This is a genomic window from Halioxenophilus sp. WMMB6 (genome assembly GCF_033283405.1).
Lineage (GTDB): Bacteria > Pseudomonadota > Gammaproteobacteria > Pseudomonadales > Cellvibrionaceae > Halioxenophilus.
On sequence record NZ_JAWMQR010000010.1, the window covers coordinates 57,672 to 115,342 of the forward strand.

The window sequence follows — 57,671 nt, forward strand, 5'->3', positions numbered from 1 at the left end:
GCCAGGTGGCCAGCCAAAGCTATCCTACCTCCTATACTGCGACTTCCCCCGCAATCAACACAGTCCATCGCAACAGTTCTCTCCTGTGGCATGCTGATAGCCCTACTGGAGCAGGCTTGGCGCCCCGTTTACACAAGAGTACGCAATGGGTCACCCTGATATTCTCAGTCAAAAGGCAAGACATGACCCTAGCATTTACAACTCTGAAGCCACAACCCCTACACCATAGCCTCTGCGTTGACGCGCTATCTGTACTGACTACCTTCTAAGAACACTCCATAACCCTTACTATTGGCTACAATCAACTTTTTTCCGCCAGCACTGGAGGGTTTGGTGCTCTGATCGGTTATATATCCAGATTAGCTTTAAACGTGGTGGTTGAAAGTATCGCGTACAGTGATGGATAGGGAGCAGCACCTTACCGATGAATAATAATCATAATAGTGAGCGGGGTGGAAACGAAAGGGTACCGGCGCCTTCGGATGAACCCAAGTCCATGGCCGCTAGGTATCGTGTGTTGGACGTATTTATGCAACAGCAGGCTCCGCTGCGGCGTTTTATCTCGCGGTTTCTGGTTCCTGCTCAGGATATTGAAGACATCGCTCAAGAGGCGTTTCTAAGAGCCTATGAGACCGAAAAGAAGCGCGCCCTCGACGAGCCAAAGGCGTTTCTGTTTCGCATTGCGCGCAATTTGATGCTCTCAGAGTTGGGTAAAAAATCGCGTAAGGTCACCGATTACATCGACGATATCGAATCCGTCGATACCCAACTGCGTACTCAACCGCTTGAAGAGTGTGTCGCCAGCCAGCAGAAGGTGGGGATTTTATGTGAGGCGGTTGCCACATTACCCCCGCGATGTCGCAAAGTGTTTTTGTTAAAAAAGGTCTATGGAATGCCGCACAAGGAGATCTCCGAGCAGTTGGGTATTTCGGTTAGTACCATAGAAAAGCATCTGATTAAGGGCATGCGGCAATGCAACGCGATATTGCAGGAGCGCTATGGCAATGATCTCCAGGTTCAAGACTCCCAGATTAATATCGCCAAGCCCAAAGGCTCACCCGGTGCGTCGCCAGCAGCCAGTGCGTCTTCGCGGGAGGGGTGAGCCATGGATAATGTGGTGGAATTTGCCAATAAAAAGCAGATAGAGACAGAAGCCTGCCAATGGGTATTAAAGTTTGACAGTAAGCAAGCGCCTACCGACGCCGATATCGAACAGTTAAAACAGTGGGCAGCTCAGAGCGCTGCGCACCGCGAAGCGTTAGTTCGCTATTCCAACCTTTGGCAAGATATGAACGTGTTATCCGAGCTGCTATTACCCCTGCAAGAGAATCACTCTAACCCAATGGGTTTCGGGCGTAAATTTGCGGCTTGGCTGATGATGCCCTGGTTTATGCTGATTAACTTTGTCAAATTGGTGTTTGGCGCTTCTGCTCGTGTGGTATTGCCGGTCGCCGGTGTGGGCGCTGCCGCAATCTTAGTTCAGGCTGTCTTCATTTGGGGATTTCCGAAGGAGCATTATCAGGCGTCGTTCATATCGAGTATAGGGCAGCAACGCACGTTGAACTTACCCGATGGCTCGGAAGTTTGGTTGAATACCAACAGTGTGGTTGATGTGGATTTTACCCGTGCGGTTCGCCATATTAATTTAGTGCGCGGCGAAGCCTATTTTAAAGTGGCCAAAGACGCGCAAAGGCCGTTTGAAGTCTACACCGGTTCGAACATGGTGCAGGCGGTAGGCACCGCGTTTTTAATCCGAAAAAAATCCGATGCTATTCAAGTAACTGTTACCGAAGGGAAGGTGAATGTTGCTGCTTTGCAAGCCGAGACATCAAAACAAGCAGATCCATCACACGCCCCGAAATTTGCGGCTAACAATAGCGTCACCAGTGTAGAAACATATACGAAGACTGGCAGTGAACACTCCTCCAGAAATATCTCCACGATACTAGGCTCTCTCTCGGCCGGGCAAACCGTGACCGTAGCCCAGAGTGCCAGTGATTTAAACAATGCTGCCCAATACCAACAACAAGAGGTGGAGCGGCAATTGTCTTGGCGTGAGGGGTTGCTGGTGTTTTCGGGCGAGCCGCTGTCTGAGGTGGTCAATGAGGTGAGCCGGTATACGACCATTAAAATCACCCTGGCGGACCCTGAGTTACAATCGTTACGCATCGGTGGGCAGTTTCACACGGGGGAGACGGAAGCCCTGTTCGATATATTGGAAACGGGCTTTGGTTTAAAAATCAGCCGACTCAGTGACAGCCATGTGACCATAGAAAAATTCAGCCAGGATTAAACCCGTTACTTTCCAACCATTTACACCAACAAATATTTAAAGCAATAACCATTTATAAAAATCAATTGCAATACCTACTCTTACTCTGTACGGCAAACACTGAAACTTGTGCATACCATAAAAATAATTTTAGCAAGCAATAGCGGGTTTTATTCTTTGAGCAGTTATACCCTACGCAAGGTGGCAAATTTGTCGTCGGCATTGAATATGTCGGCGTTGGTTTGCCTGTGGGGTATGGCCATTTTGGTTTGCGTTGGGGCGCCAATAACATTTGCAAAGGATCAACTCGATATCCTATTTGATTTGAATATTCCTGTTCAGCCTTTGCCGGATTCACTTACCCAGCTATCAAACCAAACCGAAACACCCATTCTCTTTCCCTACGACCTTGTGCAAAACCGGGTAAGTAACGCAGTTACCGGGCGTTATACCGTCAAGCAGGCCATCGGCATCATGCTTGTCGATACCGGCCTTGTTGGCGGCTTATCCGATAAGGGGGTGCTAATGATTTTAGACCTCGAAACCGCAGAACAAAGAATAACAAGGGCAGAGAACATGCAGAACAAAAATAATATCCTTGCGTCCATTTTGGGATTTATCGTCGGCACCACGGCAACGCAATCGGCGTTGGCCCAGCCTGATGAGCAGAAGAGTTCCATTAAAAAGAATGTCATTGAAGAGGTGATGGTGACGGCGCAAAAACGCAGTGAGCGGCAATTGGATGTGCCCATGTCCATTACCGCGATTTCGCAAACGACCTTGGCTAATTCCGGCATTACCTCAACCGGCGATCTGAGCCAAATCGTACCTGGCCTAACCACGGTGAGCAATGGCCTGGCATTTACGCCCTCGATACGGGGGATCTCTTCCTCGGGCACATCTCCGGGTGATGAAACCAATGTCGCCGTCTATCTCGATGATGTGTATCTCGGAGCGCCTATTGCCGGTTTGTTTCAAATGAAAGATATCGAACGCATCGAGGTGTTAAAAGGCCCACAGGGTACGCTGTTTGGTCGTAACGCCACCGGCGGCGCTATTCGTATCGTGACAAAATCGCCCTCATTTGAGCCTGAGTTCGAAGTCTCTGCCGAGTACGGTTTTGACTTTGACGCGGTTACGCTGGGTGCCTACGCCACAGGGCCTATCACCGAGCATGTCGCCGCGTCCATCGGCGCTTACTACAGTAAAGACGACGGCTACGTGGATGGCATCGCCGGTTTAGAGGGCCAGAAGTTTTCCATCACCGACGACAGCGGTGTGCGCGGTAAATTAATGTACGACGCAAGCAACAATTTTACGCTGACCTTAACCGCGGATACCTCGGAAAAAAGCGATGACCGTATGTTTAACTTGGTTCCCCGCGACAAGCGCAATATTAATGAAAGTACACCAGGCGTCATTTTGCCCGAGCCGTATGAGTTGGGTGCCTCGGTGGAGCCGATTTTTGATATCGACTCCTGGGGTACCTCCCTCACCGCCGAGTGGGATTTGGAATCGATAAATATTCGCTCTATCACCGCCTATCGAGAAGTAGAAGGCGAATATCAAACCGATACCGACCGTACCAACCTCACCGTGGCTTCGTTATACCTCACTCAATTTCAAGATACACTCAGCCAGGAGGTAGTGTTTTCTGGTGGGTTCAGTGAATCGTTAAATTGGCTGGCAGGAATTTATTATTACGATTCCGAAGCGGGGGCGCCGGTTTTCCAATCCTTCGGCAGTGGCGGTGACGCGCCAAATGGTACGCCAGTTTTTAGTTTTACCAGCCAAGTGGATACGACGGCCTATTCAGCCTTTGGTGAGCTCAACTATTTCGCTACCGATAAACTGAGCTTTATTTTTGGTTTGCGTTATGGCGACGAAAAGAAAGCCTATCAATATGAGAATATTTTTGGTGGCGTTGCCGACGAGAGTGAGCGTTGGGACAGCACTACCTATCGTATTGTGGGGCGTTACGATTTAACCGACGAGGCTAACGTTTACGCCTCTTACAGTACCGGCTTTAAAAGCGGCGTGTACAATGCCTATGCAATTCCGACCACAGGCCCGGTTGAACCCGAAGAGCTGGATGCGTTTGAGCTGGGGGTAAAAGCGCGGGTAGCGGGCTTCACGCTAACCGCCGCCGCCTTTGCGTACAACTACAACGATATTCAGGTGCAAGGCCAAACGTTTCTGCCTGATGGTACCTGGGTGGTGTCACTCAGTAATGCCGCCGAAGCGGAAATTCGCGGCTTTGAACTATCGGCCAGTGGTGCTATCACCGATACTATTTCATTTAACATCGGCTACTCCGGTTTACCCAGCGCGAAATACAGCGATTACACTGGTGCGCAGGTGTTAATTCCCAATGACGTCACCGGCGGCACCATCAATACTGTTCCGTATGATGCCACCGGCAGCCGCATTATTCGCGCGCCCAAAAGCCAATTCAACACGCAACTTATTTTTGAAAACGAATTGGCCGGCGGTTTATTTCATGCCGCGATTAACTACTCCTACAACGATGGCTTCTACTGGCAGCCCGGTAACTACACTCCGGAAGAGTCTTTTACCATCGTCAACGCCCAAGTCTCATGGACCACACCGGGCAACACCTATAAGTTTTGGTTGGCCGGAGAGAATCTTACCGACGAGGAGTACAGCTCATACACCGCGACCACCGCGGTGGGTATAGCCGATGCCTTTGCCCAACCATCGCAAGTGAACCTTGGTGTATCTGCGCAATTCTAACCCTTCAACGATAGATAACCTAAGGCTCCTATCGGGGCCTCAGGTTGTTGCTCAAATTTTTCAGGCCGCTGCGGAACTCGAGCTTTTTGTGAAAGTTCTCAAACAGACCTCGCTCGGAGCCCCAGGAATCCTCCGCTACTCGTCCGCTACGCATGGGGTCCAGGCAAGACAAGCTTGCTAAAGGAGAAGGGTGCCGCCTTTTCTGCATGCCGCGAGTTAGCCTACTGCATCCATGGCCATCGGCGATCCCCGCAATCCCCCGATGGCAATCGAAATAATTTAATTTAAATTTTTCTCAAAACTAAAAAGATGCACAAAAAATTAATAACTAATTTTAAGAAAAAATAAAAATCTAAATTCCCAGTTTATCCCGAATCCCATAATAAAAGGCCCCAATCGCCGTATACGGCACCCGCATTAACCGTCCCCCTGGAAACGGATAATGCGGCAACTGAGCAAATGCATCAAACCCCTCACTCTGCCCCTGTATCGCCTGGCTTATCAGCTTGCCGGCCAAGTGCGTGGTGGTCACTCCGTGGCCACTATAGCCCTGGGCATAGATTATCGATTTGCCCAGGCGGCCAAATTGCGGCAGGCGGCTGAGGGTTAATAGAAAGTCGCCACCCCAGGCAAATTCAAACTTCACCCCTGTTAACTGCGGGAAGGTCTTCTCCAAATGGCCACGCACAAATTTTTCAATGGAGGCCGGGTCACCGCCGCCGTAGGTAACGCCGCCCCCGTAGAGCAGGCGGAAGTCGCCGGTGATGCGGTAGTAGTCAAGTTTGTAGTTGCAGTCCTCCACACAGTAGAGGGCGGGAATCAGCTCCCGGGCGCGTGCTTCGCCGAGTACCTCGGTGGTGATTACCTGGGTACCACAGGGCATGGATTTGGCCGCCAGTTCCGGCACCAGACCACCCAGGTAGGCGTTGCCGGCGATCACCAATGTGTTGCAGCGCACCTGCCCGTGGGCGGTGCGCACCAGCGGTTTATTACTGCGCTCGATGCCAATCACGGCGGACTCTTCAAAAATTTTTCCGCCCAGGCTTTCAATAATAGTGGCCTCGGCCAGGGCCAGGTTGAGCGGATGCAGGTGGCCGCCGGACAGATCCAACATACCGCCACAATAGGCGGGTGAGTTCACCTGCTGGCGAATCTGCCCGCCGTCGAGCAGAGCGAGTTGATTGTTGCCATAGCGCTGCCAGAGGCGTTGCTGGGCCTCTAAATGTTTCATCTGGTTTTTATTAAAGGCGGCGAAAATACCCCCCTCTTTGAAGTCGCACTCGATCTGGTATTTTTCGATCAGCTGGCGAATGATCTGGCCACCGCTGAAGGCCATATCGCCCAGCAGCTGGGCCAGCTCCGGCCCGTGGTTGCGTTCGATCACGTCGATATCGCGGCTGTAGCTGTTAACCAGCTGGCCGCCGTTGCGGCCGCTGGCACCAAAGCCGATACGGGCGGCTTCCAGCACCACCACCTTATAGCCCGCTTCGGCCAGGTGCAGGGCGGTGCTGAGGCCGGTGTAACCGGCACCGATGACGCAGACATCCGCCTCTAATGATTCAGCCAAGGCCGGCCGTTGGCAGGTGTCGTTACGGGTGGCGGCGTAATAGCTGGTCGGGTAAGAACTTGATAACGCAGGGTTGGTCTGTGGCATGGTTGGCACTCGTGCTGGGGTAAAAGCAGCGCAGCAATGGTATCGGTTTGTCCACCGCAGGCGATGCTATGTGCTCTGGCTTAACAATTAATACGTGGGCAATTGGCAATAAATCGGCCACGCTTAATAGCTATTCTCTTGCATATATCGATCAATCGGGCAATCGACCTTGTAATTGCCGATTATCCCCCAAAATTAGCCCACTAGGCTGCCGATTTTTTACCTACAAAGTGTGTGGCTAAAATCTCACGGCGCGCCTAATTAACAGCAATTCACCCAGCCAGTAATGGATAGGGCTTAGAGACGTTAAGTCTTACTTAAGATTAACGGATTACTATTTTAAGTTGGATATTTTTGCCACGAAAAAAAATGGTGTTCCGCTTGCTATGAGTTTAACCAGTTTTCTTCAGCGCCTGCGCAGCCTCTCGCCACTGGCCGTTGTCGCGCTTACCGCCCTTTGGATTACCGCTACCGCTAACTTCACCTTTTTTCACGAGGTTGGCCTGGCCTACCCGCTTGCCGACAACGGCTTTTTTAACGCCAGCCTGGCACTTTTGCTGTGGGCGGTACTGGTATTTTTTATCGGCCTGTTCAGCCTGGTTTTACCCCTGCGTTTTGTGTTGGGATTGTTTCTGGTGCTGGCGGCGGTGTGCGGTTACTACACCGATCAATTCCATACCATCATCAATGCCGATATGCTGGAAAACGCCGCCGAGACCGACACCGCAGAGGTGCGCGATCTAATTACCCCGGGGCTATTGCTGCGTTTAGCTACCGCACTGCTCTTGGTAGCATTGCTCTATTTTTGGCAGCCGAAAAAAGTCAGCTTATTAAAGAGCCGGCTGTACTATGGGCTCTATAGTGCAGGCAGTTTATTGGTAATGATCACCACCATTTTGCTGTTCAGTAGCAGCTACGCCAGTTTCTTTCGCGAACACAAAACCCTGCGCAGCTACACCACACCGTTGATGGCAATCTACTCCGCGATTCAATTCAGCGCCGCCAAATTTGCCCACGCCGGCCCGGTGACTCATAAAATTATTGCTGCCGATGCCAAAATTGTAGAAGCCGATTTTGAGCGCGAGCTGATTATTTTGGTGGTGGGTGAAACCGCCCGCCGCGACCACTTCTCTCTGAATGGTTATGAGCGACCGACCAACCCACTGCTAGCGCAGGAAGATAGTCTGATCAGCTACACCCATATTCAATCCTGCGGCACCGCCACGGCGGTGTCGGTGCCCTGTATGTTTTCGGTGGATGGCCGCGAGGAGTTCAGTATCGAAACCTCGCTGCACCAGGATAACCTGCTCGATATTCTCGACCGTGCTGGTGTGAGTGTGTTGTGGCGGGACAATAACTCCAGCTCGAAAGGGGTGGCCAACCGGGTTGCCTACCAGGATTTTCGAAAGCCGGAAAACAACCCAGTGTGCGATGAGGAGTGCCGGGATGTGGGCATGCTGGCCGGCCTGCAGGCGTACATCGACCAGCAACCGGGTGATATTTTAATTGTGCTGCACCAGATGGGTAACCACGGCCCCGCCTACTTTAAGCGCTACCCACCCGAGTTCGAACAGTTCAAACCCACCTGCCAATCTCTGGAGCTGGCAGAATGCAGCGAAGCGGAAATTATTAACGCCTACGATAACGCCATTCTCTACACCGACTACTTTTTGGATCAGGTGATTCAGCTGTTACAAGCCAATACGCCGCAGTACGAAACTGCTATGTTGTATGTGAGCGACCACGGTGAATCCTTAGGTGAATTTGGCCTTTTCCTGCACGGCGCTCCTTATATGTTGGCCCCGGAACAGCAAACTGCGGTACCGGTTGTTTTATGGCTGGGCGCCAGTGCCGATATCGAGCTGCAAGAGGCATTATTGCAAAAAGATAAACAGAGCTCCCATGATGCCATTTTCCACTCGTTAATCGCCGCCTTTGAGGTGCAATCGAAAGATCTGGAAGGGATGCCACAACTGTTTGAGACTAACGACTCGCACCACTACTCCTCTGCCCAGTAGCAGCCAGCTGGGCAAGGAGTGCCCTCGGCGATTACCCCTCTGAGGTGATAGTCATCGGTTCCGATTTCGGCTCCTGCACCAGCCATTTATCCATGATGGTACAGGCGGTTAAATCGCCGGTAACATTCACCGCCGTGCGGCACATATCCAAAATCCGGTCGACGCCAATAATCAAGGCAATACCGCTGGCCGGTACCCCAATACTCTGCAAGATGGTGGTTAAAATCACAATACCGACCCCCGGTGTACTGGGTGCACCGATAGAGGCACCGACGGTGGTAATGGTCAGCAACGCAAACTGGCCCACACTTAAATCAATACCAAAAACCTGGGTTAAAAATACCGCCGCTATTACCTGGTAGAGGGCCGTGCCGTCCATATTCACCGTGGCGCCGATGGGAATAATAAATTTAACAATGGGCGGGCTTAAGCGCAGTTGCTCAATGGCGACCTTCATCGACAGCGGCATCACCGCCGCCGAGCTGGAGGTGGAAAAAGCGAGCAGCTGCACATCGCGAATATGTTTGGCAAACAAGAGTGGTGACTTGCCACCCAATACTTTTATCAACAACAGATAAAAAAGGTAGAGGCAGATCAGGCCAATCAACACCGTGGCCACATAAGCGGCCAAACCGGCAATCGCCGAAATTCCCACCCGAATGGAGATATCCGCCAGCAGGCCAAATACCGCCAGGGGAGCCAACAGCATCGCCCAGCTCACCACCTTGAGTGAGATCTCCTGAGCCAACTCCAACAGTTTTACCGCAAACACCACCCGCTCCTCGGGCAGGCTGGCGATGGCAATGCCGGAGATAATCGCCGCCACCACTATTTGAATCATATTTTTGGTGGAGAAGGCGACCGATAGATTATTGGGAATCAGCTCGGCAATTTTATCGGGCACGGCGGCCGCATTAAACGTGCTGGCCGGTACGGCGAGATCCGCCAGCTCCACCGACATAATGGGCCGGTCGATATAGGCACCCGGGTGAATCCACTCCACCAGCACAATACCAATCACCACCGCCAACACCGTGGTGAAAATAAAATAGGGGAAGATGCGCAGTCCGGCGCGCTTGAGATATTGGTTATCGCCACCGCCGCAAATACCGAGGGCGATGGAGGAGATTACCAGAGGAATCACCACCATCTGAATCAGGTTTAAAAAGATGGTGCCGGGCAGTTGCAGCCACTCGGCCAGAGTGAGGCTCAGCTCGGCTGGAACCAGCGCTAAGCCCTCCGGCGAGAGCGACAGCCCCACAGCAAAACCCAATACCATGGCGATCAATATTTGGATCCAAAGGCGGGTTTTCGCCAATATTATTATCTGGTCCAGTTGCACCCGGCGGTGCTGTTCAAAGCCAACACTCATGATGATGCCTACTCTGCTTGTGGGTTGGCCACAATAGCAATAACCGTGCGTTTTGTAAGCAGCCGGGATTGTTTTGCATCAGAAATGCCGGTTATTGGCGGGCTGCCAAAAGGCCAGCCAACCAGCTTGCAACACCGGTGAATAACGGAAGGTTCGGATAGAAGAAAAGGCGCTTACACCCCCTACTTAAAGAGGGAACCTTAATTTTTTGGCATGCAGCAGTGTTTGTAGCGCTTGCCGCTGCCACAGGGGCAGAGCGCCTTTTTATGAACGCGGAGTTCGCGAGCGATGGCCTTGGTATCCTGCTGGTAGAGTTCGCTTAACGCGTGATAGAGCTTGGGATGTTTGCGAGCTAACAGCCCCGGCCGCTCAAAAAAATACTCGGAGGCGACGGCAAAAAATTCCGCCTTATTGCTGGCGCCGTAATCGGGAATATTGCTTTTACGCAACAGAATCTCCCGGGTTTTTTTCTCTACCAGATCAAACCAGGGGATGGCGTACTGGTAGTGCCGCAGCGATTCGGGAAAGCCGTCGCAGTCGCCATCGGCCATATCAATCAGATGGATAAATTCGTGAATGCCAACATTGTGTTTATCGCGGCTGTTGTCAAAACCCAGGTGCAGGTGCGGCTGGCTTAACGCCATCTTGCCACTCATGGGGCCGGTGCCGACCATGCCGGTAAAGAGCGAATCGGGTTGGCCACACTCAAATTTTTGATTGAACGCCCCGGGCAGTAAAAATACCGCTTCCAGATTGAGGTAGTGCCACTTGGGAAAGGCCCACACCGGAATAATGGCACTGGCAGCGACCAGCAGCCGATCAAAATCGGTAACCTCAAGCTGGCCGGATTCAATACGGGTGGTGTGCAAAAAGAGCAGCGCCCGCTGATTAAATCGCGTCTGCTCTTGCCCTCTGAGGTGGCGATAAAAGCTCACCTTCTCTTGCAGAAACGTACTCCATTCGGGTTGCCAGCGCTCGGTTATCACCACCGGCTGCAAGGCCAATAGGCGCAGCAGAAAATTTTTCAGCCACTGCATCATGCGAGATTGCGGCGCAGTGAGCCGCGGCTGCGCGCCACCAGGGCGGCATAGAGCAGGCCGGCAATAGCGCCGGCCAGGTGGTACTCGTAGGAGATATTGGGGCTGGAGGGCAGCACGCCATAGATCATACCGCCGTAAAAAATAATCACTAACACGGCCATTAAAATATTGACCAGTTTGCGATCGTACCAGGCCATAACTATGGTCAAACTCCACAGGCCGTAGATCCAGCCACTGGCCCCCAGATGCACGGCACTGCGACCAAAAAACCAGACCAAGCCGCCAGAGACAACAATAATAAAGAGGCTGCCCATCACAAAAAAACGCTGCGAACGAACCAAGGTGAGCGCACCAAACAGCGCCAGGCCAATTAGATTATTACCCAGGTGGCTGTAGTCGCCGTGAATAAAAGGGGCGGTGAAAATGTGGTACCAGGTGTGAGTGTTGCGCGGCTGGATGCCGTAATGCATCAGGCTACCGTGCATGGCGACGTTGATCAGATGCACTGCGGCAACGCTCAACAACACAATAATTAACAAAGAAATACGTTTATCTAAACTACGAGCCACTGGGATTCCTTACAAGCATTGGTATATCGGCGCGCAAGCTAACGCCCTACCCTCACACCCTTCTGTTCAATTTTTGTTGGCTGAGCAGGTGGGTTCTTCACGCGCGCGACTAATAATTATAGACACCACACCATTTTATTCCGCCGACCCACTTCCGCTATTTACAGTTGATGGCTCTCTGGCTGATTCATCTTGCCCATTTCTGCCGGTCGCTACCTACAGCTAACCCAGGCGCTTACCCACCAGTGTGGAATTTCAAGCAATGGTTAGTTGGATGGCCAGCGAAGGCCGGTTAATTTTCGCCACCTACGACCAAACCTCAGCTGACTCACATGCAATCGTCGGGACTCGATTAATGGCTGATATCTCCTAGGCAGACAACTGCTACTGCCTGGTGGTTGGTGGGTGTAGGGCGTGTAACAAAACAGCATGGCGTGCGATCGCGAGCCGAGTAATTAATCGGTTTAGCCCACCATACACCACGCACTCACTCGCCTCTGATAAACGTTAGCGGTTGGCGAGGTGGCAGACAGCAGCGACGGATTACCAAATGAAAAAATCCCTGGCGATTTAATCAATATCAAATCCAGGAGAAGATTAATTGCTAATCATTATCATTTAGTTTAAGTTTGGCATCCAGTTCATTTTAGGGTATTGGGGTTTAGCCATGAAAAGTAGTATTTCCACCGTTTGCGCCACCGCCGTGCTCGGCGTTGCCGCTGGCCAGGTGCCGTTCGTTCTGGCAGAGAGCGACCGCAAAGCAGCTAACACTTCCATGGAACAGGTCGTGATCATTGGTTCAAAACAGGACGCCGATAGTATGGCGGGCTCTGCCTATGTGGTCGATGCCGCCGAGCTGAGCAAATTTGAATACACCGATATCAACCGTATATTGAGCCAAGTGCCGGGCGTTTATATTCAGGAGGAGGAGGGCTACGGCCTGCGCCCCAATATCCGCATCCGCAGTGCCCAGGGGGAACGATCTTCCAAGGTTAATTTAATGGAAGATGGTGTGCTGATCGCGCCAGCGCCCTACTCCGGGCCGGAAGCCTACTACTTCCCCACCGCTGGCCGTATGAGTACCGTCGAGGTATTAAAAGGGCCCGAGACTATCAAGTACGGCCCACAAACGGTGGGTGGTGCGGTTAACCTGATATCAACCCCCATTCCTGAATCTGCGGCCGGAGCCATCAACATTGAGGCCGCTGAAGATGGTGAGAGCCGAATCCACGCCTGGTACGGCGACAGTCAGCAAAACTATGGCTGGCTGCTGGAGACTCACCAGCACAACGGCGATGGCTTTAAATCCATAGATCGCTCCAGCCGTGACACCGGCTTTAACAAAGAGGACTACCTGGCCAAGTTGCGCGTGAACTCCACCGCGGGCGAGGGTTATTACAACCAGGTTGATCTGAAGTTGCAGTATTCGACCGAGATCTCCAACCAGAGCTACCTTGGCCTTACCGATAGCGATTTTGATCGTGATCCCAACCGCCGCTACGGCATTAGCGATCGCGACCAGATGGACAACGAACACGCCGCCGTCACCGTCAGCCACCTGATTGAATTTAGTGACTCGCTCAGCTTGAAAACCACCGCCTATTACAACGAATTTGAACGCAACTGGTACAAACTCGACAACGGCGGCGGCTATATAAACGCCGCTAACCTCGACCCTAATGGTGCGGACGCGGCGCTGCTTAGTGGTGCGCGCGACAGCTTTACCGGCGAGTACCTCAATATTAAAAACAATGCCCGCGAGTATGAATCTTACGGTGTACAAACCGTGCTTGGTTGGAGTGCCACACTGGCGGGTATCAGTCACGATTTCGAATTAGGTGCGCGCTGGCATGAGGACGAGGTCGATCGCTTCCAGCCGGTCGATCGTTTTGCCCAGGTCAATGGCAGCTTGGTTTATGTCGATACCGTCGATCCCAGTGCCTCCAATAACCGCATTGAAACGGCCGACGCCCTCTCTCTTTATCTGTTCGACAATATCGCTCTGAGCGAACGCTTAAATCTGGTCGCCGGACTGCGCTACGAAGAGATGGATACCGACCAAACCCGCTACAATCTGGACCGCTCAGTTGCTACCCGTACCGCTGAAAACAGCACCGAGGTCAGCCTGCTATCGCTGGGTGCCACCTATCAATTGAATGATGCCTGGCAATTGTTGGCCGGGGTTCACGAAGGCTTTGCACCCGCCGGGGCGGACGCCACCGCAACCGACCCGGAAGAGAGCCTCAACTATGAGATGGGTACCCGCTTTACGAAAGGCGGCTTGGCTGCGGAGCTGATCTATTTCTTCAGTGCGTTCGATAACTCAGTGACCTACTGCTCGGTAGCCAACCCCTGCGCCGGTGGTGTAACCGCCGGCAGTATTAGTCAAGGTAAGGCGGAGATCGACGGCCTGGAATTTTTAATCCGCTACGATTTTGCGGCCAACGCCAGCTACCAGATACCGGTCAGCTTTAGCTATACCTACACGGATACCGAATATACCGAGGGTGGTATTGGCGACGCGCAGAAGGGTGATATTTATGCCTATGTGCCGGAAAGCCAGTGGGCGGCGGCTATCGGTTTTGTTGCCACCAACGGTTGGGATATTTACCTCAACGCCAGCTTTACCGATGAGATGTGCCTCGACACCAGTTGTGAGCGCAGCGGTACCGATACCCGCTTCCTGCAAACCGATGATCTGCTGATTTTCGATCTCTCGGCCAGTTACCCCATGAGCGAAACCAGCCGGGTTTACGTGAAGGTAGACAACCTGCTCGACGACCAGGAAATTATCTCGCGAAGCCCAGCCGGCGCCCGTGCCAACAAACCGCGCACCGCCTACCTGGGGCTTGAGGTTAACTTTTAGTTCGGTTGGTTTTATTGCCCATCCATCATTAAACCCAGATCATAAAAAAGGCCGGAGGTTTAAAATTTATCCGGCCTTTTCTGTTTAAGAATCCTATTAAACTGAATCGAAAATAATATAACTCTATGATTTAACAGTATTTAATAGCTTCAATATTGTTAAGGCACAGCTTTTCAATTAACGTCACAACCGACGTTATTTATCACGCTGCCATTAAACATCCAGGTTAGCCACCGACAGTGCATTGGTTTCGATAAACTCCCGGCGAGGTTCCACCTGGTCGCCCATCAGCGTGGCGAACATCTGGTCGGCGCCGATGGCGTCTTCGATACTGACCTGCAGCATGCGGCGTGATTCTGGGTCCATGGTGGTCTCCCACAACTGCTCTGGGTTCATCTCGCCCAGCCCTTTATAGCGCTGGATGGAGTAGCCGCGTTTGGATTCATTCATCAACCAATCCAGCGCCTGTTTAAAGCTCACTACCGGCTCCTGCTTTTCTCCCCGTGCAACATAGGCAGTTTCATCCAGGAGATCATTCAATTTCTCGCCCAGGGCCACCATTGATCGGTATTCGCCACTGGAGAAGAACTCATGATTGAAGACAAACACCGCCGGCACCCCGTGGGAGGTGACCGTTAATTTGGGAAGATAGAGGCTGCGTTCGGAATCCGCCACCGGTACCAACACATAGGAGTCACTGCCCGATTTCGCCTCGGCTAACAGCCGCCCTTCCACCTTGGCGCACCAGGCGCTTACGGCCTCTTCATTGGCCATATCTTCCACCGAAAGTTTATCGGTGTAGATCAGCTGCTCCATCACTTCACTGGGGTAGAGTTTGTTCAGACGCTCAATTGTCGCCATAACCTTGCGGTATTCAGCCACCAACGCTTCCAGCGCAGCACCCTGCAGGGGTGGTGCTTCGGCATTGACGTGCAGGGCTGAACCCTCCATGGCTGCCTGCAGCAGGAAGTTAGTTAGTGCTGATTCGTCTTTTAGATACTCTTCAAACTTACCTTTGGCGATCTTATACAGTGGTGGTTGAGCAATGTAGACGTGGCCGCGCTCAATCAATTCGCGCATATGGCGGAAGAAGAAGGTCAACAGCAGCGTACGGATGTGAGAGCCGTCGACGTCGGCATCGGTCATGATGATGATGGAGTGGTAGCGAAGTTTGTCCGGATTGAACTCGGAAGAGCCGATACCACAACCAAGCGCGGTGATCAGGGTACCCACCTCAGCACTGGAGAGCATCTTGTCGAAACGCGCTTTCTCTACGTTCAGGATCTTACCTTTCAGCGGCAGAATCGCCTGGGTGCGGCGGTCACGCCCCTGCTTGGCAGAGCCACCAGCGGAGTCACCCTCCACCAGGTAAATTTCAGAGAGGGCTGGGTCTTTCTCCTGGCAGTCGGCCAGTTTGCCGGGCAGGCCGGCAATATCCAGCGCCCCTTTGCGCCGGGTCATCTCCCGCGCTTTACGGGCTGCTTCCCTTGCCCGCGCGGCGTCGATCATCTTGGAGACAATCGCCTTGGCGTCGTTGGGGTTTTCCAGCAAGTAATCGGTAAAGGCAGCCCCCATCTCCTGTTCGACTGCGGTTTTCACCTCGGAGGAGACCAGCTTGTCTTTCGTCTGGCTGGAGAATTTTGGGTCGGGCACCTTCACCGAGATGATGGCGGTAAGCCCTTCCCTAGCGTCGTCACCAGTGGTGCTGACTTTGTGTTTTTTGGCGAAGCCTTCTGCTTCGATGTAGTTGTTCAAACCACGGGTCAGGGCCGCTCTAAAGCCTGCCAGGTGGGTACCGCCATCGCGCTGGGGAATGTTGTTGGTGTAACAGAAAAGGTTCTCCTGGAAGCTGTCGTTCCACTGCAGAGCCACCTCCACACCTATGCCATCGTCACGCTGGTTGGTGAAGTGCAACACGTTATTGATGGGTGTTTTAGCCTGGTTAAGGTGTTCCACAAACGCTTTCAAACCACCCTCATACTCAAATACCTCCTGTTTGGCGGTACGTTCATCGAACAACACAATGCGTACGCCGGCATTCAGGAAGGAGAGTTCTCTTAGCCGCTTGGCCAGGTAGTCGAAATGGAATTCGATGTTAGTGAAGGTATCTGCCGAGGGTTTAAAGTGAATAGAGGTGCCGGTGGTTTCGGTATCACCAATAACCGTTAGCGGTGCGTCGGGTACACCGTGACGGTAGACCTGTTCATGAATCTTTCCGCCTCGACGAATGGTCAGTTTCAGCTCCACCGAGAGCGCATTCACCACCGAAACACCCACACCGTGCAGGCCACCGGAGACCTTATAGGTATTGTCGTCAAACTTACCGCCGGCGTGCAGTACGGTCATGATCACCTCGGCTGCCGAGACACCCTCTTCGTGCATCTCAGTGGGAATTCCGCGGCCGTTGTCACTCACAGTTACTGATTCGTCTGGGTGAATAACAACTTTGATTTCGGAGCAGTGGCCAGCCAGGGCTTCATCGATAGAGTTGTCGACGATTTCGAAAACCATATGGTGTAAACCAGAGCCATCGTCGGTATCACCAATATACATACCGGGGCGTTTTCTTACGGCGTCCAGGCCCTTCAACACCTTGATACTCGATGAATCGTAGTTACGTTCTTCTGTCATATTTTTATTGCTCCGGTATCCAATTAGGCTGGAGTTATTGATTCATGAATTGCTCCACGTTCCACGTGAAACAATTTTACTTCTATTTGTTCAGGTAATAGCTCTCGGAAGCCATTCGGTTCAATCACCGTACAGAACAACTGTGCGCCTGGGCGGGAGAATATATCCATCGCCTTTTTTATATTGCCGGTATCCAGTTCGGCGGCGAGATCATCCAAACCGACGATGGGCAAGCGACCGGTAATCTCTACAAAGGTCTGGAGTACCGCCGCGTGCATCAACAGCACTAATGTTTTTTTTTGGCCACGAGAGAGAATCTCGGCCGCCTTACCCTCGCGACATCGCAACGTTAGGTCTGCCCGATGCGGCCCAAAACGAGTGGTTTGTGCCCTACCATCGCCGCTGCGCTGCTCAGTTAAAGTAGTCGCGAGCTTTTCTTCTAGCGGCCAACCACGCTGGAATTCGACACTTATATCAAATTGAAACTCATCCTTTAAGCGATTCAGGTTTTCAACAAACGCCTCGTAGATCGCTTCTCGAGCAGAGGAGATGATTTCGCCGAATTGTGCACAGTGCTGATCCCATATCGCCATTTGCGAATCGGTCATTATACCAGCTCTGAGCAACGCGTTTCGCTGTTTCAACGCCTGATAATAGGAGAGCCAATTGCGATGGAAAGAAGGTTCCACGTGAAACACCAACCAATCGAGAAGCTTACGCCGCTGTTTAGAGGCCCCTTCGATCAGCTGAAAACTACTGCCGTCCACAACCAGATAGGGCAGCATTTTGGCTAGCGAAGAGCTACTGGAGACCTTTTCCCGGTTGATTTTGATGTTAGACCCTTTGGTAACATGCTTCTCGATTCCCACCGTAAAGGGGTTGGCATGCTCGTCAACAAGCGAAGCAAACACGGTAACCGACTTGTGGTTATATTGGATCAAAGGTGATGAGAGGTGGGAGCGAAAGGATTTCCCGTGAGCTACCAGAGAGATACTTTCTAACAGAGAGGTCTTACCGCTGCCATTGGGGCCATAGATAATGTTCCAGGCACAACAAGGTTGGATATCAACACTTTCGATGTTGCGAAAGTGTTGAATCGCTAATCGGTGAATAATCACAAATTAGGCTGAGCCCCACCTACATACGCATCGGCATAACAACGTAGAGAGAGTCTCCCCCGTTGGGTTCTTCGATAAGCGCACTGGCATTAGGGTTGGAGAGAGTGATCTTTATAGAATCGCTATCGATCACATTAGTAACATCTTGCAGATAGCTAACGTTAAAACCAATCTCCATATCACCACCGTTGTAGTCCACCAGCACCTCTTCCGTAGCCTCCTCCTGCTCCGGGTTATTGGCCACAATAGTCAGCAAGCCGTCACTTAGGATTAGGCGAACGCCGCGATACTTCTCATTAGAGAGGATTGATGCACGAGCGAACGCCTGCTTAAGATCAGCCTTCGCACCGAAAAGCACCTTGTCCCCGCCCTGAGGCAAGACCCGCTCATACTCGGGGAATTTGCCGTCGATCAGCTTGGAGGTAAAGGTGAAAACATCAGTGCGCAACTGAATGTGGGTGGGGCCAAGGGCGATCTCCACCGGCTCTTCGTTGTCATCCAACAAACGAGACAACTCCATAATCCCTTTGCGCGGTACGATAGCCAGTTTGCGATCTTCTACCGGAATCTCTACGGAGGTGAGATCACACAGAGCCAAACGGTGGCCATCAGTTGAGACCGCGCGGAAACGGGTAGGTGTCACCTCCCACAGCATGCCGTTGAGATAGTAGCGCACATCCTGCTGTGCCATGGCGAAGCCGGTGCGATCAATCAGCCGTTTAACACCGGCTTTAGTTACTGTGAACAGAGTGTCGTGTTCACCCTGCTCGGTAACCGGATAATCACTGGCTGGCAAGGTGGAGAGCTGAAAGCGTGAGCGACCGGATTTAACCAGTAAGCGATTATCAGAGAGCTCAAATTTGATATCGCTCTCCTCAGGCAGGGAGCGACAGATATCGGCCAATTTTTTAGCGGGAACGGTGATTTCGCCCTCTTCAAAATCGCCGTCAAGTGGTATGCGCACCACCATTTCGATTTCGAGATCGGTACCGGTCAAAGACAACTGATTGTTTTTAAGCTCAAGATAGACATTGGCCAGAATAGGCATGGTTTGACGCTTTTCGATAACACCAACCACCAGCTGCAGAGGTTTCAGCAGCTGTTCTCTTATTAAGTTAAATTTCATGAAGTGATCTCGACGAAAACACGATTTTAGCGCTAAAAATAGTCTGAAATTCTACAGTAATCTACCACCCATGTCAGACCCTATTGCAGGGGCTGAACCCGTTTGCCACGAGGAAAAATTGACAGCTTACGGGGGGTGGAAGTTAACTCAGGTGGTGAGTAACCGCATCAGGTTTTTAACATCGGTTTGCATGTCGCCATCCAGCTCCTTTAACTCCTTAATCTTACGGCAGGCGTGTAACACGGTGGTGTGATCGCGACCGCCAAAAGCGTCGCCAATCTCGGGCAGACTGTGGTTGGTGAGCTCTTTGGCCAAAGCCATAGCCACTTGGCGTGGACGGGCTACAGAGCGGGAGCGGCGTTTGGAGTGCAGATCGCTGACTTTGATCTTGAAATACTCGGCCACAACCCGCTGGATATTGTCGATACTCACCTGCTTTGATTGCAGGGCGAGCAGGTCTTTTAAGGCCTCGGTTACCAGAGGCACGTCGACCGGGCGGCGGGTAAAGTGGGAGTGAGCAATAACCCGTTTCAGTGCCCCTTCCAGCTCGCGCACATTGGAGCGGATGCGCTGGGCAATAAAGAAGGCGGCGTCATTGGGCAGATCCATATTTACCTGTACCGCTTTCTTCTTAAGGATGGCGACCCGAGTCTCCAGTTCTGGTGGCTCCACGGCTACAGTCAGTCCCCAACCGAAGCGTGACTTCAAGCGCTCCTCTACCCCTTTGATCTCTTTCGGGTAGCGGTCGCAGGTGAGGATAATCTGCTGCCCCCCTTCCAGGAGCGCATTAAAGGTGTGGAAGAACTCCTCCTGGGAGCGCTCCTTACCGGCAAAAAACTGGATGTCATCAATCAACAAGGCGTCGACGGAGCGGTAGTAGCGTTTGAAATCGTTGATGGCATTGAGCTGCAGCGCTTTCACCATATCGGCGACAAAGCGCTCAGAGTGTAGGTAAACCACCTTGGCATTGGGGTTCTTTTGCAACATGGCGTTGCCCACCGCGTGCATCAAGTGGGTTTTACCCAAGCCAACACCACCGTATATAAATAGAGGGTTGTATGCACCACCGGGGTTTTCCGCCACCTGCTGTGCTGCCGCCAAACCCAATTGGTTGGACTTGCCCTCAACAAAGGACTTAAAGGTAAAGTTGCTGTTGAGTGTACCGGCATGCTTGATGGCGCCTTCTACCTGCACCCGATTGCCACGACGGGCGCTGGCACCCTCCGGTAGTATCACCGGTTCACTGACCGGCGCTGGTTGAATGGTGGGCGGTGTCACTTCAGGCGAGCTGGTGATCGGCGCGCACTCCTCCTGATAGAGATCGACATCAGCACCCTGCACTTCCGACCAATCGAAATCGGCCCAATCATCATTACCCACCTTGGCAAAGTGCTCAGACGATTCTGTATTGAGGCGCTCGACATTGTGCAATTCATTGGTGAAAGGGTTTGTCGCCCGTCCACCCAGGAGTAGATCAGCGGCAGAGACAGGCACATGATCGGTGGCGGTTTTCGGTGCCGGTCGCGGTGGTACTGATGGCTGAGTAGGTTGCACTCCATTCACCACAGGCGTAACTGGCCTGGCGGGTACAGCAGCCACCGGCCGCCCTTTCACACTGATGCCGATCGATTGAATCTCGCCGGAATTAAATTCGTTAACCAGGCTTTCGATACGGTGGAAATACTTGCTGTTAACCCAATCCAAAACAAAGCGGTTAGGAGCCACCAGACGCAACTCAGAACGGTTGCGATTGTTGGCATCCACCTCAAGCGGACTAATCCATGTTTTGAAATGCTGACTAGGCAACTCGTTTTGCAAAGTCACAATGCATTTTTCCCAAACAGAGTGTGGCAACGGAGCCCCCTTGTTGTTTTGTAATCGTTATAGCGCTGATTCAGCTCGGACTGCCTGTCTTCACTTAGTGCATCTTTAAAGGAGAGCGATTTTAACCGGTAAACTTATAGTTATCCACACAAAAATAACCCAGTTTGAACTCTTGTTAATAAGTTATTTTATTTATTTTTCAATAACTTAATAACGCAAAAAAAAATTTCCGAGCAATTTTAATTGACTACTTGGCCAACTGGGGTTTTTGTGGATAAATCTGTGTATAACCTGAAAGAAAAATGTCAAAAAACTCTGTGGAACTGCTAATTGGCTAATTTTTGCTAATTCTTGCGTATAGCCCATTGCCTTTATGCCGTGGGTTCTTTAGAATCCCGCCTCCTTGTAAAGGCATCGCCATGTTGTGTGCCTGAGCCAAAGTTCTTCTTGCTGTTCATTACCAATGAGCAGCATTCGAAAATCAGATTTTTAACGAAGGTGAATACAATGAAGCGCACTTTCCAACCAAGTGTACTGAAGCGTAAACGTACTCACGGTTTCCGTGCTCGTATGGCCACTAAGGGCGGTCGTCAAGTTCTGGCTCGCCGTCGTGCCAAAGGCCGTAAGCAGCTGGTAGCTTAATACCCGTCGATCTGCAAATTGCAGGTGTGGTATGCCGGGTTTTAGCAAACAACTCCGTTTACTCAACGCCTGCGATTTTCAGTCTGTCTTCGCTGAGCCGAGCTCACGCGCCTCTCACCCCAATCTCCTTGTTCTTGCACGCCAAAACCAGCTGAGTCACCCCAGGCTCGGTATCGTGGTTGCCAAAAAGAACGTCCGCTTCGCTAACCAGCGCAATCGTATAAAACGTCTTATCCGCGAAAGCTTTCGTCACCAACAGGATTATCTTGGCGGCATTGATGTTATAGTGCTGGCCCGTAAGAACCTGGATCAGTTCGACAACGCCGCCATCTATAAGATTGTTACAAAACAGTGGCAGCGGCTGCAGAAACACCAGGACAAGAACAACCCTAACCAGGCTCCTGTCTCCAAATGAAACATCTTCTGATGGCGCTGGTCAGACTCTACCAATATCTACTGAGCCCATGGATTGGCAACCAATGTCGTTTTCACCCGACTTGTTCCAACTACTGCCTCGAAGCACTGGAGTCCCACGGCAGCCTGAAAGGCAGCTGGTTTACACTGGTTCGAATTCTCAAATGCAACCCTTTCCACGAGGGTGGCTTCGATCCGGTGCCGGAAAAAACAAAGATATCAACTCACCATCACGGCTAAGACAATAATGGACTGGCAACGAATTAGTATCCTGGCGGCCATCGCAGTCGTCTCTGTTCTGTTACTGAATAAATGGACGGAATTCACTGAACGCACCACAGTGCAAGCACCGGTCGCGGTGGTCGAAAGCAGCAACACAACGCTGACCAGCGATTCCGAAGAGAGCCACGAAGACTTTGTACCGACCGTGGCCGGCGAGGAGAACCAGGAGGTTCCAGAAGAGACCGTCTCCGGCGGCCAGATTCACGTAGCGACCGATATTCTCGATCTCACCATCGACCTCAAGGGGGGCGATATCGTCCGGGCGGACCTGCTCAACCACTTTGACGACCTGGAAGAGAAACAGCCCTTCCCGCTACTCTCTAATAAAGAGGGCAATGTCTACCTCTCCCAAAGTGGCTTGATTGGCCGCGATGGCCCGGATGCCACTGGCGAGCGGCCGGTCTACACTGCTGAAGCGAGTGACTATCGGCTAGCCGACAACAGCGACTCGCTGTTTGTCGACCTCAACTATCAGCAGGGTGAGGTAACCATCACCAAACGCTTCACCTTTACCCGCGACGACAACGCCATTGCCGTTGAGTACATCATCAATAACCAGTCCCAGGCGGAGTGGTCGGGCGCCATGTTTGGCCAGATCAAACGCGATGACCACTCACCGGTTAAAACCAGCGGTGGCATGGGACCCAAGCCTTTCCTGGGCGGCGCCTTTACCACCCCGGAAGACCACTACAAAAAGTTTGCACTGAAAGACCTGGCGGAAGATGGCCTCCAGGAGACCAGTATTCAGGGCGGCTGGGTGGCCATGATTCAGCACTACTTCGTCACCGCATGGATCCCGCCACAAGAGAGCAACAACAGCTTCAAACTGCAAAAGCGCGGGGCCTACAACTTCTTTACCTTCACCACCGCCAGCTTCGCAGTACCGGCCGGTGAGAAGAAAGGGGTCAAGGCGATCTTCTATGTTGGCCCGAAAAACGTCGACCGTCTGGAGTCCCTGGCACCCTATCTGGATCTCACCGTTGACTACGGCATCCTCTGGTGGATCGCCAAACCGCTGTTCCACTTCCTTAACTTTATTCACGGTTTTATTGGCAACTGGGGCTGGTCTATCGTTCTGCTGACCATGACCATCAAGCTGGTCTTCTTCTACCCGAGCGCCATCAGCTACCGCTCCATGGCCAAGATGCGCAAACTGCAGCCACTGATGGCGGACCTCAAAGAGCGCCTGGGTGACGATCGCCAAAAGATGTCGGTTGAGTTGATGAAGGTCTATAAGAAGGAAGGGGTCAACCCAATGTCGGGCTGTCTGCCGATTCTTATCCAGATGCCGGTCTTCTTTTCGCTCTACTGGATGTTGATGGAGAGTGTAGAGCTGCGTCACGCCCCCTTCCTCGGTTACATTACCGACCTCTCTATGCGCGACCCCTACTTTATTCTGCCGGTAATCATGGGCATCACCATGTTTATCCAGCAGCGTCTGCAACCGGCACCACCGGATCCCATGCAGGCCAAGGTGATGCAGTTCCTGCCACTGGTGTTCACCTTTATGTTCCTCTTCTTCCCGGCCGGCCTGGTAGTCTACTGGGTGGTGAATAACACTCTCTCTATTTTGCAGCAGTATGTGATCAGCCGCCGCATTGAGAAGGGCAGCAAGGCTTAAGAGGTAACGGCACTGTCTCAGAACCTGGCCATTGATAACGACACTATCGCCGCCATCGCCACCGCCCCCGGGCGCGGTGGTGTTGGTATCGTCCGCGTCTCTGGCCAACTCGCACAAGCCATCGCCCAACAGCTGCTCGGCTTTCTGCCCAAACCCCGCTACGCCCATTTTGGCGACTTCAAAGCCTTAAACGGCGAACTGCTCGACCAGGGCATCGCCCTCTACTTTGCCAAACCCAACTCTTTTACCGGCGAGGATGTGCTCGAACTGCAGGGCCACGGTGGCCCAGTGGTGATGAACCGACTGCTGCAGGCCGTGATTCAGGCGGGTGCCCGCCACGCCCGCCCAGGCGAATTCAGCGAACGCGCCTTCCTCAACGATAAGATGGATCTCACCCAGGCCGAGGCCATTGCCGATCTGATCGACGCCGCCTCGGAAAGCGCCGCCATCAATGCGCTTAATACTCTCCAGGGGCAATTCAAAAGCCGGGTGGAAGCCATAGTGGAGGCGCTGATTCAGCTGCGCATCTACGTTGAAGCGGCAATCGACTTCCCCGAAGAGGAGATCGATTTTCTCTCAGACGGCAAGGTCACCAGCGACCTGGCGACCATCATTGCCGATACCCAACTGCTGCTCAGCCAAGCCCGCCAGGGAGCGCTGTTGCGCGACGGCTTGCAGTTGGTGATTGCCGGGCAACCCAATGCCGGCAAATCGAGCCTGCTCAATGCGCTGGCACAGCGGGAGGCGGCCATCGTCACCGATATTGCCGGTACCACCCGCGATATTCTGCGCGAGCAGATATTGATTGATGGCCTGCCCATTCACATCAGCGACACCGCCGGTATCCGTGACACCAGCGATCAGGTGGAGAAGATGGGGGTTGAACGGGCGCGTGCCGAAATCGCCAAGGCACAACAAATTTTAGTGGTGATCGACGCCACCACCCTCACTGCGGCGCCACTACCTGAGCAGCTGCAACGCGAGCGTGAGACTCTGGGGTTGGCGTCGGTGGCCAACACCAAGGTGACCTACCTGCTTAACAAGACCGATATCGCCCCCTTGCTAACCGGGGAGAAGTCATTAACCACTAACCAATTGCCACCGGCCACCTTTATCGTCTCCGCCAAAACCGGCCACAACCTGGAGGCGTTGCGCAACCACATCAAACAGTGCGCCGGCTTACAGAGTGCCGGTGAGGGGCAGTTTACCGCCCGCGCCCGCCACCTGGATGCTATCAATCGGGCGCTGCAACTGATGACCAACGGCCAAATTCAGTTGCAACTACACCAGGCCGGCGAGCTGCTGGCTGAGGATTTGCGCCAGGCGGCCGACTGCCTGAACGAGATTACCGGCAAATTCACCAGCGATGATCTTCTGGGCAGAATCTTTTCCAGCTTTTGTATCGGCAAGTAACGGCTTACTCGGTAGCCAAAAGCACAGCTAACCAGCACCCTGCTCTCGATTTATGCCCTACTCGCTATTGATGCCCTGTCCCCTCTATATATAGCTCCACTGGTTTAGTATTACCGGCAAAAAAACGCCGATAGACAACCAGTGGATCTACCCTCTTTATTAGTCACTTCACCCTTACTGGTTTGCGCAGCGCTATTTTTTAGACGGCTGACGATGACAAAGGGCCTCCACGTTATTTTGCGCCTTCCCCCAAACCGACCTCAGCTTATAAACAGCTAACGCCCGGGCTTTAACCTTGCAAAATAGTTATCAACAATAATTCACAGGTTTATATACCTGTTCTTACGGGTAGGTGAACAGTGGCTAAACAACACTGCCAAGCAGTGGCACAAGTCCGGTATAAAAGTGGAGTAAGGTTCGGATAACCCGCGTCTTTAATCCACAAGTGCCCGGCCTGTGAACGTTTAGCCACACCTACCCCACGGCCAGAGCAGTGGTTACTGAACCGCTAGCCACACCCTTATAAGTGATATAAGTGACTGAAATATATAATTTTTTAAAGAAAATCCACAGATTTAGCAGGCCCCAATAACCACAACAATCATCTAATAAACTCTCTATATACCTATTTCTTTATCTTTTTAATTTTGTAAGCGTATTGTGGATTGTTAACAAAACCGATCACTTGCTGCCATGTTGAGTATTGCGCCGCTGCCACGCCCACTTCGGCATTGGCCAACCAGACAAGTTTTTACTTGGGTTAATAATTGACCAAACGTAAACACACCGTATAATCCCCGCCCTTCCCTAGTTAATGTCTGCCCCTATCAGCGGGTGAGGATATTGTTGATGAATGCCAGTAATCACTATCAGGTGATCGTTATTGGCGGTGGCCACGCAGGCACAGAGGCTTGTTTGGCGGCTGCCCGTATGGGGTGTAAAACCCTGCTTTTAACCCACAACATCGAAACCCTCGGCCAGATGTCGTGTAACCCGGCTATTGGTGGCATTGGTAAAAGCCATCTGGTGAAAGAGATCGACGCGCTGGGCGGTGCCATGGCCCGCGCCACCGATCTAGCCGGCATCCAATTTCGCGTACTCAATGCCCGCAAAGGCCCCGCCGTGCGCGCCACCCGCGCCCAGGCCGACCGCATCCTCTACAAGGCGGCGATTCGCGATATTCTGGAGAATCAGCCCAACCTCCATATTTTCCAGCAGGCGGCAGAAGATCTGATCGTCGAAGGCGAGCGGGTGGTGGGGGTTGTTACCCAGATGGGACTCCGCTTCAGTGCCGACAGTGTCGTCTTGACCACCGGCACCTTCCTCGGTGGCCGCATCCACATTGGCTTGCAAAATTACAGTGGCGGCCGCGCTGGTGACCCACCCTCCATCGGCCTGGCCAATCGCCTGCGCGAACTGCCGTTAACGGTTGACCGGCTGAAAACCGGTACGCCGCCCCGCATCGACGCGCGCAGCGTTAACTTTGATGGTCTGGAGGAGCAGTGGGGCGACGCACCGACACCGGTGATGTCCTTCCTCGGCTCGGTGAGCCAGCACCCGCAGCAGGTCTGTTGCTGGATCACCCACACCAACGAGCAAACTCACGCCATCATTCGCGAAGGGTTTGACCGCTCGCCCATGTTTACCGGCATCATCGAAGGGGTGGGGCCGCGCTACTGCCCCTCCATCGAAGACAAGATCAACCGCTTTGCCGATAAAGATTCACACCAGATCTTTATCGAACCCGAGGGGCTCACCACCCACGAACTCTACCCTAACGGTATCTCCACCAGCCTGCCCTACGATATCCAGGAGCGGGCGGTACGCTCTATCAAGGGCTTTGAAAACGCCCACATCACCCGCCCCGGTTACGCCATCGAGTACGACTTCTTTGATCCGCGCGAGCTCAACTACAGCCTGGAGAACCGCTATATCCAGGGGCTCTTCTTCGCCGGCCAGATCAACGGCACCACTGGCTACGAAGAGGCCGCCGCCCAGGGGCTGTTGGCCGGCACCAACGCCGGCCTCAAGGTGCAGGGCAAGGCGCCCTGGTGCCCGCGCCGGGACGAGGCCTACATTGGCGTGCTGGTCGACGATCTGATCAGCCTCGGCACTAAAGAGCCCTACCGCATGTTTACCAGCCGCGCCGAATACCGCCTGCTGCTGCGCGAAGACAACGCCGACGACCGCCTCACCGAAACCGGCCGTAGGCTCGGCCTGGTCGATGACCAACGCTGGCAGCTGTTTGAGCAAAAACGGGAGTTGGTGGTGCAAGAACAGCAGCGCCTGGCGAGCACCTGGATTCAGGTGGGCAGCCCGGAGGCGGCCGCTCTGGCCGACAAGATTCCACCCCTGCAGCGGGAGTACAGCCTGGCCGATCTGCTCAAGCGGCCGGAGCTAGGCTACGCCGATCTGGCCAATATCAAAGGGGTCGGCGTAGACGACGAAGCGGTGGCGGAACAGGTGGAAATTGCCGCCAAGTACTCGGGCTACATCGAGCGCCAACAGCAGGATATCGACCGCCTGCGCGCTCACGAAAACACCCGCATTCCGGAGAGCTTCGATTACGACATCGTGCAGGGGCTCTCCAACGAGGTGAAGCAGAAGCTTAAAGAGGCGCGGCCGGAGACCCTGGCCCGGGCCTCACGTCTGCCGGGGATTACCCCGGCGGCGGTGTCGCTGATTTTGGTCTATTTGAAGAAGCAGGGCGCCCTGCAAAAAGTGGTTACGGCATAGGACTGATTGAGTGACGCAAGCGGCATTAGCCTCGGCCCTGGAGCGCGGCTGCCAAGCGCTGGAACTGGCACTGACGGCCGAGCAGCAAGGGCTGCTGCTTGAATACCTGCAGCTGTTTGTCAAGTGGAACCGGGCCTATAACCTGTCGGCGGTGCGCGCCATTGAGGAGATGGTCGGCCGCCACCTGCTGGATAGTTTGTCGGTGCTTACTTACCTGGAAAGTTCCGATTCCAAACGGTTTATCGACGTCGGTACCGGCGGTGGCCTGCCGGGTATCCCACTCGCCATCTGCCTGCCCCACTGGCACTGGACGCTGCTCGACAGCAACGGCAAAAAGACCCGCTTCCTGATTGAGGTGAAGAGCCGCCTGGGTTTGGAGAATGTAACCGTACTCAACCAGCGGGTGGAAACATTACTCCCCGAGCCAGCTTTTGATGGTGTGATCAGCCGCGCCTTTGCCAGCCTGGCCGATATGGTCGCCGGCTGCCGGCACCTGCTGAACGACTCCGGAGCACTGTGGGCGATGAAGGGCCAATTTCCAGAGCAGGAGCTGGCCGAGCTGCCGGCTGATATCGAGTTGGCACAAACTTGGCCTCTCTCTGTGCCCGGCGAAGCGGGCCAGCGCCATCTGCTGCAATTGGTTCCGAAGAATGCCGGCTAACGCAATTATTTCCGATAAAGCAATTGGCATCTGCCCGTGTATGCGTAAACTTAACGCCCTGGCGCAATGACCAATAACGAGAAGCGCAACCCATAAGCCCAATAGGTGAACCCCTTGAACCATGTCTTTGCCATCACCAATCAGAAGGGTGGCGTCGGTAAAACCACTACCTGCGTCAACCTGGCAGCCTCGCTCGAGGCGACCAAAAAACGTGTGCTGATGGTCGACCTGGACCCACAGGGCAACGCCACTATGGGTTGCGGCGTCGACAAAAACGCCCTCGAGATTACCATCTACGATGTGCTGGTGGGCCAGGCCGAGATCGAAAGCGCGATTGTACGCAGTGAGTGGGGTTTCGATGTGCTGCCCGCCAACGGCGACCTTACCGCCGCCGAGGTGCAGATGCTGGAGATGGTTGGCCGCGAGCAGCGCCTGCGTGCCTCCCTGGCCAAGGTGCGCGACCGCTACGACTACATCCTGATCGACTGCCCCCCCTCCCTCAACATGCTCACCGTCAACGCCCTCACCGCCTGCGATGGTGTGATTATTCCCATGCAGTGTGAGTACTACGCTCTGGAGGGGCTGTCGGCGCTGATCAACACCATCGACCAGATTAAGAACTACACCAACCCCAATATCTACATTGAGGGGTTGCTGCGCACCATGTACGACCCGCGCAACAGCCTGACCAACGATGTCTCTGCCCAGCTCTCCGGCCACTTTGGCGAACGCCTCTACCGCACCTGTATTCCACGCAATGTGCGCTTGGCCGAGGCGCCCAGCCACGGCATGCCGGTGATCAGCTACGACAAGCAGTCCAAGGGCGCCATCGCCTACCTGGCCTTGGCCGGTGAAATGCTGCGGCGTCACAGCCGCACCACCCAATCCAGCGCCGAGGTGGTGTAAGCCCCGGCTCCCCAGTTACCCGTACAAAATTGATTGAACATGGCTAATAAACGCAAAGGCTTAGGCCGGGGCTTGGATGCCCTTCTCGGTGGAGTTGCCAACGCTGGTAACGCCTCCGCTTCGGTAGCAGACGCCATTAACGCCGTCACCTCCCCCAATCCGGGCCTCGATGGCCAACTGACCGAACTGCCGGTGGAGTTTATCCAGCGCGGCAAGTACCAGCCGCGCCGGGACATGAACCCAGAGGCACTGCAGGAGCTGGCCGACAGCATTAAAGCCCAGGGGGTGATGCAACCCATCGTGGTGCGCCCCATTGGCGGCGGTCGCTACGAGATCATCGCCGGTGAACGCCGTTGGCGGGCCACGCAGTTAGCCCAGCTCGACAAGATTCCAGCGGTGGTACGCGACGTACCGGATGAAGCCGCCATCGCCATGGCGCTGATTGAGAATATTCAGCGTGAGGATCTCAATCCCATGGAGGAGGCCTTCGCCCTCAAGCGGCTGCAAGATGAGTTCGACCTGACCCATCAAGAGGTGGCCGAGGCGGTGGGTAAATCGCGCACCACCGTCACCAACCTGCTGCGCCTGATCGCTTTGAACGACGAGGTGAAACGGCTGTTGGAGAATGGCGACATCGAAATGGGCCACGCCCGTGCCCTGCTCACTCTGCCGGGTGATCAACAGCGCGCCATCGCCCACCAGGTGATCAGCCGCGGCCTGTCGGTGCGTCAAACCGAAGCCCTGGTGCGCCGCCAACAGGAGGAGTCCAAGGCGGTACCGGCGGCCAGCCAGGTGAGCCCCGATCTGAAAAACCTGGAGGAGGGGTTGGCGGAGAAAATCGGTGTGCCGGTGCTGATCAACCACACCGCCAAAGGGGCCGGGCGATTAATTTTGAAATACAACAACCTGGATGAGTTGGATGGTATTTTGGCCCATTTAGGGTACAAAAACGGGGATCACTAACCCTTAATGCCTCACTCTGAACCACGGCTGCCCTGTAATAAATACATAATAAATATAGGGTTTTTGGGTTAGTTTTATTTCAAATAAATTATGTCAATTACCGTTAATATTTCGATTAGTTGTTAAATGGCGGCGATAATCGTTTAAATTTCGCCCAATTTAGGACTAATTGTTTATTTGCTCGCACGCGCTCTATGTTGAACCCTGCCGGGTTTAACCCTATAATTCGCGACGCTTAAGCTCCGGAGAGAGTGCAAGCACAATTTTAGGGCGTGTAAGGTGTGAGTTAGGAAAATCATCAGGAACAAGCGACCAGGCGCTGCCTTTTGGCCTTTATCAGGTGAGCACACAGCACCATTGAGCTAACAGCCGAAAAGCGTATGGGCAGCATCCGAAAGCCACCGGTTTTTAAAGTTTTCCTCATCCAGTTGTTGATTCTGCTTCCAATCGCTCTGATTGGATGGCTGTATAGCGCGACTGTCTCCTACTCTCTATTGCTAGGTGGACTTATTCAAGTCATCCCCAGCGCCTATTTTGCCTTCTATGCTTTCCGCATTATCGGTTCAGCACAGGCAGGCTCAGCCCTACAACAGATATATCGCGGTGAGATTGGTAAATTTACCCTCACCCTGCTGGGATTCGCACTGGTGTTTGTGTTCGTCAAACCCCTACACAGTGCGGCCCTGTTCAGCGCCTTTGGCCTGATGACACTCGTGCAATGGGTGGTTAACGCCAAGGTGATCCAGTGAAGATCTCCACCGTGCCGGCAAGGGTGTGGCCAGTCCACACCGGTGACAGCCGCGCCGGTGGATAGCTCGAACAAGCAAACAGAATTTTTTAACTTTTTAGGTGCAATATCGACATGGCTAGCGAAGAGCAAACCTCGACGGGGTATATCCAGCACCACTTGCAAAACATGACCTACGGTAAATTGCCGGCCGGTTATGAACGAGTGGATGCCGAAGGACACGTACACACACTGGAGCACTCTGAGTGGACTCTGGCCCACTCCTCCCAGGAAGCCTCTGACATGGGCTTTACTGCAGTGCATCTGGACACTCTGGGTTGGTCCATCTTTTTGGGCGCCCTGTTCTGTTTTCTGTTTGCCCGGGTCGCCAAAAAAGCGACTGTTGGCACTCCGCGCGGCATGCAGAGCTTGTTCGAGTTTGTCATCAACTTTGTTAACAACACCGTTGAAGATATCTTCCACCACAAAAATCGCATGATTGGCCCCATGGCTCTGACCATCTTTGTCTGGGTTTTCTTCATGAATCTGATGGACCTCATCCCGGTCGATTGGTTGCCCTTTGCCGCCGCCAAGATTGCCGGTAATGAGCATCTCTTCTTCAAAGTGGTTCCCACCACCGACCCCAACGCTACCTTGGGCATGGCTTTCACCGTATTTGCGCTAATGATCATCTTCAGCATCAAAGAGAAGGGTCTGTTTGGCTTTATTAAAGAGCTGACCTGCCACCCCTTCTTCGCCCCCAAGAAGTTCTGGTTCTTCAATATTGTTCTTATCCCCATCAACCTGATTCTGGAAACCGTCTCCCTGATCGCCAAGCCAATCTCTCTCGGCCTGCGACTGTTCGGTAACCTCTACGCGGGTGAGATGATCTTTATCCTCATCGCCTTGATGTTCAGTGCCGGTCTGGTTCTGGGTGTGTTCGGCGGCGTGTTGCAGTGGGCTTGGGCAGTATTCCACATTCTGGTAATCACCCTGCAGGCATTTGTGTTCATGGTACTGACTACGGTGTACATGGCCATGGCGCACGACAATGGTGAGAGCCACTAACAGCTTTACCACGCCAACCGGGCGGTTGGTGCTGGCTTAACAATTTCAATTTTTATTTTTTTAAACTTAAAAGTAGGAGAAAACAATGGAAGCAGTAGGTTTGGTATACGTTGCAGCAGCACTGTTGATCGGTTTGGGTGCCCTGGGTACCGCTATCGGTTTTGGTACTTTGGGTGGCAAGTTGCTGGAAGGTTCAGCGCGTCAACCAGAACAAGGTCCTGCCCTGCAAGGTAAAATGTTCCTGATGGCGGGTCTGCTCGACGCCGTACCGATGATCGGTGTGGGTATCGGCATGTTCCTGATCTTCGTTGTTGCGCCTGGGCTGCAGGGTTAATTGAGCACTTTTGCTTACGTCATTCACCCATTAAGCAAGAGGTGTTGATATGAATATCAACTTAACGCTCATCGGCCAATCGATCACTTTCCTGGTATTTATTGCTTTTTGCTGGAAGTACGTTTGGCCTGCGTTGCTGGGCATTATGCAGGAACGCGAAGCAAAAATTGCTGCGGGCCTGGAAGCCGCTGAACGAGCCGACAAAGATTTAGAGTTGGCTCAGAAAAAAGCTACCCAGCAACTGCACGAAGCCAAAACGCAAGCGGCGGCGATTATTGACTCTGCTAACAAGCGTGCCAATCAGATTATTGATGAAGCCAAAGAGCAGGCAACAGCCGAAGGCAGCCGTATTAAAGCGGCGGCTGAAGCTGAGGTCGAGCAGATGGTCAACCGTGCGAAAGAAGAGTTGCGCGGTAAGGTCGCTGCCCTGGCTCTGGCGGGTGCTACGCAAGTGCTGCAGAAAAACATTGATGCCGCTGCCAATACCGAATTGGTAGAGAAACTGGCCGCTGAACTGTAAGCGAGGAGACTATGGCAGAACTAACGACACTTGCCCGTCCCTACGCCAAAGCTGCCTTTGAATACGCAAAGGGAGCAAACGCGTTGGCGGTGTGGGCAGAACAGTTGTCGGTTGCGGCTGCCGTTTCCCAATCGGAAACCGTAGCCAAAGTGCTGGCTTCTCCTCTGCTAACCGCAGCACAGAAAGGCGATACTTTTGTTGAAGTGTGCGGCGACGCGCTCAACGACAAGGGCAAAAATTTTATCCGCAATTTGGCGGCGAACAAACGTTTGGGGCTGCTGCCAGCGATTAGCAGTCTGTTTGAAGAGTTTAAGGCACAGCTGGAGAAGTCCGTCGACGTCGACGTCACCAGTGCCTTCGAACTGCCACAAGCAACCCTGGACAAATTGGCAACAGCATTGAAGACCAAATTGGGTCGCGATGTCACTGTAAAAGGCTTGATTGATGAGAGCCTGTTGGGCGGCGTGGTTATCCGCGCTGGCGATACAGTCATCGACGACTCCGTTAAGGGTCGGCTGGCCAAGCTCGCCGAAGCCATGAACGCCTAATTCATAGGGTAGGAACTAGCATGCAGCAACTGAACCCTTCGGAAATCAGTGAAATTATCAAGAGTCGTATCGACTCTTTAGAAGTAAAAGCCGAGGCCCAGAACGAAGGCACGGTGGTATCGGTAACCGACGGTATTATTCGTATTCACGGTTTGGCCGATGCCATGTACGGTGAGATGATCGATTTTGAAGGTGGTGTCTATGGTTTGGCACTTAACCTGGAGCAGGACTCAGTCGGTGCCGTAATTTTGGGCGACTATCAAACCGTTGCCGAGGGCCAAACCTGTAAGTGTACCGGCCGCATCCTGGAAGTACCGGTAGGTACTGAATTGCTGGGTCGTGTGGTTGACTCTTTGGGTAACCCCATTGACGGTAAAGGTCCCATCAACACCGCCAAAACCGACGCTATCGAAAAGATCGCCCCGGGCGTTATTGCCCGTCAGGGTGTTGATCAGCCAGTGCAGTTCGGTATTAAAGCGATCGATGCCATGGTGCCAGTCGGCCGTGGTCAGCGTGAGCTGATTATCGGTGACCGTCAGATTGGTAAAACCGCCGTAGCGGTTGACGCCATCATCAACCAGAAAGGCTCCGGCATTAAGTGTATTTACGTTGCCGTTGGTCAGAAAGCCTCTTCTATTGCCGCCGTTGTGCGCAAACTGGAAGAGCACGGTGCCATGGATCACACCATTGTTGTGGCCGCTACCGCCTCTGACCCCGCCGCGATGCAATTCCTGGCGCCGTTTGCCGGTTGTACCATGGGTGAATATTTCCGCGACCGCGGTGAAGATGCCCTGATCGTATACGATGATCTGACCAAGCAAGCTTGGGCTTACCGTCAGATTTCTCTGTTGTTACGTCGTCCGCCCGGCCGTGAAGCTTACCCCGGTGATGTTTTCTACCTGCACTCCCGTCTGCTGGAGCGCGCCGCGCGTGTTAACGCCGACTACGTAGAAAAAATGACCAACGGTGAAGTGAAAGGCCAAACTGGTTCTTTGACGGCTCTGCCAATCATTGAAACCCAGGCTGGTGACGTATCCGCGTTCGTACCTACCAACGTGATCTCCATTACCGATGGTCAGATCTTCCTGGAAACCGATATGTTCAACGCCGGTATTCGTCCTGCGATGAACGCCGGTATCTCGGTATCGCGTGTGGGTGGTGCGGCGCAGACCAAAATCATTAAAAAGCTGTCCGGTGGTATTCGTACCGCTCTGGCCCAGTACCGCGAGTTGGCGGCCTTCTCTCAGTTCGCTTCCGACCTGGATGAAGCCACCAAGTCCCAGCTGGACCACGGTGAGCGCGTCACCGAACTGATGAAACAGAAGCAGTTCCAGCCGCTCTCCATCGCAGAGATGGGCGTACTGCTGTTTGCGGCCAACGAAGGCTTTTTGAAAGACGTTGAAGTAGCCAAAATCGGCTCTTTTGAGAGCGCCTTTTTGTCGTTTATGAATGCTGAGCACGGTGAGCTGATGAGCAAAATCGTTGCTACCGGTGACTACAACGACGAAATCGCCGCTACTTTCAAAGCAGCGATCGAGAAGTTTAAAGCTACTCAAACCTGGTAAATCCAGGCCAATAGTTGCATTTCAGTTGATCGCCACGGGCACAGGGAGGTGCTCGGGTTGTACGGGCCCTCTGGCCCGCCGCCGTGACAACGTAAAATCCAGGTTCAAGATTGAGCCCGGTTTTTGAAGTGCAATGTGGAGTCACTTAATAGATTCGAGGGCCAGTTATGGCAGTCGGAAAAGAGATACGAACGCAGATAACCAGTATTAAAGGTACGCAGAAAATCACCTCCGCCATGGAAATGGTGGCGGCGAGTAAAATGCGTCGTGCGCAGGATCGCATGGAAACTGGTAAGCCCTACGCTCAGCGTATTCGGGCGGTGGTTGGCCACATTGCCAACGCCAACCCCGAATATAAGCACCTGTACATGCAGGAGCGCGAAGTTAAGCGTGTTGGCTTCATTATTGTTTCCAGTGACCGCGGCCTTTGTGGTGGTTTGAACATCAATGTTTTCAAAAAAGCGCTGGCATCCAGTAAAGAGTGGTCCGATAAAAACGTTCAGGTCGATTTCGCCCTGATCGGTGCCAAGGCCGCCGCCTTCTTTAAAAGTGTGGGCGGCAACGTCGTGGCGCGCGTGCGCGACCTGGGCGAGGCACCGTCGCTGTCTGATCTGATCGGTAGTGTTAAGGTCATGCTCGATGCCTATGCCGAAGGCAAAATTGATCGTCTGTTCCTGGTGGGTAACGAATTCGTGAACACCATGGTGCAAAAACCTTTCGTCAATCAACTGCTGCCATTGGAAGCGGAAGAGAACGAGTCGTTAAAGCACCACTGGGACTACATCTATGAGCCGGATGCAGAAGAGTTACTGGAAGGATTGTTAACCCGTTACGTGGAATCACAGGTGTATCAAGCGGTGGTGGAAAACGGAGCCTGCGAACAGGCAGCCCGTATGATCGCCATGAAAAACGCCACTGATAACGCCGGCGACCTCATCGATCAATTGCAACTGGCTTACAACAAAGCCCGTCAGGCAGCCATTACCCAAGAGCTGTCCGAGATCGTGAGTGGCGCCGCCGCGGTGTAGTACACCGGGTGCTAAACAACAGTTTTAACGCTTTTTAATTTTTAAATTTAAGAGGAATCGGAAATGAGTAGCGGACGCATTGTGCAGATCATCGGTGCCGTTATCGACGTTGAGTTTCCCCGTGATTCCGTACCTAAGGTTTACGATGCTTTAACCGTTGCTGAGAAGGGTTTGACCCTGGAAGTACAGCAACAGTTGGGTGACGGTGTGGTACGGACTATTGCCATGGGATCCTCCGAAGGCGTCAGCCGCGGTTTGGCCGTTAGTAACACCGGTGCGCCAGTGAGCGTGCCTGTGGGTAGTGAAACCCTCGGCCGTATTATGGACGTGCTGGGCAACCCCATCGACGAAGCCGGTGAAATCGGTGAAAAAGATCGTATGCCGATCCACCGTAAAGCGCCAGCTTACGACGAGCTTGCCGCTTCTGCGGAGTTGCTGGAAACCGGTATTAAAGTAATCGACCTGGTCTGCCCTTTCGCCAAGGGTGGTAAGGTTGGCCTGTTCGGTGGTGCCGGTGTCGGCAAAACCGTAAACATGATGGAATTGATCAACAACATCGCCAAAGAGCACAGCGGTCTGTCTGTGTTTGCCGGTGTCGGTGAGCGGACTCGGGAAGGTAACGACTTCTACTACGAGATGAAAGAGTCCAACGTACTCGACAAGGTGGCGATGGTTTACGGGCAGATGAACGAGCCCCCAGGTAACCGTTTGCGGGTAGCGCTGACTGGCCTGACCATGGCCGAGAAATTCCGTGACGAAGGTAAAGACGTACTCTTGTTCGTCGACAACATCTACCGTTACACCCTGGCCGGTACCGAGGTATCTGCACTGCTGGGTCGTATGCCTTCTGCGGTAGGTTACCAGCCAACGCTGGCGGAAGAGATGGGTGTACTGCAAGAGCGTATTACCTCCACCAAAGTCGGTTCAATCACTTCGGTACAGGCGGTATACGTACCGGCGGATGACTTGACCGACCCAAGCCCAGCGACCACCTTCGCCCACTTGGACTCAACCGTGGTACTTTCCCGTGACATCGCTGCCAAGGGTATCTACCCTGCGGTCGATCCACTGGACTCCACTTCCCGTCAGTTGGATCCGCTGATCATCGGTAACGAGCACTACGATACCGCCCGTGGCGTACAGACTGTATTACAGCGCTATAAAGAGCTGAAAGACATCATCGCCATTCTGGGTATGGACGAGCTCTCTGAAGAAGATAAGCAGATCGTTGCCCGCGCCCGTAAAATCGAGCGTTTCCTCTCCCAGCCGTTCCACGTAGCGGAAGTATTTACCGGTTCTCCGGGTAAGTATGTGCCTCTGAAAGAGACCATCCGTGGTTTCCAAGGCATTCTGGGTGGCGAGTTCGATGCTCTGCCAGAGCAGGCGTTCTACATGGTCGGTACCATCGACGAAGCGATCGAGAAAGCCAACGGCATGAAGTAACCCGTTCGGGTGAGTGCTAAACGCGGTGGCTAATTTGGCCACCGCTTAATTTTCAAGAGGCACAACCATGGCTATGACCGTGCACTGTGACATAGTAAGCGCTGAAGAAGGTATCTTCTCTGGATTGGTGGAGATGGTAATTGCCGCCGCCTCCGAAGGTGACGTGGGTATTGCCTACGGCCATGCGCCCTTGTTGACTGCATTAAAGCCAGGCCCCATTCGAGTAATCAAGCAAGGCGGTGAAGAGGAGATTTTCTACCTCTCCGGCGGTTATCTGGAAGTACAACCCTCCGTGGTCATTGTACTGGCCGATACCGCACTGCGTGCTGACGACATCGATGAAGCCAAGGCTCTGCAGGCGCAAAAGGATGCCGAAGCCGCCCTCGCCAATCAGTCCAGCGAACTGGATTACTCTTTGGCCGCGACACAACTGGCAGAGGCCGCAGCCCAGCTGCGAACTATCCAGGCCATTAAGAAGAAAATGGGCCACTAAGCCTGTTTTTTTCGGCAAAAAGGCAGCTTCGGCTGCCTTTTTTTATTTCTCTTCCACACCGTCATCAGGCTGGTCTCCACTGGCAATTGGCGGTATGGTGGGCGCTCTTTTCAAAGGCCTAAAAACCCGCGAAACGCCTGCTAAATTGGCGTCAAAAAACGCACTTGGATCACTTGCATGGCAATTACCAAAGGCTATCAACAGCTGCTCTGTGAAGCTCGCAGTCGGATAAAAACCCTGTCACTGGCACAAGCCCAAGCGCTGTTAAACAACGCGGATACCGTGTTTGTCGATATCCGCGATGTGCGCGAGCTGGAACGCGAAGGGATGATACCCAATGCCGTACATGCGCCGAGGGGCATGTTGGAGTTCTGGGTCGACCCGGCGAGCCCCTACTTCAAGCCAGTGTTTGGCGAGGCGAAAACCTTTGTGCTCTATTGCCAATCGGCCTGGCGATCAAGTTTGGCAACCGATGCGCTGCAGAGCATGGGTATGGATAACGTCTGCCACTTTGAAGGGGGCTTTAAAGCCTGGAAGGAAGCCGGACTGCCAACCGCAGAAAAATCGGCTTAACGGGGGCTTCGTTGCTATTATGTGGCGGCTCTACAGCTTGTTGGCAATGATCGGAACGGCCCTTCCCTACTTGGCGTTTATCGATTGGCTGAGCTCGGCCGAGCTGTCAATGGCATCGGTTACAGAGGCAATTTTTAGCAACAAGTTAAGTCTGTTTGCCTGGTCCGATGTTGCTATCAGCGCGCTGGCACTGATCCTTTTTATCCTTGTCGACGGGCAAAAAAACCAAATTAACCAACGCTTTTGGGCCATAGCCGGCACCTGCCTGGTGGGGGTCTCCCTGGGGCTGCCGCTCTACCTTGCCCAGCGCGACTATCAACTACACAAGAGAACAACTTCGCACTAAATCGTTATGATCGATGTCATTATCCTGGCGGCCGGAAAAGGCACGCGCATGAAATCGCAACTGCCCAAAGTTTTGCAACAACTGGCCGGTGTCCCTTTAATTGAACATGTAGTTGGAACTGCACTGCAGTTGGAAAATGCCAATATCCACGTGGTATTGGGCCATCAGGCCACCCAGGTGGAGGAGGTACTCGCCCCCTACCCCGTTGATTGCCTCTATCAGGAGGTGCAGCTGGGCACCGGCGATGCGGTTATGACCGCGCTCGGCTCACTGCAAAAATATGGTATCAGCCTGATTCTGTATGGTGATGTACCTCTCATCACCCTACCAACGCTACGCCAGCTGATTAATCTGGTGGATGAAAACAGCATGGCACTGCTTACCGCCGAGTTGGAAGATGCCAATGGTTACGGCCGTATTGTGCGCGATAAAAACGAAAGCATCGTCGCCATTGTGGAACAAAAAGATGCCACCGACAGTCAACTCGCCATTCACGAAATCAACACCGGTATCATGGCCGTGCGCAACGAAGATCTGGAACGATGGTTGCCACAACTGCACAACAACAACGCCCAGGGCGAATACTATTTAACGGATATCATCGCCATGGCGGTGGCTGAGGGCAAACAGGTCAACGCCTGCGAGCCACAGGCCCTATTTGAAATTCTAGGTGTGAATGATCGTCTGCAGCAGGCGCAACTGGAGCGCGTCTGCCAGGAGCAGATAGCACAACAGATGATGCTCGAAGGGGTGCGTCTGGCCGACCCGACCCGCATCGACATTCGCGGCCGCGTTGATTTTGGCAATGATGTCAGTATCGATGTCAACTGTGTCTTTGAAGGCCACGTGCAGCTCGGTGATGGGGTAATCATTGAGAGTCACTGTGTGATTCGCAATGCGGTAATTGGTGATGGTTGCCACATTAAAGCCTTTACCCACATAGAACAGTCCGACCTCGGTGAAGATTGTGAAGTTGGCCCCTACGCCCGTCTGCGCCCGGGTACTTATCTGGCCACCGGTGTGCGTATTGGCAACTTTGTTGAAACCAAAAATGCGGCGATTGGTTATCACAGCAAGGTCAACCACCTGAGTTACATTGGTGATGCTGAATTGGGTGAAGAGGTCAACGTTGGTGCCGGCACCATCACCTGCAATTACGATGGTGCTAACAAACATAAAACGGTGATTGGGGATTCGGCTTTCATCGGCTCCAATACCGCCTTGGTGGCTCCGGTAGAGATTGGCAAGGGAGCAACAGTTGGTGCCGGGTCAACCATCACCAAATCGGTACCGGAAGAGTCCCTCGCCGTCACGCGCGCCAAACAGATTCATCGCGAACCGTGGCAAAGACCGAAAAAAGAGAAAAAGTAACAAACGCAAAGCTGAGTAATTTTTATGTGTGGAATAGTTGCCGCCGTTGCCAAACGGAACATCGTCGCCATTTTATTAGAAGGCTTAAAGCGGCTGGAGTACCGAGGCTACGATTCGGCGGGCATGGCCGTTATCAACCCCGAGCAGGTGCACCTGCAGCTGCACCGTGTGCTGGGAAAAGTGGGCGGCCTGGAAGAGGTTGCCAGCAATCTGCAGGGCCATGTCGGCATCGCCCACACACGTTGGGCAACCCACGGTAAACCATCGGAACAAAACGCCCACCCACACGTGTGTGAAGAGATCGCCATTGTTCACAACGGCATTATTGAAAATTACCAACAGCTGCGCGAAGAGTTAAAAAGCAAAGGCTACCATTTCAATTCGCAAACCGATTCCGAAACCATCGCCTTTTTAATTCACGAGTGCAAAAAGCACCACGTTACACTATTGGCCAGCGTTCAGGCTGCCATTAAAAAATTAAAAGGCGCCTACGCTATTGCCGTGATCAGCGGCCATGAACCGCACACGGTGGTAGTCGCCCGCAAAGACAGCCCGTTGGTAATTGGTGTGGGTATTGAGGAGAACTACATCGCCTCCGACCCGCTGGCACTGCGCCAGGTAACCGACCGTTTTGTCTATCTGGATGATGGCGAAACCGCCGAGATCACCGTCGATGGCTTTACCATTTACGACAAGCAAGGCGCCCTGGTTGAACGCGAAATCGAACGCGCAACCGAAGCGATGGAGTCGACCGATAAGGGCAGCTTCCGTCACTTCATGTTGAAAGAGATTTTTGAGCAACCGAAAGCCTTAAAAAACACCCTGCTTGGCCGCATCAGCCAGGATAAGGTGCTGGAGCAATCCTTTGGTGCCGAAGCCGGCCAGATTTTTGACCAGGTTGAAAATGTACAGATAGTCGCCTGTGGCACCAGCTATCATGCCGGCATAGTCGCCAAATATTGGCTGGAAGACTGGGCCGGCATCCCCTGTAGTGTGGAGGTGGCCAGTGAATTTCGCTACCGCAAAACCGTGGTGCGCCCCAACACACTGTTTGTCACCATCTCCCAATCCGGGCAGACCGCCGATACATTAGCGGCCCTGGCCGAAGCTAAAAAATCGGGTTACCTGTCGACCCTGGCCATCTGCAACGTGGCCAACAGTGCCCTGGTACGCGAATCGGAGTTGGTCTTTTTAACGCAGGCCGGGATCGAAATCGGCGTGGCCTCCACCAAAGCCTTTACCACCCAGCTGGTAGCGTTACAAATTCTGGTGATTGCCCTGGGAAGAAGAACGCAATTGTCGCCCGAACGGGAAGCGGAACTGGTCAATGCCCTTACCGACCTGCCGGTGTTTGCCGCAGCGGTATTGCAGATCAACAACTACATACAACAGATCAGCAACCACTTTACTGAAAAACACCACAGCCTCTTTTTAGGCCGTGGTGTGCAGTATCCCATTGCTCTGGAAGGGGCGCTGAAAATCAAAGAGATCTCCTACATACATGCCGAAGCCTACCCCAGCGGCGAGTTAAAACATGGCCCGCTGGCCCTGGTCGACAGCGACATGCCGGTGATTGCCGTGGCGCCAAGCGGTGAATTATTGGAGAAGATTAAATCGAACCTGGAAGAGGTGGCCGCCCGCGGTGGCAAGCTTTATGTCTTTGCCGATGAACACGCCGGCTTTAGAAACGATGAGCAGACCACGGTCATTAAAGTACCCACCTGTCCGGAATCCATCGCACCAATTATCTACACCCTGCCGTTACAACTGCTCTCTTATCATGTGGCGGTGAACAAGGGCACCGATGTCGATCAGCCACGCAACCTGGCGAAATCGGTTACCGTGGAATAAATAACGATTTCTGGTTCGGCGGAGTGATTAAAAAAATTGCTCCTGCCGGGCAGGTTTAATGTCTTCCCTCCAGCACGGTTGATAACCTGCTATCTTCTGGCTGATGGATTTAAGCTGCGCCAGATTTTCCTTCTCTAACGGGGCAATTGCCCGGCGGTGCATGAGTTTGCTGATCATTGCGACCTGCCGTCAGGCGTTGCAAACGGTAAGCCGAAAACCCACCGAGCACTATTATCACTAAGTCAATAGCGATGGCGGTCCACGCCTGGTTTCGGCTCTGCTCGCCGATTCAACGCAACAACCTGCAATGCACCCCGTTCCAACTCTGTCACAAATCGCAAAGTGTCCCGGTAAGCTGGACAAGATTTGATAGCGAACGGTTAACGGGCAAAGAAAAGAGCAGCACAGAAGCGCCATCTGTGCCGGGGTACTGGTAAAAGCTGTTGTGTGCAGCTCACCGCTGCTGCTTAGCAATAGCCCGAACAGAAAGGGAGTAAGTGCCCGTTGCCATAAGAGCAGAAGAGCGGAAGAGTAGCCAAAGTATAATCCTGGCCACTTAATACCGAGCGTGGTATCAGACGTTACGATACCTGTGCCTGTACATCCATTGGGCAGTGGATGTTAGGCTCTAACAGCTGGGCAAAGAGCAAAGATGCCAGCGGCCCATATAAATAAAATAAAACAATCAAATACATTCTAATCATTTATTTTTACTAACGTTAAAGTGGCCGTATAGTCACTCCATCAGCGTCCCCTGAAAGCCTTATCAACAGTCGATAACGTTTGCCAAATCACGATAGAGCCAAGTGCTGTAGTGGGCCTACAGGGTTGAATCAGAACAGGACAACTCAATAGCAAGCGAGTGCGTACTCTGATCTTTGTCTGTAAGCGCCATAGGTAGAAACCTAATGGCCAACCTACCCCACCACCTCACTTTTAACAAAGGGGAACATCAATGAGTAACGACGCAAAAAGCAGTCAAGGCAAGTGCCCGGTTATGCACGGCGGCAATACTTCAACAACCCGCTCCAACACCGGCTGGTGGCCAAACGCACTCAACCTCGACATCCTGCATCAGCACGACAGCAAAACCAATCCGCTGGGCGAAGACTTCAACTACGCCGAAGAGTTTAAAAAGCTCGACTTAGCCGCGGTTAAACAAGATTTAAAAGACTTAATGACCGATAGCCAGGAGTGGTGGCCAGCCGATTGGGGGCACTACGGTGGCTTGATGATTCGTATGGCCTGGCACTCGGCCGGGAGCTACCGCATCGCCGACGGCCGCGGTGGTGGTGGCACCGGCAACCAACGCTTTGCGCCGTTAAACAGTTGGCCGGATAACGTCAGCCTGGATAAGGCCCGGCGATTGTTGTGGCCCATTAAAAAGCGCTATGGCAACAAGCTCTCCTGGGCCGATTTGATGATTCTGGCTGGCAACATGGCCTACGAATCTATGGGCTTGAAAACCTTTGGTTTCGCCGGTGGCCGCGCCGATATCTGGCAACCGGAGAAAGACACCAACTGGGGTTCTGAGAACGAATGGTTGGGCAAAGCGGGTGACCGCATGCGCGCCGACGAGCGCGAAGCCATGGACAACCCGTTGGCCGCTGTGCAAATGGGGTTGATCTACGTGAACCCGGAAGGGGTGGATGGCAACCCCGACCCACTGAAAACCGCCGAAGATATTCGCCTTACCTTTGCCCGTATGGCCATGAATGACGAAGAGACAGTGGCGCTCACCGCCGGCGGCCACACGGTGGGTAAATGCCACGGTAATGGTGATGCCTCCAAATTGGGGCCGGACCCAGAAGGCGCCGACATCACCGAACAGGGGATGGGTTGGCACAACCCCAACGGTAAAGGTGTTGGCCGCGATGCCATCACCAGTGGTATTGAGGGCGCCTGGACCACCAACCCAACCCAGTGGGACAACGGCTATTTCTATATGCTGTTTAACTACGATTGGGAGTTGAAAAAGAGCCCGGCGGGAGCCTGGCAGTGGGAACCGATTAATATCAAAGAGGCGGATAAACCCAGCGATGTGGAAGACCCCTCCATTAAATACAACCCCATCATGACCGACGCTGACATGGCGATGGTAAAAGATCCCATCTACCGGGCGATCTCCGAGCGTTTTTATAAAGACCCGGACTACTTTGCAGAAACCTTCGCACGCGCCTGGTTTAAATTAACGCACCGCGATTTAGGTCCGAAAGCGCGCTACCTGGGTTCTGATGTTCCGGCTGAAGATCTGATCTGGCAGGATCCGATTCCCGCCGTTGACTACAGCTTAACGGAGGCAGAAATTGCCGAGCTGAAAAAGACAATTTTATCCAGCGGCTTGAGCGTGGGCGACTTGGTCGCTACAGCCTGGGACAGTGCCCGCACCTTCCGTGGTTCAGATTATCGCGGTGGTGCCAACGGTGGCCGCATTCGGCTGGCGCCGCAAAAAGATTGGCCGGGCAATGAACCGCAACGGTTGGCCAAGGTACTGAGTGTCTTGTCGGAAATTCAGGCGGGCCTCACTAAAAAAGTGAGCATGGCCGATTTAATTGTCTTGGCCGGCAGTGCCGCTGTAGAGAAAGCCGCGCGCGATGGTGGTGTCGATATTGTCGTGCCATTTATGCCGGGGCGTGGTGATGCCACTGACGCCATGACCGATGCCGACTCCTTCGCACCGCTGGAACCCATTCACGATGGCTATCGCAACTGGTTAAAACGCGATTACTCGGTCGCCGCAGAAGAGCTGTTATTGGACCGCAGCCAGCTGATGGGATTGAGCGCGCCGGAAATGACGGTATTAATTGGTGGTATGCGCGTGCTGGGCAGCAACTATGGTGGCACCAAACACGGCGTACTTACCGAACGGGAAGGCGTACTCAGCAACGACTTTTTCGTTAATTTAACCGATATGGCTTACCGCTGGCAGACAGCCAATGACAATCTGTTTGAAATTTGCGATCGCAAAACCGGCGCAGTGAAATGGACGGCAACCCGTGTCGACCTGGTGTTTGGTTCCAACTCAATTTTGCGCTCTTACGCCGAGGTCTATGCCCAGGACGACAACCAGGAAAAATTCGTTAAGGATTTCGTTAAAGCCTGGACCAAAGTAATGAATGCCGATCGCTTCGACCATTAACTGGAACCTGGAAAATCGGTAAAAATTTATTGTTAAAACGGCTGTTGTTGGCTGCGTTGTTAAGTGGAGTAAACGATGCGCCAGCCACAAAAATTTCACCTTTTAAAAAATGCCGCAATCCGTAATTTAATCGATTGCGGCATTTGCTTTTTTACCCCGGATTTTTCCAAATACCGTTAATTAAAAATTGACTAAAAATAGAGTTAGTTTGTGCATCGTGGGCAGCTAAGTTTAGCCAATGCCCTTTGGCTGAAAAAAATCGCGCCACTAAACCGCCCATTGCTTAACTAGCAAATTCTACTATTGAACAGCGCTAATGAAACCGATACCGCTCGAGCTTTAACCGTTTAAATCGGTTAATCACTGGTTTTACCGGGTTTATGCGCTCCTCTGCTAGCTAGCCACCCATTATTGAACTAGGTTTAATGCAATACGGTCGCCGCTGATTGGTTCGAAGGAGACGATTGATCGCATGACAAACCAGGACACCGCCAAAACTCAATCCATCCTGCTGGCAGATGACTCAAAATTAGTACGCTTTACCGCCGCCAAAGTATTGGGCGATGAATTTACTGTGGTGCAGGCAGAAAATGGCGAACAAGCCTGGGAGATTTTACAGGCTAACAGTGATATCCAACTGGTGCTCAGCGATCTGCAAATGCCAAAACTGGATGGCTTTGGCCTGTTAAAAAATATCCGCAACAGCGAATCGGAGAGCGTCAGCAATTTACCGGTGATCATTATCACCGGCGCCGAAAATAGTGACGGCTCCAAGGAGGAGGCGATTGCCCTCGGCGCCACCGATTTTATCTCCAAGCCCTTTGACCACGCCCACCTGATTGCCCGGGTGCGGGCGCATATTGGCCATCAGCAGCAGACGCGAACGCTGATGGAGCGGGTCTATGTTGATAACGTCACCGGTCTGCTCACCAAAGATGGTTTTGAAAAACGGCTGGCGAAGGATGCGGCGTTTGTCTCCCGCCACCAGCACAGCCTGACGGTGATGCTGATTCAACTCAACGATTACCGCACACTGTTCGAGGCCTTTGGCCGAGCCGGCTATGACGCGGTGATGCGCAAGGTTGCGCAAATATTTAAATCATCGATTCGCCAGGAGGATACCGCGGCGCGCGCTGGGTTGGCGCAGTTTATCCTGTCGTTGCCGATGGCTGACCCGGCCAGCGCTAACATCCTGGCGCAACGCTTTACCTCCCAGGTGGAAGCGCTGGAGATTAAGGTCAAAGGTAAAACCTGGCGGTTGTCGTTGTCGATTGGGGTCTTTACTGCCCATCCGGGCAGCACTATTGACGCGGCCTCGGCTCTGGACGGCGCCCACACCGCCTTGGAAAAAACCCTGCAGCAGGGCGATGGCCAGTGTACGGTGGTATCGGCTGCACCGCCGGTCAAACCTGTTCCAATCAGTTTGGATAAACTGCTGTTTGCCATTGAAAAAACCGGTCGCCTGCCTGAGGGTTTGCCAGTTGCTGAGCTGGTGAAACGATTGCAACCGCTGCTGGCCCTGTTGCCGGAGAGCGTGCGGCGGCAGTTGCTCTCCTAAGCCAGGCCAACATTTTTAAGCGGTGGCTTAACCCCGTTATCCACCCTACTCTATTTATCTAGGGTTGCCTCAAAGTCGGCCAGGGTCTTGCCGGCTTCATCCGCGAAAGTCTCTGCTGTTTTCTGCCACTTGCTCATCCGGTCCAGGCGAAAGTGGCGGAAGGCAGCGCGCAACTCACACCAGCCGACACAGGTCCACGCCCGCCCCCAGAAGTAGATCGCCAACGGGCGGATGGTACGTTGGCTGGTTTGCTGCTGTTGGTCGCGGTAGTGAAAGGTGAATTTGTGGCGGCTATCGATCGCCTGGCGCAGATCGGGTAGCGCCTGCCAGATGGTTGGCTGGGTCATAAAGCCCGGGGCGAATACCCGCACCCGCGCCGGCTTCTCCTGCAGTTTGGCAGGCAGCACCTGCTCAATTTTTTCCAACGCTGATTGAATCTGGCTTTTGGTCTCTGGATCGGCCCAGGCGTCAAGCATGCGTGCGGCAATCACCAGCGCCTCCACCTCCTGGCTGTTGAACATCAGCGGCGGCATATCGAAGCCTTTATCGAGCTGATAGCCGACCCCGGCCTCGGCCAAGAGTGGTACGCCCCGGGCCGAGAGATCCTGCAGGTCGCGATAGACCGTGCGCTCGCTCACCTCCAGCTGCTCGGCAATGGCTTGCGCCGTGACCACCCGGCCCCGGCGCAAAATCTGCACAATCTGAAAGAGCCGGTCGGCTCGGCGCATGGCTACTCCTTGGTGTGCTGTTCGACAATCGCTACTGGGCTATCTCTACTGAGGAATGGTGTGCAGGCCCACGCGATTGCCTTCACTGTCGATAAACAGCGCAATCAGCCCCGCGGGAATCTCGGTTTTGGGCATCACCACCTTACCACCGTTGCACTCGATACGATCCAGGGCAGCGTCGAAATCGTTACTGTAGAGATAGATCACCACCCCGTCACTGCTTGGTTGGTAAGGGGCGCCGCTGACCAGCGCACCACCGGCCATACCCTCGGCGTGGGGAAAGAGGGCCATGGCAATGCCGAGCTCCTCCATGGTTTTCAGTTCGATTTTAAAAACGGCTTGGTAGAAATCGATAGCCCGTTGGAAATCGCTGGTGGGGATTTCAAACCAGGTAATTGTGGGTAGTGGTTGCATCTGCCTGCTCCTGAATAGGTTAAAGGGTTGGTTCCGGGGAACAGGGCCAGTATTGGTCAGCCCTACTGACAGCGTTCTGTCAGTAGGGTGGCGGATGCACGATTAAATTTTTATGACGGCAAAGCCCTGCATACCTGGCCGGGGCTAGGCGGAAGGCTGCGCCTGCTGAAAAGAAACAGAGCGTCGCCGATACCCCTTGTTCATGGATGCAAGCATAATGAGCGACACTAGGCCTTTGCCCTGGTGCCTGGTCTATTAGCAGCCGCTCTACGCCGGTCGCCGGCGGGGCAAGTCGGCGACTTGCCGCCGCAGCACAATAAAACCATAACAATAACCATTGGAGAGACCATGTCCGAAACACAATCCCCCCCTATTGCCGTTGTCGCCGGTGGCGGTTCCGGTATTGGCCGGGGCGCTGCCCTGCGCCTGGCGCAACAGGGCTACCAGCTGGTGCTGGTGGGCCGCACCGCAGAGAAGCTAGCCGCTGTGGCCGACGAAATTCACGCCGCCGGTGGCCAGGCGGAGTGCTTTGTCGGCGATGTTCACGACTGGCAGAAAATGGCGGAGTTGGGTGAGAGCCTGGCTGCCAAGGGAGTGGATGTATTGGTTAACTCCGCCGGCGGCCAAAGCGCGCAACCCTCGGCAGAGATGAGCCAGGAGAACTGGGAGCAGGTAATCGGCATCAACCTCAATGGTGCCTTCTATCTGTTGCGCCACCTCTACCCGGCCCTGAAAAAACGCCAGGGGGCGGTGGTGACCATCGTCGCCAACATGTGGCAACTGCCCACGCCGACCATGGCCCACTCCGCCGCCTCCCGCGCCGGCGTGGTCAATCTCACCCGCACCCTGGCCAAGGAGTGGGCGCCGGACCGCATCCGTTTAAATGCGGTGGCGCCAGGGCTGACCGACTCCGGTGCCCTGCTGCCGCAATTTAAAGCGATGGTGGAGCGTGTACCTCTGGGCCGTATTGGCGAGGTGGATGACGTGGTCGACGCGGTCATGTTTCTGGCCCACGCCAGCTACATCACCGGCGAAGTGCTGTCGGTGGATGGCGGCATCCGCTTTGGCGTGTAGGAGGTGGCCATGAAGCTCTACACCGGCCTCGGTACCAACAGCCAGGTGGTACGCCACTTTGCTCGATTAAAAGGGGTTACTTTAGCCGAGCAGTGGGTGGATATTGCCACTGGCGAGAACCGCGCGCCGGCCTTCCTGGCGAAGAACAGCCTCGGCCAGGTGCCGGTGCTGGAGCTGGCCTCGGGCCAGTGCATCAGCCAGGTGACCGCCATCTGTGAATATCTGGAGGATGAGTACCCAAGCCCGCCGTTGATTGGCCGCAGCGCCGAAGAGAAGGCCGAAACCCGCATGTGGCTGCGCCGCCTGGACCTGCTCATTCTTGAGCCGCTGGTGTCGGCCTTCAGGTATGGCCCTGGCCTCCCCTACTACCAGAAGTTACAACACTGTATTCCCGGTGCGTCGGCGGAACTGAAACTGGTGGCCGAAGAGAACCTCGCCTGGCTAAACCGCGAACTGGCCGGGCGCAGCAGCCTCTGCCGCGGCCGTTTTACCCTGGCTGACATCATGCTTTTCGCGTTTGTCGAGTTTGCCGGCGCCGCCCTGGCGTTAGCCATTACCGGAGAGCACCTAATTGCCTGGCAGGTGGCCGCGCGCCACCACCTTGCCACGGGTGCGTAACACCGGCAGCCGTTGCCTGACCAATAAGCGGCTTACTCCGGGGTGCTGCTAACCACTGCTTTGGTGAAATTGCCGGAGAGCTTTTTTAGCAGCCAAAGCCCGAAATCATAGAGGTGGTAGGCGATGATGCCGAGCAGCAGGCCAAGGCCGATGCGCAGCAGATCCACCGGCCAATCGGCGGTGATGGTATCGATGGGCGCGCGGGTGTGCAGCAGGTAGATAAACAGGCTGGTTCCGGCCAGAGTGGAGATCACCGGCACCAACAGGCGCGGCAGCGAAATTACCGGGAAGAGAATCAGACAGAGCCCGCCCAGAGTGGTGGTCACTGCCCGCGACGGGTCGCCCCAGTAAAACAGTAGGGGCAGAACGAGCGTGGCGAAAATCGGCAGCCACCGTTTGCCCGGCTCATTGGCGTAGCTGTTGATCATCATGCCTAAGGCAAACAGCCACAACACCCAGGAGATTTGCTCACCCTTCAGCGCCAGCTCCCTACCGATATGGAAATAGCCATCAATAATGCGCAGCACCACCGCCACAGCCAAAATCAAAAGAAAGTAACCGCGGTAATGATTTTTTATCCAGGCGCGCACGGGCGTTATCAGCATCGGTAAACTGACCAGCGCGATGCTCACCATCAACTCCTGAATATACCAAACACCAAAGGGGGTTTTGCTGGCGCCGGGAATATTGGCGCCCAGCAGAGTCACGTCCTGCCAACTCACCGGCTCGGAACGCAATAAACTGAAACCAATCAACACCCCCCAATAGGGCACCAGAATATTTTTAAACAGCGACGGCACAATACTGAAGAGTGAACTTCGCTGCTGCTCAAAAAATTGGAAGCGCGAATAGTTAACGCCCGACATCAACAGCATAAAGGCGGCACCACCGGCCATAAAATGGAGGCCCGAGTGGTTCATCACCACCGCCATAATGGCGTAGGCGCGCAGGGCGACGCTGGCTTCCATACGGGCGAACTTTGCCCGCGGCTTATCGGCGGCGCTCTGTGTTACCAGCTCGGTGATGGTCAGCTCGGGCCACTGGGGTGGCAGATTGCCCAACAGCTTCTCCAGTTCGACAGAGATGGCCACATAGGTGAGCGAATCGCCGCCCAGGTCGAGAAACGAGGGGTTATCGCCGTGCTTAAAATTAAAGTGGCTGGCATAGAGGGCGGCAATCTGTTCGGCCAGGGGGAGGTTACTCTGCTGCGCAGGAATGCTCTCTGCCTGGGCGATGGCCAACAGATTCTGGTAGTCGATTTTACCGGTGGCCAGCAGTGGCAATTGCGTTAGTTGCACGCTGCTAATAAAGCCGACCGGAATACCAAACTGCGCTTCAATTAACGGCTTGGCCTCAGCTGCGATGGCCGTCTCGCTGCAGAGAAACAGTGTTTTATCATCAGAGACACAGTGCCCAGCCATTTGGTGGGTGGCGAGCAACTTTTCAATATCGTCCAGGTTGCAGCGCTTGCCAAAAATTTTAGAGAAGCGTTTCAGGCGGCCAACAATGGTAAACAACCCCTGCTCATCGAATTTGGCCAGATCCCCGGTTGCCAACTCGGTCACTTCATAACCCCGGGCCAGGTCGGTAATCTCCGTGGCGTAGCCCATCATCACATTGGCACCGGTGTAGTTGAGTTCACCCACATCGCCAACACGGGTAATAACATTACCCTGCTCATCTTTTAACTCGAGCTTGCCGCCGGGTATGGCCACGCCAATGGCGCCGGGGTGAGCTTTTAACAGCTCCGGCGGTAGATAGGCGATGCGGGCCGTGGCTTCGGTTTGGCCATACATGACGAAAAAGCGCTTGTTGCCGGCTTCGGCCCAGTCGGCGTATTTTGCCAACACGCCCGCATCCAGGCGACCGCCGGCCTGGGTTAAGTAGCGCAGGCTGGGCAAGTTCTGAGCGCGAAAATCGATCCGTTCCAGCTGCTCAAAGGTGTAGGGCACACCGGCAAAGCTGGAAATCTTTTGCTCGCTGAGAAAGTTGAGAAACGTTTTATCCACCACGCTTAATTGGGTGAGCACCACACTGGCACCGGAGGCGAGATGGGAGTTGACCACACTCAAGCCGTAGCAGTAGTGAATAGGTAACAGTAAGGCGGCGCGGTCGTTGGCATTAATTGCTAAATATTGGGCGATGGCGTCGCTGTTGGCCTGCACGCTCTGGTAGGCGATGCGCACGCATTTACTGCTGCCGGTGGAGCCGGAGGTGCTGATCAACAACGCCAGGTCGGGGTGCAGGTGGTGGGCGGTTTTATCACCGGCCAACAGTTGCCAGTCGTCGTGCTTGCGATAGATCCAATTGGGGGCGAACTGGGTGTTGAGTGATTCCACCAGCTTGCTGTCGTTGCCATCACACAGCATGACGCTGTGGCCACCGTAGAGGGCGCCATAGAGGGCAATAATGGCTTCAAAGGAGTTATCCGCGGCCAGCAATAGCAGTGATTTTTCGTCACCTAATATTTGGCTGAACTGTACAACCCGCTCGTGCAGTTCCAGGTAGGTGAGTGAGCGGGTGTCGTCGACCAGGGCAGGCTTGCAGCCGTACTGGTCGAACCGGGTCCAAAACATACGAACTCCTTTTGATAACCTTTTAAATCGCAATCCCTAGCGAGTATGAATCTGCTGTCGTTAAACCTGTTTTAGCCTAGCTTTTGGCAAGTTTCCAATGGCTAAAAGGCGACGTCAAATCTAACATACCAAGCGGTCAAGCCGTCAACATTCTCTACGATGGTGTTCAAAATAAGCCGACGGCTGGGCAATTATGAAGTAGACCTAAAAACAGCAGAGGTTAAGTGGGTGGATAACGTCTTGAAAAGGATATTTGGGGGCAGTGCCTCGACGGGGTACTCATCAACTATCTCATTTTAATGCGCTGCAAAAATTTTGCTTCGGCCTCGCCTGTAACGGATGAGTGATTGGCGTTATCGACGGGGCGAGCTGCGGCAACCTTGGCCGTTAAACCACCGTTTAAGTCAGGGCTCTGCTGCCGCAACGGTTTGTTCTCTGCTGGCAAATGGCGCCGGTGGCGCTGGTGTGGGCCACCTTAGTAAGGCGGCCGGCGGCAAATATAGAAAGTGCCCCCAAGCGGGGGCACTAGCGGCGCCAATGCCGGGCTAGTAATGGCTGGATGCTGCCACGCTGCAGTGGGCCGTTAAAAGCCGGCCAACACGATTTTGCCTTTGGTGGTTTCCGACTCCACCGCGGCGTGGGCCTTGAGCAGATTGGCGGCGTTGATGGTGCCGAAGTTGGCGCTGAGGGTGGTGCGCAGGCGGCCGGCATCCACCAGTTGCGAGATCTCGCTCAGGGCCTGGTGCTGGGCGATCATATCGTCGGTGTTGAACAGTGCCCGGGTGAACATGTACTCCCAGTGCAGCGACAGGCTCTTGGGTTTGAGCAACCCCAGGTCGAGCCCGCTGGGGTCGTCGATCATACCGAACCGGCCCTGGGGCTTGAGGCAGGCGACTATCTCCGGCAGGTGCTGGGCGCTGTGGGTGAGCCCGGCGACCATGTCGACCGAACCAATACCGAGCTCGGCCAACTGCTGGCTAAGTGACTGCTGGTGGTTGATCACCTGGTGGGCACCCAGCTCCTTTACCCAGGCCTGAGTCTCGGGGCGGGAGGCGGTGGCAATCACCGTGACATCGGTTAACGCCCGCGCCAGCTGAATCAGCATGGAGCCGACACCGCCGGCGCCACCCACCACCAGCAGGCTCTGCGGGCGGCCACTTGGCTGGCGGGCAATGGCCAGGCGGTCGAAGAGCAGCTCCCAGGCGGTGAGCGCGGTAAGGGGAATGGCCGCCGCCTCGGCCGCACTCAGACTGGCCGGCGCCCGGCCAACGATGCGCTCATCCACACACTGCAACTCGGCGTTGCTGCCTGGACGGTTGATAACACCGGCGTAGAAGACCCAGTCGCCGGGCTGGAACAGGGTCACCTCGCTGCCCACCGCCTGTACCTCGCCCACGGCGTCGTAGCCAAGCACCTTCACCTCACCGGGAGCGGGTGTGGCCGTGCGCCGGATTTTGGTGTCGACCGGGTTGACCGACACCGCCGCCACCGCTACCAGCAGATCCCGGGCGCCGGGGGTGGGTGCCGGCAGGTCGATATCGACCAGGGAGTCGGGCTGCAGGGTTGGGCTGGGTTGGTGGTAGGCGATGGCTTTCATGATTGGGCTCCTTCGGGTACAGATTCGGTGCGGCTGGCCGGTTGGTATTGGTGCCATAGCAGGTAGATCACCGGCAGCAGCAGCAGCGTCAACAACAGGGTGGTAATCATGCCGCCGACCATCGGCGCTGCCAAGCGGCTCATCACCTCGGAGCCGGTGCCCTGCCCCCACAAAATAGGCACCAGGCCAACGATGGTGGCGGTGGCGGTCATCAGCACCGGTCGCAGCCGGCGGCAGGCAGCCTCGGCCACGGCGGTTTGCAGCTGGCGCGGGTGGTAGTCATTGCCCAGCTCCTGCAGCTGGCCGTTAAGGTAGACCAGCATAATCACCCCGGTCTCGATCGCCACCCCGGCCAGGGCGATCATGCCGACACCAACGGCAATGGAGAAGTTGTAGCCGAGCCAATACATAAACCAGAGGCTGCCCACCAGTGCCAGGGGAAAGGTGCCGATCAGAATGGTCACCTCACCAAAGCGGCGGAAGTTGAGGTAGAGCAGCACCACAATAATGGCCAGGGTGAGTGGCACTATGTAGGTGAGCTTGGCCTTGGCCCGGGCCATGTACTCATACTGGCCCGACCAGGTTACCGAGTAGCCGGCCGGCAGCACCAATTGCTTGGCCACCGCCCGGCGTGCCTGCTCCACGTAGGTACCCACATCGACACCGGCGATATCCACCAGCGTCCAGCCATTGAGGCGGGCGTTTTCGCTTTTGATCACCGGCGGGCCATTTTCGATATAGACGTGGGCGACATCGGCCAGGGTGATCTGCGCGCCGTCGGGGGTGACGATGGGCAGCAGGCGCAGCTGCTCGGGGGAGTCGCGATAGGCCTCCGGGTAGCGCAGGTTGACCGGGTAGCGCTCCAGCCCCTCGACTGTGGTGGTAACGCTGACGCCGCCAATGGCGGTGGCCACCAGGTTCTGGATTTCGGCGATATTGAGGCCGTAGCGGGCCGCTTGGGGGCGATCGATATCGACCTTGATGTAGCGTCCGCCCGCCACCCGCTCGGAGTAGACCGAGGCGGTGCCTGGCTGGGCCGCCAGGATCTTCTCCAGTTGCAGGCCGATGGCCTGAATCTCCGCCAGGCTGGGTCCGGCCACCTTAATGCCCACTGGCGTTTTAATGCCGGTGGCGAGCATATCGATGCGGGTTTTGATGGGCATCACCCAGGCGTTGGTGAGGCCGGGAAACTGCACCAGCTGGTTGAGTTCGGCTTTTAAGTCGGCGGTGGTCAGCCCCGGCCGCCACTCGGTTTTGGGCTTCAGCTGCACAAAGGTTTCGATCATGGTCAGCGGCGCCGGGTCGGTGGCGGTCTCGGCCCGGCCCACCTTGCCGAACACATTCTGCACCTCGGGCAGGGTGCGGATCAGCTTGTCGGTCTGTTGTAACAGCTGGCGCGCCTTGCCGATGGAGACCCCGGCGTAGGTGGTGGGCATGTACATCAGGTCGCCTTCGTCCAGGTCGGGAATAAACTCGCTGCCGATATGCTTAAGCGGCCAGACGGCACTCAGCAACAGCAGCAATGCCAGCGCCAGCACCAGTTTTGGAAAGCGCAGACAGGCGCGCAGCAGCGGCCGGTAGAGCGCCAGCAAGGCGGCGTTCAACGGGTTTTTCGCCTCTGGTAGAATGCGCCCGCGCACAAAATAACCCATCAACACCGGCACCAGGGTAATGGCCAGCGCCGCCGCCGAGGCCATGGCGTAGGTTTTGGTGAAGGCCAGTGGCGAGAACATGCGCCCCTCCTGGGCCTCCAGGGTAAACACCGGTATAAAACTGACGGTGATAATCAGCAGGCTGAAAAAGAGCGCCGGCCCCACCTCACTGGCCGACTGCGCCACCAGCTGCCAGCGGTTGTTGCCGTTTGGCGGCGTCTGCTCCAGGTGTTTGTGCAGGTTTTCGATCATAACGATGGCGCCGTCGATCATGGCGCCAATGGCGATGGCGATACCGCCGAGGGACATGATGTTGGCGTTGATGCCCTGCCAGTGCATAACGATAAACGCGGTGAGAATACCCACCGGCAGGCTGATGATCGCCACCAGTGACGAGCGTAGGTGCCAAAGAAAGAGCGCGCACACCAGCGCCACCATAAGAAACTCCTCCAGCAGTTTCTGCCAGAGGTTGTGCACCGCCCGGTCGATCAGGCCGGTGCGGTCGTAGACGGTGACCAGCTCCACCCCTTCCGGCAGGCCCGCCTTGAGCTGCTCCAGTTTGGCTTTCACGCCCCGTATCACATGTTCGGCGTTTTCACCAAAGCGCATCACCACCACGCCGCCCACGCTTTCACCCTCGCCGTTAAGCTCGGCAATCCCGCGGCGCATCTGTGGCCCCAGTTGAATATCGGCCACATCGCCCAGCAGCACCGGCGTGCCCTGCTGGTTAACACCCAACGGCACCTGTTCCAGGTCTGCCCGGCTTTTGATGTAGCCGGTGGCGCGCACCATATACTCGGCCTCGGCCATCTCCACCACCGAGGCGCCCACCTCGCGGTTGGCCTGTTGGATGGCAGTGGCGATCATGGCCAGGGGGATGTTGAAGGCGCGCAGCTTGTTGGGGTCGACCAGCACCTGGTACTGCTTGACCATACCGCCGACGGTGGCCACCTCGGAGACGCCGGGCACCGTCTGCAGCTCAAACTTTAAAAACCAATCCTGCAGGCTGCGCAGCTGGCTCAGGTCGTGCCGGCCGGTGCGGTCGACCAGGGCGTAGAGATAGACCCAGCCCACCCCGGTGGCATCTGGCCCCAGCTGGGGGGTGGCGGTCTCCGGCAGATTGGGGGCCACCTGGCTCAGGTACTCGAGTACCCGTGAGCGGGCCCAGTAGAGGTCGGTCTGCTCGTTGAAGATGATGTAGACATAGCTGTCGCCAAAGAAGGAGAAGCCGCGCACCGTGACCGCGCCGGGCACCGACAGCATGGCGGTGGTCAGCGGGTAGGTGACCTGGTCCTCCACTACCTGAGGCGCCTGGCCCGGGTAGCTGGTTTTGATGATCACCTGCACATCGGAGAGGTCGGGAATGGCATCCACCGGCGTCTGCCGGACGGAGTAGAGGCCGAGGCCGACCAGGATGAAGGTCGCCAACAGCACCAACAGACGATTGTTAACCGACCAGCGGATTATGGCCTCAATCATTGCCCACCTCCGCCGCCTCGGGCAGCGCGTGAATGGCGGTAATCAAAAACTGCCCGGCCTCCACGGCAAACTCAAAGTGCACCCGTT

46 protein-coding genes (1 of these 46 only partly in view) are annotated in these 57,671 nt (G+C 54.4%); 31 read left to right on the forward strand and 15 right to left on the reverse strand.

Features of this window, described 5'->3' with window-relative positions; genetic code table 11:
* Positions 1–424 precede the first annotated feature (424 nt).
* From SBL51_RS19620 to SBL51_RS19630, 3 genes are all read left to right on the forward strand, one after another.
* Complete coding sequence (locus SBL51_RS19620; protein WP_317932837.1) at positions 425–1,102, forward strand: RNA polymerase sigma factor; 678 nt, start codon at positions 425–427, stop codon at positions 1,100–1,102.
* A gap of 3 nt (positions 1,103–1,105) precedes the next feature.
* A complete protein-coding gene (locus SBL51_RS19625; RefSeq protein ID WP_317932838.1) occupies positions 1,106–2,293 on the forward strand; it encodes a FecR family protein in 1,188 nt (395 codons plus the stop codon).
* Positions 2,294–2,449: 156 nt separating this feature from the next.
* Positions 2,450–5,026, forward strand: coding sequence for a TonB-dependent receptor (locus tag SBL51_RS19630; protein WP_317932839.1), 2,577 nt, complete (start codon positions 2,450–2,452; stop codon positions 5,024–5,026).
* A gap of 352 nt (positions 5,027–5,378) precedes the next feature.
* Here the strand turns inward: SBL51_RS19630 and SBL51_RS19635 are convergent, their stop codons facing one another.
* Positions 5,379–6,680, reverse strand: a complete 1,302-nt coding sequence (locus tag SBL51_RS19635) for an FAD-binding oxidoreductase (protein WP_317932841.1) — start codon at positions 6,678–6,680, stop codon at positions 5,379–5,381.
* Positions 6,681–7,066: 386 nt separating this feature from the next.
* Here SBL51_RS19635 and SBL51_RS19640 point away from each other — a divergent pair, with 386 nt between their 5' ends.
* The gene (locus SBL51_RS19640) at positions 7,067–8,698 is read left to right on the forward strand and encodes a phosphoethanolamine--lipid A transferase (RefSeq protein ID WP_317932842.1); all 1,632 of its coding nucleotides are present in this window, start codon (positions 7,067–7,069) and stop codon (positions 8,696–8,698) included.
* A gap of 31 nt (positions 8,699–8,729) precedes the next feature.
* Here SBL51_RS19640 and SBL51_RS19645 read toward each other — a convergent pair whose 3' ends face one another.
* From SBL51_RS19645 to SBL51_RS19655, 3 genes are all read right to left on the reverse strand, one after another.
* Positions 8,730–10,070, reverse strand: coding sequence for a dicarboxylate/amino acid:cation symporter (locus tag SBL51_RS19645; RefSeq protein WP_317932844.1), 1,341 nt, complete (start codon positions 10,068–10,070; stop codon positions 8,730–8,732).
* 200 nt (positions 10,071–10,270) lie between these two features.
* On the reverse strand, positions 10,271–11,110 hold the full coding sequence (locus SBL51_RS19650; RefSeq protein WP_317932845.1) for a zinc-dependent peptidase: 840 nt from the start codon (positions 11,108–11,110) through the stop codon (positions 10,271–10,273).
* Positions 11,107–11,679 (reverse strand): rhomboid family intramembrane serine protease, encoded by a 573-nt coding sequence (locus SBL51_RS19655; protein ID WP_317932846.1) that lies wholly within the window; start codon positions 11,677–11,679, stop codon positions 11,107–11,109. The genes SBL51_RS19650 and SBL51_RS19655 overlap by 4 nt, the downstream gene beginning before the upstream one ends.
* Positions 11,680–12,346: 667 nt before the next feature.
* Between SBL51_RS19655 and SBL51_RS19660 the strand changes: the two genes are divergently transcribed.
* Positions 12,347–14,545 (forward strand): TonB-dependent receptor family protein, encoded by a 2,199-nt coding sequence (locus tag SBL51_RS19660; RefSeq protein WP_317932847.1) that lies wholly within the window; start codon positions 12,347–12,349, stop codon positions 14,543–14,545.
* 213 nt (positions 14,546–14,758) lie between these two features.
* On the opposite strand, the gene gyrB is transcribed toward SBL51_RS19660, so the two are convergent.
* The 4 genes from gyrB to dnaA all read right to left on the reverse strand — a co-directional run bounded on the left by gyrB (position 14,759) and on the right by dnaA (position 21,274).
* A complete protein-coding gene (gene gyrB / locus SBL51_RS19665) occupies positions 14,759–17,176 on the reverse strand; it encodes a DNA topoisomerase (ATP-hydrolyzing) subunit B (RefSeq protein WP_317932848.1) in 2,418 nt (805 codons plus the stop codon).
* A gap of 23 nt (positions 17,177–17,199) precedes the next feature.
* A complete protein-coding gene (recF, locus tag SBL51_RS19670) occupies positions 17,200–18,294 on the reverse strand; it encodes a DNA replication/repair protein RecF (protein WP_317932849.1) in 1,095 nt (364 codons plus the stop codon).
* A gap of 19 nt (positions 18,295–18,313) precedes the next feature.
* A complete protein-coding gene (dnaN, locus tag SBL51_RS19675) occupies positions 18,314–19,420 on the reverse strand; it encodes a DNA polymerase III subunit beta (protein WP_317932850.1) in 1,107 nt (368 codons plus the stop codon).
* Positions 19,421–19,567: 147 nt separating this feature from the next.
* Positions 19,568–21,274, reverse strand: coding sequence for a chromosomal replication initiator protein DnaA (gene dnaA, locus SBL51_RS19680; RefSeq protein ID WP_317932851.1), 1,707 nt, complete (start codon positions 21,272–21,274; stop codon positions 19,568–19,570).
* Between the two features lie 477 nt (positions 21,275–21,751).
* Between dnaA and rpmH the strand changes: the two genes are divergently transcribed.
* From rpmH to glmS, 22 genes are all read left to right on the forward strand, one after another.
* The gene (gene rpmH / locus SBL51_RS19685) at positions 21,752–21,886 is read left to right on the forward strand and encodes a 50S ribosomal protein L34 (protein ID WP_317932852.1); all 135 of its coding nucleotides are present in this window, start codon (positions 21,752–21,754) and stop codon (positions 21,884–21,886) included.
* Between the two features lie 31 nt (positions 21,887–21,917).
* Positions 21,918–22,301 (forward strand): ribonuclease P protein component, encoded by a 384-nt coding sequence (gene rnpA, locus SBL51_RS19690; RefSeq protein WP_317932853.1) that lies wholly within the window; start codon positions 21,918–21,920, stop codon positions 22,299–22,301.
* Positions 22,298–22,540: a membrane protein insertion efficiency factor YidD gene (gene yidD, locus SBL51_RS19695; protein WP_317932854.1), complete on the forward strand. Its 243-nt coding sequence runs from the start codon at positions 22,298–22,300 to the stop codon at positions 22,538–22,540. The genes rnpA and yidD overlap by 4 nt, the downstream gene beginning before the upstream one ends.
* A gap of 7 nt (positions 22,541–22,547) precedes the next feature.
* Positions 22,548–24,203, forward strand: coding sequence for a membrane protein insertase YidC (yidC, locus tag SBL51_RS19700; RefSeq protein ID WP_317932855.1), 1,656 nt, complete (start codon positions 22,548–22,550; stop codon positions 24,201–24,203).
* Between the two features lie 24 nt (positions 24,204–24,227).
* A complete protein-coding gene (gene mnmE, locus SBL51_RS19705) occupies positions 24,228–25,616 on the forward strand; it encodes a tRNA uridine-5-carboxymethylaminomethyl(34) synthesis GTPase MnmE (protein WP_317932979.1) in 1,389 nt (462 codons plus the stop codon).
* An 849-nt stretch (positions 25,617–26,465) separates the two neighbouring features.
* Positions 26,466–28,352 carry a tRNA uridine-5-carboxymethylaminomethyl(34) synthesis enzyme MnmG gene (gene mnmG / locus SBL51_RS19710; protein ID WP_317932856.1) on the forward strand — a complete coding sequence of 629 codons (1,887 nt, stop codon included), beginning with the start codon at positions 26,466–26,468 and terminating at the stop codon, positions 28,350–28,352.
* 10 nt (positions 28,353–28,362) lie between these two features.
* Positions 28,363–29,013 carry a 16S rRNA (guanine(527)-N(7))-methyltransferase RsmG gene (gene rsmG / locus SBL51_RS19715; RefSeq protein ID WP_317932857.1) on the forward strand — a complete coding sequence of 217 codons (651 nt, stop codon included), beginning with the start codon at positions 28,363–28,365 and terminating at the stop codon, positions 29,011–29,013.
* 114 nt (positions 29,014–29,127) lie between these two features.
* Entirely contained in the window at positions 29,128–29,919 is a 792-nt protein-coding gene (locus SBL51_RS19720) for a ParA family protein (protein WP_317932858.1), read from the forward strand.
* 39 nt (positions 29,920–29,958) lie between these two features.
* On the forward strand, positions 29,959–30,882 hold the full coding sequence (locus tag SBL51_RS19725) for a ParB/RepB/Spo0J family partition protein (RefSeq protein WP_317932859.1): 924 nt from the start codon (positions 29,959–29,961) through the stop codon (positions 30,880–30,882).
* A 380-nt stretch (positions 30,883–31,262) separates the two neighbouring features.
* Positions 31,263–31,631: an ATP synthase subunit I gene (locus tag SBL51_RS19730; RefSeq protein ID WP_317932860.1), complete on the forward strand. Its 369-nt coding sequence runs from the start codon at positions 31,263–31,265 to the stop codon at positions 31,629–31,631.
* 113 nt (positions 31,632–31,744) lie between these two features.
* Entirely contained in the window at positions 31,745–32,677 is a 933-nt protein-coding gene (gene atpB, locus SBL51_RS19735; RefSeq protein ID WP_317932861.1) for a F0F1 ATP synthase subunit A, read from the forward strand.
* A gap of 85 nt (positions 32,678–32,762) precedes the next feature.
* Complete coding sequence (gene atpE / locus SBL51_RS19740; protein WP_317932862.1) at positions 32,763–33,011, forward strand: F0F1 ATP synthase subunit C; 249 nt, start codon at positions 32,763–32,765, stop codon at positions 33,009–33,011.
* A 49-nt stretch (positions 33,012–33,060) separates the two neighbouring features.
* Positions 33,061–33,531 carry a F0F1 ATP synthase subunit B gene (locus tag SBL51_RS19745; RefSeq protein ID WP_317932863.1) on the forward strand — a complete coding sequence of 157 codons (471 nt, stop codon included), beginning with the start codon at positions 33,061–33,063 and terminating at the stop codon, positions 33,529–33,531.
* 11 nt (positions 33,532–33,542) lie between these two features.
* The gene (locus SBL51_RS19750) at positions 33,543–34,079 is read left to right on the forward strand and encodes a F0F1 ATP synthase subunit delta (RefSeq protein ID WP_317932864.1); all 537 of its coding nucleotides are present in this window, start codon (positions 33,543–33,545) and stop codon (positions 34,077–34,079) included.
* Positions 34,080–34,099: 20 nt separating this feature from the next.
* Positions 34,100–35,644, forward strand: coding sequence for a F0F1 ATP synthase subunit alpha (gene atpA / locus SBL51_RS19755; protein WP_317932865.1), 1,545 nt, complete (start codon positions 34,100–34,102; stop codon positions 35,642–35,644).
* Positions 35,645–35,811: 167 nt separating this feature from the next.
* Positions 35,812–36,672 (forward strand): F0F1 ATP synthase subunit gamma, encoded by an 861-nt coding sequence (gene atpG, locus SBL51_RS19760; RefSeq protein ID WP_317932866.1) that lies wholly within the window; start codon positions 35,812–35,814, stop codon positions 36,670–36,672.
* Positions 36,673–36,735: 63 nt separating this feature from the next.
* Positions 36,736–38,115 carry a F0F1 ATP synthase subunit beta gene (atpD, locus tag SBL51_RS19765; RefSeq protein WP_317932867.1) on the forward strand — a complete coding sequence of 460 codons (1,380 nt, stop codon included), beginning with the start codon at positions 36,736–36,738 and terminating at the stop codon, positions 38,113–38,115.
* A gap of 67 nt (positions 38,116–38,182) precedes the next feature.
* Positions 38,183–38,608 (forward strand): F0F1 ATP synthase subunit epsilon, encoded by a 426-nt coding sequence (locus tag SBL51_RS19770; protein ID WP_317932868.1) that lies wholly within the window; start codon positions 38,183–38,185, stop codon positions 38,606–38,608.
* Between the two features lie 177 nt (positions 38,609–38,785).
* A complete protein-coding gene (locus SBL51_RS19775; protein WP_317932869.1) occupies positions 38,786–39,181 on the forward strand; it encodes a rhodanese-like domain-containing protein in 396 nt (131 codons plus the stop codon).
* Positions 39,182–39,200: 19 nt separating this feature from the next.
* Positions 39,201–39,527 (forward strand): DUF2834 domain-containing protein, encoded by a 327-nt coding sequence (locus tag SBL51_RS19780; protein WP_317932870.1) that lies wholly within the window; start codon positions 39,201–39,203, stop codon positions 39,525–39,527.
* A 6-nt stretch (positions 39,528–39,533) separates the two neighbouring features.
* On the forward strand, positions 39,534–40,898 hold the full coding sequence (gene glmU / locus SBL51_RS19785; RefSeq protein WP_317932871.1) for a bifunctional UDP-N-acetylglucosamine diphosphorylase/glucosamine-1-phosphate N-acetyltransferase GlmU: 1,365 nt from the start codon (positions 39,534–39,536) through the stop codon (positions 40,896–40,898).
* Positions 40,899–40,922: 24 nt separating this feature from the next.
* Positions 40,923–42,749: a glutamine--fructose-6-phosphate transaminase (isomerizing) gene (gene glmS, locus SBL51_RS19790; protein ID WP_317932872.1), complete on the forward strand. Its 1,827-nt coding sequence runs from the start codon at positions 40,923–40,925 to the stop codon at positions 42,747–42,749.
* Positions 42,750–42,776: 27 nt separating this feature from the next.
* Here the strand turns inward: glmS and SBL51_RS19795 are convergent, their stop codons facing one another.
* Positions 42,777–42,926: a hypothetical protein gene (locus SBL51_RS19795; protein WP_317932873.1), complete on the reverse strand. Its 150-nt coding sequence runs from the start codon at positions 42,924–42,926 to the stop codon at positions 42,777–42,779.
* 778 nt (positions 42,927–43,704) lie between these two features.
* Here SBL51_RS19795 and katG point away from each other — a divergent pair.
* Both katG and SBL51_RS19805 read left to right on the forward strand, forming a co-directional pair.
* Positions 43,705–45,888, forward strand: coding sequence for a catalase/peroxidase HPI (gene katG / locus SBL51_RS19800; RefSeq protein ID WP_317932874.1), 2,184 nt, complete (start codon positions 43,705–43,707; stop codon positions 45,886–45,888).
* Between the two features lie 472 nt (positions 45,889–46,360).
* Entirely contained in the window at positions 46,361–47,446 is a 1,086-nt protein-coding gene (locus tag SBL51_RS19805; protein ID WP_317932875.1) for a diguanylate cyclase domain-containing protein, read from the forward strand.
* Positions 47,447–47,496: 50 nt separating this feature from the next.
* On the opposite strand, the gene SBL51_RS19810 is transcribed toward SBL51_RS19805, so the two are convergent.
* The gene (locus SBL51_RS19810; RefSeq protein ID WP_317932876.1) at positions 47,497–48,174 is read right to left on the reverse strand and encodes a YafY family protein; all 678 of its coding nucleotides are present in this window, start codon (positions 48,172–48,174) and stop codon (positions 47,497–47,499) included.
* 45 nt (positions 48,175–48,219) lie between these two features.
* Entirely contained in the window at positions 48,220–48,588 is a 369-nt protein-coding gene (locus SBL51_RS19815; protein WP_317932877.1) for a VOC family protein, read from the reverse strand.
* A gap of 348 nt (positions 48,589–48,936) precedes the next feature.
* On the opposite strand from SBL51_RS19815, the gene SBL51_RS19820 reads away from it, so the two are divergent.
* Positions 48,937–49,662, forward strand: a complete 726-nt coding sequence (locus tag SBL51_RS19820; protein ID WP_317932878.1) for an SDR family NAD(P)-dependent oxidoreductase — start codon at positions 48,937–48,939, stop codon at positions 49,660–49,662.
* 9 nt (positions 49,663–49,671) lie between these two features.
* Complete coding sequence (locus SBL51_RS19825; protein WP_317932879.1) at positions 49,672–50,280, forward strand: glutathione S-transferase family protein; 609 nt, start codon at positions 49,672–49,674, stop codon at positions 50,278–50,280.
* Between the two features lie 32 nt (positions 50,281–50,312).
* Here the strand turns inward: SBL51_RS19825 and SBL51_RS19830 are convergent, their stop codons facing one another.
* The 4 genes from SBL51_RS19830 to SBL51_RS19845 all read right to left on the reverse strand — a co-directional run.
* Positions 50,313–52,856 (reverse strand): AMP-binding protein, encoded by a 2,544-nt coding sequence (locus tag SBL51_RS19830; protein WP_317932880.1) that lies wholly within the window; start codon positions 52,854–52,856, stop codon positions 50,313–50,315.
* Positions 52,857–53,439: 583 nt separating this feature from the next.
* A complete protein-coding gene (locus SBL51_RS19835; protein WP_317932881.1) occupies positions 53,440–54,453 on the reverse strand; it encodes a zinc-binding alcohol dehydrogenase family protein in 1,014 nt (337 codons plus the stop codon).
* Positions 54,450–57,584, reverse strand: a complete 3,135-nt coding sequence (locus tag SBL51_RS19840; RefSeq protein WP_317932882.1) for a CusA/CzcA family heavy metal efflux RND transporter — start codon at positions 57,582–57,584, stop codon at positions 54,450–54,452. The genes SBL51_RS19835 and SBL51_RS19840 overlap by 4 nt, the downstream gene beginning before the upstream one ends.
* Positions 57,577–57,671, reverse strand: partial view of an efflux RND transporter periplasmic adaptor subunit gene (locus tag SBL51_RS19845; RefSeq protein ID WP_317932883.1) — the 3' end only. 1,372 nt of this gene lie beyond the right edge of the window; the window shows 95 of its 1,467 coding nt (coding positions 1,373–1,467); its start codon lies beyond the right edge, outside the window — the gene reads right to left on this strand; it ends in the stop codon at positions 57,577–57,579. Before SBL51_RS19845 ends, SBL51_RS19840 begins: the two co-directional genes overlap by 8 nt.

What these genes read in the sequence shown, in the direction of transcription:
- SBL51_RS19620 (WP_317932837.1), top strand. Translation starts at nt 425, where the DNA reads ATGAATAATAATCATAATAGTGAGCGGGGTGGAAACGAAAGGGTACCG.
- SBL51_RS19625 (WP_317932838.1), top strand. Translation starts at nt 1,106, where the DNA reads ATGGATAATGTGGTGGAATTTGCCAATAAAAAGCAGATAGAGACAGAA.
- SBL51_RS19635 (WP_317932841.1), bottom strand. Translation starts at nt 6,680, where the DNA reads ATGCCACAGACCAACCCTGCGTTATCAAGTTCTTACCCGACCAGCTAT.
- SBL51_RS19640 (WP_317932842.1), top strand. Translation starts at nt 7,067, where the DNA reads ATGAGTTTAACCAGTTTTCTTCAGCGCCTGCGCAGCCTCTCGCCACTG.
- SBL51_RS19645 (WP_317932844.1), bottom strand. Translation starts at nt 10,070, where the DNA reads ATGAGTGTTGGCTTTGAACAGCACCGCCGGGTGCAACTGGACCAGATA.
- SBL51_RS19650 (WP_317932845.1), bottom strand. Translation starts at nt 11,110, where the DNA reads ATGATGCAGTGGCTGAAAAATTTTCTGCTGCGCCTATTGGCCTTGCAG.
- SBL51_RS19660 (WP_317932847.1), top strand. Translation starts at nt 12,347, where the DNA reads ATGAAAAGTAGTATTTCCACCGTTTGCGCCACCGCCGTGCTCGGCGTT.
- gyrB (WP_317932848.1), bottom strand. Translation starts at nt 17,176, where the DNA reads ATGACAGAAGAACGTAACTACGATTCATCGAGTATCAAGGTGTTGAAG.
- dnaN (WP_317932850.1), bottom strand. Translation starts at nt 19,420, where the DNA reads ATGAAATTTAACTTAATAAGAGAACAGCTGCTGAAACCTCTGCAGCTG.
- rpmH (WP_317932852.1), top strand. Translation starts at nt 21,752, where the DNA reads ATGAAGCGCACTTTCCAACCAAGTGTACTGAAGCGTAAACGTACTCAC.
- rnpA (WP_317932853.1), top strand. Translation starts at nt 21,918, where the DNA reads ATGCCGGGTTTTAGCAAACAACTCCGTTTACTCAACGCCTGCGATTTT.
- yidD (WP_317932854.1), top strand. Translation starts at nt 22,298, where the DNA reads ATGAAACATCTTCTGATGGCGCTGGTCAGACTCTACCAATATCTACTG.
- yidC (WP_317932855.1), top strand. Translation starts at nt 22,548, where the DNA reads ATGGACTGGCAACGAATTAGTATCCTGGCGGCCATCGCAGTCGTCTCT.
- mnmG (WP_317932856.1), top strand. Translation starts at nt 26,466, where the DNA reads ATGAATGCCAGTAATCACTATCAGGTGATCGTTATTGGCGGTGGCCAC.
- SBL51_RS19725 (WP_317932859.1), top strand. Translation starts at nt 29,959, where the DNA reads ATGGCTAATAAACGCAAAGGCTTAGGCCGGGGCTTGGATGCCCTTCTC.
- SBL51_RS19730 (WP_317932860.1), top strand. Translation starts at nt 31,263, where the DNA reads ATGGGCAGCATCCGAAAGCCACCGGTTTTTAAAGTTTTCCTCATCCAG.
- atpB (WP_317932861.1), top strand. Translation starts at nt 31,745, where the DNA reads ATGGCTAGCGAAGAGCAAACCTCGACGGGGTATATCCAGCACCACTTG.
- atpE (WP_317932862.1), top strand. Translation starts at nt 32,763, where the DNA reads ATGGAAGCAGTAGGTTTGGTATACGTTGCAGCAGCACTGTTGATCGGT.
- SBL51_RS19745 (WP_317932863.1), top strand. Translation starts at nt 33,061, where the DNA reads ATGAATATCAACTTAACGCTCATCGGCCAATCGATCACTTTCCTGGTA.
- SBL51_RS19750 (WP_317932864.1), top strand. Translation starts at nt 33,543, where the DNA reads ATGGCAGAACTAACGACACTTGCCCGTCCCTACGCCAAAGCTGCCTTT.
- atpA (WP_317932865.1), top strand. Translation starts at nt 34,100, where the DNA reads ATGCAGCAACTGAACCCTTCGGAAATCAGTGAAATTATCAAGAGTCGT.
- atpG (WP_317932866.1), top strand. Translation starts at nt 35,812, where the DNA reads ATGGCAGTCGGAAAAGAGATACGAACGCAGATAACCAGTATTAAAGGT.
- atpD (WP_317932867.1), top strand. Translation starts at nt 36,736, where the DNA reads ATGAGTAGCGGACGCATTGTGCAGATCATCGGTGCCGTTATCGACGTT.
- SBL51_RS19770 (WP_317932868.1), top strand. Translation starts at nt 38,183, where the DNA reads ATGGCTATGACCGTGCACTGTGACATAGTAAGCGCTGAAGAAGGTATC.
- SBL51_RS19775 (WP_317932869.1), top strand. Translation starts at nt 38,786, where the DNA reads ATGGCAATTACCAAAGGCTATCAACAGCTGCTCTGTGAAGCTCGCAGT.
- SBL51_RS19780 (WP_317932870.1), top strand. Translation starts at nt 39,201, where the DNA reads ATGTGGCGGCTCTACAGCTTGTTGGCAATGATCGGAACGGCCCTTCCC.
- glmU (WP_317932871.1), top strand. Translation starts at nt 39,534, where the DNA reads ATGATCGATGTCATTATCCTGGCGGCCGGAAAAGGCACGCGCATGAAA.
- glmS (WP_317932872.1), top strand. Translation starts at nt 40,923, where the DNA reads ATGTGTGGAATAGTTGCCGCCGTTGCCAAACGGAACATCGTCGCCATT.
- SBL51_RS19795 (WP_317932873.1), bottom strand. Translation starts at nt 42,926, where the DNA reads ATGATCAGCAAACTCATGCACCGCCGGGCAATTGCCCCGTTAGAGAAG.
- katG (WP_317932874.1), top strand. Translation starts at nt 43,705, where the DNA reads ATGAGTAACGACGCAAAAAGCAGTCAAGGCAAGTGCCCGGTTATGCAC.
- SBL51_RS19805 (WP_317932875.1), top strand. Translation starts at nt 46,361, where the DNA reads ATGACAAACCAGGACACCGCCAAAACTCAATCCATCCTGCTGGCAGAT.
- SBL51_RS19810 (WP_317932876.1), bottom strand. Translation starts at nt 48,174, where the DNA reads ATGCGCCGAGCCGACCGGCTCTTTCAGATTGTGCAGATTTTGCGCCGG.
- SBL51_RS19815 (WP_317932877.1), bottom strand. Translation starts at nt 48,588, where the DNA reads ATGCAACCACTACCCACAATTACCTGGTTTGAAATCCCCACCAGCGAT.
- SBL51_RS19820 (WP_317932878.1), top strand. Translation starts at nt 48,937, where the DNA reads ATGTCCGAAACACAATCCCCCCCTATTGCCGTTGTCGCCGGTGGCGGT.
- SBL51_RS19825 (WP_317932879.1), top strand. Translation starts at nt 49,672, where the DNA reads ATGAAGCTCTACACCGGCCTCGGTACCAACAGCCAGGTGGTACGCCAC.
- SBL51_RS19830 (WP_317932880.1), bottom strand. Translation starts at nt 52,856, where the DNA reads ATGTTTTGGACCCGGTTCGACCAGTACGGCTGCAAGCCTGCCCTGGTC.
- SBL51_RS19835 (WP_317932881.1), bottom strand. Translation starts at nt 54,453, where the DNA reads ATGAAAGCCATCGCCTACCACCAACCCAGCCCAACCCTGCAGCCCGAC.
- SBL51_RS19840 (WP_317932882.1), bottom strand. Translation starts at nt 57,584, where the DNA reads ATGATTGAGGCCATAATCCGCTGGTCGGTTAACAATCGTCTGTTGGTG.